The organism is Dactylosporangium sp. NPDC050688 (genome assembly GCF_040654515.1).
GTDB lineage: Bacteria > Actinomycetota > Actinomycetes > Mycobacteriales > Micromonosporaceae > Dactylosporangium.
Genome location: NZ_JBFAIC010000050.1, coordinates 1 through 56342 on the forward strand (window position 1 = coordinate 1; position 56342 = coordinate 56342).

The 56342-nt window shown below is 72.8% G+C and carries 53 protein-coding genes (1 of these 53 running past the window's edge); 35 read left to right on the top strand and 18 right to left on the bottom strand.

What is annotated here, in order from left to right; genetic code table 11:
• Positions 1-228 precede the first annotated feature (228 nt).
• Positions 229-1170 carry a hypothetical protein gene (locus tag AB0H83_RS35325; protein ID WP_360102774.1) on the bottom strand — a complete coding sequence of 314 codons (942 nt, stop codon included), beginning with the start codon at positions 1168-1170 and terminating at the stop codon, positions 229-231.
• Positions 1171-1469: 299 nt separating this feature from the next.
• Positions 1470-1823 (bottom strand): hypothetical protein, encoded by a 354-nt coding sequence (locus AB0H83_RS35330; protein ID WP_360102776.1) that lies wholly within the window; start codon positions 1821-1823, stop codon positions 1470-1472.
• A gap of 91 nt (positions 1824-1914) precedes the next feature.
• Between AB0H83_RS35330 and AB0H83_RS35335 the strand changes: the two genes are divergently transcribed.
• Both AB0H83_RS35335 and AB0H83_RS35340 read left to right on the top strand, forming a co-directional pair.
• Positions 1915-2532 carry a response regulator transcription factor gene (locus AB0H83_RS35335; RefSeq protein ID WP_360102942.1) on the top strand — a complete coding sequence of 206 codons (618 nt, stop codon included), beginning with the start codon at positions 1915-1917 and terminating at the stop codon, positions 2530-2532.
• Positions 2533-2657: 125 nt separating this feature from the next.
• A complete protein-coding gene (locus AB0H83_RS35340) occupies positions 2658-4622 on the top strand; it encodes an ATP-binding protein (protein WP_360102778.1) in 1965 nt (654 codons plus the stop codon).
• A 9-nt stretch (positions 4623-4631) separates the two neighbouring features.
• On the opposite strand, the gene AB0H83_RS35345 is transcribed toward AB0H83_RS35340, so the two are convergent.
• The 3 genes from AB0H83_RS35345 to AB0H83_RS35355 form a co-directional block, all read right to left on the bottom strand.
• A complete protein-coding gene (locus tag AB0H83_RS35345) occupies positions 4632-5171 on the bottom strand; it encodes a hypothetical protein (protein WP_360102780.1) in 540 nt (179 codons plus the stop codon).
• A 167-nt stretch (positions 5172-5338) separates the two neighbouring features.
• Positions 5339-5878 (bottom strand): hypothetical protein, encoded by a 540-nt coding sequence (locus AB0H83_RS35350; protein WP_360102782.1) that lies wholly within the window; start codon positions 5876-5878, stop codon positions 5339-5341.
• 89 nt (positions 5879-5967) lie between these two features.
• Positions 5968-6969 (bottom strand): GlxA family transcriptional regulator, encoded by a 1002-nt coding sequence (locus AB0H83_RS35355; RefSeq protein ID WP_360102784.1) that lies wholly within the window; start codon positions 6967-6969, stop codon positions 5968-5970.
• A gap of 171 nt (positions 6970-7140) precedes the next feature.
• Here AB0H83_RS35355 and AB0H83_RS35360 point away from each other — a divergent pair, with 171 nt between their 5' ends.
• The 6 genes from AB0H83_RS35360 to AB0H83_RS35385 all read left to right on the top strand — a co-directional run bounded on the left by AB0H83_RS35360 (position 7141) and on the right by AB0H83_RS35385 (position 12881).
• Positions 7141-8823, top strand: coding sequence for an NPCBM/NEW2 domain-containing protein (locus AB0H83_RS35360; RefSeq protein ID WP_360102786.1), 1683 nt, complete (start codon positions 7141-7143; stop codon positions 8821-8823).
• Between the two features lie 135 nt (positions 8824-8958).
• Positions 8959-9291 (top strand): YciI family protein, encoded by a 333-nt coding sequence (locus AB0H83_RS35365; protein ID WP_360102788.1) that lies wholly within the window; start codon positions 8959-8961, stop codon positions 9289-9291.
• Positions 9292-9301: 10 nt separating this feature from the next.
• A complete protein-coding gene (locus AB0H83_RS35370; protein ID WP_360102790.1) occupies positions 9302-10534 on the top strand; it encodes a DUF6596 domain-containing protein in 1233 nt (410 codons plus the stop codon).
• A gap of 123 nt (positions 10535-10657) precedes the next feature.
• Positions 10658-11581 carry an NAD(P)-dependent oxidoreductase gene (locus tag AB0H83_RS35375; protein WP_360102792.1) on the top strand — a complete coding sequence of 308 codons (924 nt, stop codon included), beginning with the start codon at positions 10658-10660 and terminating at the stop codon, positions 11579-11581.
• Positions 11578-12054, top strand: a complete 477-nt coding sequence (locus AB0H83_RS35380; RefSeq protein WP_360102794.1) for a nuclear transport factor 2 family protein — start codon at positions 11578-11580, stop codon at positions 12052-12054. Before AB0H83_RS35375 ends, AB0H83_RS35380 begins: the two co-directional genes overlap by 4 nt.
• Positions 12051-12881, top strand: a complete 831-nt coding sequence (locus AB0H83_RS35385; RefSeq protein ID WP_360102796.1) for an SDR family oxidoreductase — start codon at positions 12051-12053, stop codon at positions 12879-12881. The genes AB0H83_RS35380 and AB0H83_RS35385 overlap by 4 nt, the downstream gene beginning before the upstream one ends.
• A 51-nt stretch (positions 12882-12932) precedes the next feature.
• Here the strand turns inward: AB0H83_RS35385 and AB0H83_RS35390 are convergent, their stop codons facing one another.
• From AB0H83_RS35390 to AB0H83_RS35415, 6 genes are read right to left on the bottom strand one after another with little or no spacing between them, the layout of a single operon-like run.
• Positions 12933-13802 carry a TIGR03619 family F420-dependent LLM class oxidoreductase gene (locus AB0H83_RS35390; RefSeq protein WP_360102798.1) on the bottom strand — a complete coding sequence of 290 codons (870 nt, stop codon included), beginning with the start codon at positions 13800-13802 and terminating at the stop codon, positions 12933-12935.
• A 5-nt stretch (positions 13803-13807) separates the two neighbouring features.
• The gene (locus tag AB0H83_RS35395; RefSeq protein ID WP_360102800.1) at positions 13808-14326 is read right to left on the bottom strand and encodes a nuclear transport factor 2 family protein; all 519 of its coding nucleotides are present in this window, start codon (positions 14324-14326) and stop codon (positions 13808-13810) included.
• A gap of 53 nt (positions 14327-14379) precedes the next feature.
• Complete coding sequence (locus tag AB0H83_RS35400) at positions 14380-15276, bottom strand: LLM class F420-dependent oxidoreductase (RefSeq protein WP_360102802.1); 897 nt, start codon at positions 15274-15276, stop codon at positions 14380-14382.
• Positions 15273-16436, bottom strand: a complete 1164-nt coding sequence (locus tag AB0H83_RS35405) for a TIGR03617 family F420-dependent LLM class oxidoreductase (RefSeq protein WP_360102804.1) — start codon at positions 16434-16436, stop codon at positions 15273-15275. Before AB0H83_RS35405 ends, AB0H83_RS35400 begins: the two co-directional genes overlap by 4 nt.
• On the bottom strand, positions 16433-17326 hold the full coding sequence (locus AB0H83_RS35410; protein WP_360102806.1) for an SDR family oxidoreductase: 894 nt from the start codon (positions 17324-17326) through the stop codon (positions 16433-16435). Before AB0H83_RS35410 ends, AB0H83_RS35405 begins: the two co-directional genes overlap by 4 nt.
• Positions 17323-17970 carry a PaaI family thioesterase gene (locus tag AB0H83_RS35415; RefSeq protein ID WP_360102808.1) on the bottom strand — a complete coding sequence of 216 codons (648 nt, stop codon included), beginning with the start codon at positions 17968-17970 and terminating at the stop codon, positions 17323-17325. Before AB0H83_RS35415 ends, AB0H83_RS35410 begins: the two co-directional genes overlap by 4 nt.
• Before the next feature lie 414 nt (positions 17971-18384).
• Between AB0H83_RS35415 and AB0H83_RS35420 the strand changes: the two genes are divergently transcribed.
• From AB0H83_RS35420 to AB0H83_RS35495, 16 genes are all read left to right on the top strand, one after another.
• On the top strand, positions 18385-19953 hold the full coding sequence (locus AB0H83_RS35420; protein WP_360102810.1) for an ABC transporter substrate-binding protein: 1569 nt from the start codon (positions 18385-18387) through the stop codon (positions 19951-19953).
• Between the two features lie 123 nt (positions 19954-20076).
• Positions 20077-21669, top strand: coding sequence for an AMP-binding protein (locus AB0H83_RS35425; RefSeq protein WP_360102812.1), 1593 nt, complete (start codon positions 20077-20079; stop codon positions 21667-21669).
• 170 nt (positions 21670-21839) lie between these two features.
• On the top strand, positions 21840-22988 hold the full coding sequence (locus tag AB0H83_RS35430) for a CaiB/BaiF CoA-transferase family protein (RefSeq protein WP_360102814.1): 1149 nt from the start codon (positions 21840-21842) through the stop codon (positions 22986-22988).
• Between the two features lie 147 nt (positions 22989-23135).
• Entirely contained in the window at positions 23136-24776 is a 1641-nt protein-coding gene (locus AB0H83_RS35435) for an AMP-binding protein (RefSeq protein ID WP_360102816.1), read from the top strand.
• Between the two features lie 55 nt (positions 24777-24831).
• On the top strand, positions 24832-26016 hold the full coding sequence (locus AB0H83_RS35440; RefSeq protein WP_360102818.1) for an acyl-CoA dehydrogenase family protein: 1185 nt from the start codon (positions 24832-24834) through the stop codon (positions 26014-26016).
• Positions 26013-27038 carry a MaoC family dehydratase N-terminal domain-containing protein gene (locus AB0H83_RS35445; RefSeq protein WP_360102820.1) on the top strand — a complete coding sequence of 342 codons (1026 nt, stop codon included), beginning with the start codon at positions 26013-26015 and terminating at the stop codon, positions 27036-27038. The genes AB0H83_RS35440 and AB0H83_RS35445 overlap by 4 nt, the downstream gene beginning before the upstream one ends.
• Entirely contained in the window at positions 27038-28153 is a 1116-nt protein-coding gene (locus AB0H83_RS35450) for an acyl-CoA dehydrogenase family protein (protein WP_360102822.1), read from the top strand. The genes AB0H83_RS35445 and AB0H83_RS35450 overlap by 1 nt, the downstream gene beginning before the upstream one ends.
• An 85-nt stretch (positions 28154-28238) precedes the next feature.
• Entirely contained in the window at positions 28239-28667 is a 429-nt protein-coding gene (locus tag AB0H83_RS35455; RefSeq protein WP_360102824.1) for an acyl dehydratase, read from the top strand.
• Position 28668: 1 nt separating this feature from the next.
• A complete protein-coding gene (locus tag AB0H83_RS35460; protein ID WP_360102826.1) occupies positions 28669-29850 on the top strand; it encodes a lipid-transfer protein in 1182 nt (393 codons plus the stop codon).
• Between the two features lie 94 nt (positions 29851-29944).
• Positions 29945-31522, top strand: coding sequence for an ABC transporter substrate-binding protein (locus AB0H83_RS35465; protein WP_360102828.1), 1578 nt, complete (start codon positions 29945-29947; stop codon positions 31520-31522).
• Positions 31523-31681: 159 nt separating this feature from the next.
• A complete protein-coding gene (locus tag AB0H83_RS35470; RefSeq protein WP_360102830.1) occupies positions 31682-32623 on the top strand; it encodes an ABC transporter permease in 942 nt (313 codons plus the stop codon).
• Entirely contained in the window at positions 32620-33594 is a 975-nt protein-coding gene (locus AB0H83_RS35475; protein WP_360102832.1) for an ABC transporter permease, read from the top strand. The genes AB0H83_RS35470 and AB0H83_RS35475 overlap by 4 nt, the downstream gene beginning before the upstream one ends.
• 27 nt (positions 33595-33621) lie before the next feature.
• A complete protein-coding gene (locus tag AB0H83_RS35480; protein WP_360102834.1) occupies positions 33622-34689 on the top strand; it encodes an ABC transporter ATP-binding protein in 1068 nt (355 codons plus the stop codon).
• A complete protein-coding gene (locus AB0H83_RS35485; RefSeq protein ID WP_360102836.1) occupies positions 34689-35522 on the top strand; it encodes an ATP-binding cassette domain-containing protein in 834 nt (277 codons plus the stop codon). The genes AB0H83_RS35480 and AB0H83_RS35485 overlap by 1 nt, the downstream gene beginning before the upstream one ends.
• A 3-nt stretch (positions 35523-35525) precedes the next feature.
• Positions 35526-36998: an MmgE/PrpD family protein gene (locus AB0H83_RS35490; protein WP_360102838.1), complete on the top strand. Its 1473-nt coding sequence runs from the start codon at positions 35526-35528 to the stop codon at positions 36996-36998.
• A complete protein-coding gene (locus tag AB0H83_RS35495; protein ID WP_360102840.1) occupies positions 36995-37543 on the top strand; it encodes a nitroreductase/quinone reductase family protein in 549 nt (182 codons plus the stop codon). Before AB0H83_RS35490 ends, AB0H83_RS35495 begins: the two co-directional genes overlap by 4 nt.
• Here the strand turns inward: AB0H83_RS35495 and AB0H83_RS35500 are convergent.
• Positions 37530-38483, bottom strand: a complete 954-nt coding sequence (locus AB0H83_RS35500; RefSeq protein ID WP_360102842.1) for a zinc-binding dehydrogenase — start codon at positions 38481-38483, stop codon at positions 37530-37532. The two genes, AB0H83_RS35495 and AB0H83_RS35500, sit on opposite strands and share 14 nt — an antisense overlap.
• A 10-nt stretch (positions 38484-38493) precedes the next feature.
• Positions 38494-39759 carry a MaoC family dehydratase N-terminal domain-containing protein gene (locus AB0H83_RS35505; protein ID WP_360102844.1) on the bottom strand — a complete coding sequence of 422 codons (1266 nt, stop codon included), beginning with the start codon at positions 39757-39759 and terminating at the stop codon, positions 38494-38496.
• Between the two features lie 106 nt (positions 39760-39865).
• Here AB0H83_RS35505 and AB0H83_RS35510 point away from each other — a divergent pair, with 106 nt between their 5' ends.
• Both AB0H83_RS35510 and AB0H83_RS35515 read left to right on the top strand, forming a co-directional pair.
• On the top strand, positions 39866-40684 hold the full coding sequence (locus AB0H83_RS35510) for a hypothetical protein (RefSeq protein ID WP_360102846.1): 819 nt from the start codon (positions 39866-39868) through the stop codon (positions 40682-40684).
• Positions 40681-41487, top strand: coding sequence for an SDR family NAD(P)-dependent oxidoreductase (locus tag AB0H83_RS35515; protein WP_360102848.1), 807 nt, complete (start codon positions 40681-40683; stop codon positions 41485-41487). Before AB0H83_RS35510 ends, AB0H83_RS35515 begins: the two co-directional genes overlap by 4 nt.
• A gap of 24 nt (positions 41488-41511) precedes the next feature.
• Here AB0H83_RS35515 and AB0H83_RS35520 read toward each other — a convergent pair whose 3' ends face one another.
• On the bottom strand, positions 41512-42078 hold the full coding sequence (locus tag AB0H83_RS35520; protein WP_360102850.1) for a nuclear transport factor 2 family protein: 567 nt from the start codon (positions 42076-42078) through the stop codon (positions 41512-41514).
• A gap of 95 nt (positions 42079-42173) precedes the next feature.
• Positions 42174-43391, bottom strand: coding sequence for an MFS transporter (locus tag AB0H83_RS35525; protein ID WP_360102944.1), 1218 nt, complete (start codon positions 43389-43391; stop codon positions 42174-42176).
• Between the two features lie 111 nt (positions 43392-43502).
• On the opposite strand from AB0H83_RS35525, the gene AB0H83_RS35530 reads away from it, so the two are divergent.
• The 3 genes from AB0H83_RS35530 to AB0H83_RS35540 are packed head-to-tail and all read left to right on the top strand — an operon-like array spanning position 43503 to position 46705.
• On the top strand, positions 43503-44387 hold the full coding sequence (locus tag AB0H83_RS35530; protein WP_360102852.1) for an SDR family oxidoreductase: 885 nt from the start codon (positions 43503-43505) through the stop codon (positions 44385-44387).
• Positions 44388-44424: 37 nt separating this feature from the next.
• Complete coding sequence (locus AB0H83_RS35535) at positions 44425-45573, top strand: acyl-CoA dehydrogenase family protein (RefSeq protein WP_360102854.1); 1149 nt, start codon at positions 44425-44427, stop codon at positions 45571-45573.
• A 10-nt stretch (positions 45574-45583) separates the two neighbouring features.
• The gene (locus AB0H83_RS35540) at positions 45584-46705 is read left to right on the top strand and encodes an acyl-CoA dehydrogenase family protein (RefSeq protein ID WP_360102856.1); all 1122 of its coding nucleotides are present in this window, start codon (positions 45584-45586) and stop codon (positions 46703-46705) included.
• 93 nt (positions 46706-46798) lie between these two features.
• Here the strand turns inward: AB0H83_RS35540 and AB0H83_RS35545 are convergent, their stop codons facing one another.
• Positions 46799-47614 carry an SDR family oxidoreductase gene (locus tag AB0H83_RS35545; protein WP_344510839.1) on the bottom strand — a complete coding sequence of 272 codons (816 nt, stop codon included), beginning with the start codon at positions 47612-47614 and terminating at the stop codon, positions 46799-46801.
• A gap of 211 nt (positions 47615-47825) precedes the next feature.
• Between AB0H83_RS35545 and AB0H83_RS35550 the strand changes: the two genes are divergently transcribed.
• Positions 47826-49433 (top strand): FadD3 family acyl-CoA ligase, encoded by a 1608-nt coding sequence (locus AB0H83_RS35550; protein ID WP_360102946.1) that lies wholly within the window; start codon positions 47826-47828, stop codon positions 49431-49433.
• Positions 49434-49486: 53 nt separating this feature from the next.
• Here the strand turns inward: AB0H83_RS35550 and AB0H83_RS35555 are convergent, their stop codons facing one another.
• The gene (locus tag AB0H83_RS35555) at positions 49487-50563 is read right to left on the bottom strand and encodes a phosphotransferase family protein (protein ID WP_360102859.1); all 1077 of its coding nucleotides are present in this window, start codon (positions 50561-50563) and stop codon (positions 49487-49489) included.
• Positions 50564-50705: 142 nt separating this feature from the next.
• Between AB0H83_RS35555 and AB0H83_RS35560 the strand changes: the two genes are divergently transcribed.
• Positions 50706-51521, top strand: a complete 816-nt coding sequence (locus AB0H83_RS35560) for a sugar phosphate isomerase/epimerase family protein (protein ID WP_360102861.1) — start codon at positions 50706-50708, stop codon at positions 51519-51521.
• 39 nt (positions 51522-51560) lie between these two features.
• Here AB0H83_RS35560 and AB0H83_RS35565 read toward each other — a convergent pair whose 3' ends face one another.
• Complete coding sequence (locus AB0H83_RS35565) at positions 51561-52322, bottom strand: enoyl-CoA hydratase-related protein (RefSeq protein ID WP_360102863.1); 762 nt, start codon at positions 52320-52322, stop codon at positions 51561-51563.
• A gap of 173 nt (positions 52323-52495) precedes the next feature.
• Between AB0H83_RS35565 and AB0H83_RS35570 the strand changes: the two genes are divergently transcribed.
• The 4 genes from AB0H83_RS35570 to AB0H83_RS35585 all read left to right on the top strand — a co-directional run.
• Complete coding sequence (locus AB0H83_RS35570; RefSeq protein WP_360102865.1) at positions 52496-53356, top strand: CoA-transferase; 861 nt, start codon at positions 52496-52498, stop codon at positions 53354-53356.
• Positions 53353-54180 (top strand): CoA-transferase, encoded by an 828-nt coding sequence (locus tag AB0H83_RS35575; protein ID WP_360102867.1) that lies wholly within the window; start codon positions 53353-53355, stop codon positions 54178-54180. Before AB0H83_RS35570 ends, AB0H83_RS35575 begins: the two co-directional genes overlap by 4 nt.
• 263 nt (positions 54181-54443) lie before the next feature.
• Entirely contained in the window at positions 54444-55553 is a 1110-nt protein-coding gene (locus AB0H83_RS35580; protein ID WP_360102869.1) for a nitronate monooxygenase, read from the top strand.
• Between the two features lie 2 nt (positions 55554-55555).
• Positions 55556-56342: the 5' portion of an SDR family NAD(P)-dependent oxidoreductase gene (locus AB0H83_RS35585; protein WP_360102871.1), read on the top strand. It continues 89 nt past the right edge of the window; 787 of the gene's 876 nt are visible here — the first part of the coding sequence; the start codon lies at positions 55556-55558; its stop codon lies beyond the right edge, outside the window.

A 56342-nucleotide genomic window follows, 5' to 3' on the forward strand; every position in this document is an offset into this window, starting at 1 on the left:
GCATCCTGTTCAACGAGCTCAAGCCTGGCCAGATCGTCGTCATCGACTGCGAAGGCGACCCCGCCCAGTTCGAGAAGGCCAAGCTGGTCTTCAACAGCGCCGACCACGCCGAGGTGGTGCCGGACTCCGTGCCCGTCGGCATGTCGGCCGAGGAGAGCGGCGACTGACGTCCGTTCCTCCCAGCGACGAGAGGCCTGTCCCATTCGGACCGGCCTCTCGGGGTGGGCGTCAGCGCGCCAGGGACTCCTGATCGGCCAGCACCACCAGATCGGCGGTCTCGGCCGTCAGCCGGATCGTGGACTCCTCGACCTGGACGCGGTAGGCGACCGGTGGACCCGGTGAGCCCCAGACCGCGCCGACGATCGTGGCGATCCGGTTCTCGTGCGGACTCGCCAGCATCCGCACCCTGGTGCCGGGCGCGTGACCGTCGTCCGCGACCATCAGCAGGACGTCGAGGATCTGACGCACCCCCTCGAACGGCGGATCGTCGACATAGGGCTCGCCGTCGGCGCTCTCGCGCGGCGCCCACATGCTGCGGTACAACGCGGAAAGGCGGGTCGCCTCCTGCCGCAGCGGCAACTGCGGGCTGTTCTCGCTCAGTGCAAGGGCCCGCTCGATGGCGGGCCACAGCGTCGCAGGCTCCCGCTCCAGCAGCGCCCGGGCCTCGCGATCCAGCTCGGCGCAGGCCATGTCGAGCGCCGTCTCCTCGCCCATCTCGGCGATCCACGCGAGGTCGCCCGTCTCGGGGATCAGGCCCGGCGACTCCACCGCGACAGTCACGTACAGCATCGTCAGCAGCTCCTGACGGTACGTGCCGTGATAGAGCGGACCGACCTTGGCCCCGGGCCGGCCACGGGTGGGCGGGAACCGCTCTACCAGGTGCTGGGCCCGGCCGCCGGGCAGTACCGCGGCGCGGCGGGTGTCGGCCAGCCGCTCGTCCATCGAACGCCGTTCCCGCAGGTCGATCAGGTGCTGCCGGTGTGAATCGTGACCCGTGGGGTAGATCGTCCGGCCGTACATCGCGATCATCTCGCCGGGTCGCAACCCCACCGCCTCCATCTGCCGGGCTGCGACCGAATAGGAGACACCGGTCCGGGCGGCCTGGGCGCGGATGGCCCGCTTGCGGGCCTGATCCTGCCGCGAGGTCCGTCGTGGATGCTGGTCAGCCATGAACGCCACTCTCCGGCGCGATCCCACGCCTCGCACCGAACAGACGGCGTGACGGCACGCCGAACACCGGGACCGCGGCGCTGAGTCGGAGACCCTTGGCCCGCATCGGGTGGCCAAGCGTGGGCGGCCATCCATGGGCACGGGCAGGCGCACTGCCCGCACACATGGTATCCCGGACAGCTCGCTCGTGGGCGCCGGGGCTAGCCGCTCACCACGTCGGGTGCGGCCACGACCGGCCGGTCCCGATGCCGATGCACGACCAGACGGAACAGGTCCGCCCAGCGGCCCGACGCCGATGCCTACCGGGTGAGCTTGACGACGTACTCGGTGTCGTTGTGGTGGCCCTCGAACTCTGCGAACTCGCCCGCGACGAACGTCCAGCCGCCGTCGGCGATGAGGGCCCGCAACTTCTCGATGGGGACGCGCACCGTGTCTTCCGGCACGTCCCACTCGTCGATCACCTCGCGGGCCCGCGCCTCGAGCTCCTCGATCGTCGCGATGTCGTCCGGATCCGGCTCTTCACCGTGGTACGGCAGCCACTCGCCCTCGTGCACGCGCCGTATCAGCTCCGCGTCCATCGCCTCGGCGCCCTCGATGCCGGGGTCCCAGTCGTGCTCGAAGTAGCTGAACATCAGCATCACGGTCTCGGCCACACCGGTGATCGTAGGGTGCGCCACCGGCCGGTCATCGACGACGAGCCGGGCGGGCGGGGCGGCTATCGTGATCGGGGTGGCCGTGCGAGTGATGGTGGTGGATGACCACCCGATGTGGCGCGACGGGGTGGCCCGGGACCTGACCGACGCCGGTTACCTGGTCACCGCCGTGATCGGCGAAGGCGCCCAGGCGCTGCGGGTGGCCCGGGCGGCCAGCCCCGACGTCGTGGTGCTCGACCTGCAGCTGACCGACCTGCCCGGGGTCGACGTGATCCGCGGCCTGCTCGAGGCGCTGCCCGCGGTGCGCATCCTGATGCTGTCGGCCAGCGGGGAGCAGCGCGACGTGCTGGACGCGTTGAAGGCCGGCGCCGCCGGGTACCTGGTGAAGTCGGCCGGCAAGCAGGAGTTCCTGGACGCGGTGCGGCGCACCGCCGAGGGCGACGCCGTGTTCACCGCCGGGCTGGCCGGGCTGGTGCTGGGGGAGTACCGGAAGCTGGCCAGGTCCCCGCGGGGCGGGCCGGTGCTGACCGCCCGCGAGATCGAGGTCCTGCGGCTGGTCGCGAAGGGCCTGTCGTACAAGCACGTGGCCGGCGAGCTGGGTGTCTCGCTGCGCACGGTGCAGAACCACGTGCAGAACACCCTCGGCAAGCTGCAGCTGCACAACCGCAGCGCCCTGGTGCGCTACGCACTCGAGCACGGGCTCGACTGAGTAGTTCTACTCATGCCCCGCGGCCGTGCGTGCGGAAGTCTTCGTGCATGGCCCTGCACCAATCGGACGGCCCGCCGGCCGCACCCAGCCGTCGCGCGCGCCGGACATCGGTCATGATCACGGTCATGCAGGAACAGGCGCAACGGTGGTGGATCGCCCTGGCGGCACTGGGCGGCTGTCTGCTGATCGCGGTCGTGCAGTCCTCACACGGGGGAGGATTCTCGCCGCGGCTCGGCGTGCAGGGGCCCGACGCGTACTACGGGCCCGACCCGTACACGCCGCTGATCCCCACCGCGGCGACCGTCCTCGCGCTGTGCCTGGTGCGATGGTGGCCGTGGCTGGTGGCGGTGGGCGGCCTGCTGTGCCTGCCGGTCGCGTGGCCGCAGCTCAACCCCGACCCACGCGGGTTGACCTTCTACTACGCGTTCGGTGCCGCGTTCCCGCTCCTCGTCATCGGGGTGCTGGGCGCCGCGCAGCGGCTGCTGGGCACCGGCGCGCCGGGCCTCGGCGCGGCCGCGGCGGGCCTGGCCGTCGGCTTCGGCCTGTTCGGCCGCGCCCTGCCCGGCACCATCTACCAGATGCTGGACCCGGCACTGCCCGCCTGGCGCGTCATCCTGGTCGTGGCCGGCCTCGCGGCCATCGCCCCGGCGACCTGGCGGTGGCGGCGCGGCGACCCCGCCGCCGTCGGCCCGCCGGGGGAGAAGCCCTGGAGCTGGAAGCGGCTGCGGCTCGTCCTCACCGGCGGCCTCGTCGCGCTCGTGACGCTGCCGTTCGCCATGCTGTCCACCGAACGGCTCGCGGACCTGCTGGAGGTCAGCTGGCGGACCCTGGCCACCTCCTCGAACGCCCGGGGCGGCATCATCGGCGGGCTCACCCTCGCCGCGGCGGCCGTCCTGGCCACTCTCGCCGGGGTGTGGTCGCTGACCGGCGCGCTGACCGCGGCGGCCGCGCAGATCGCGGTCTCCGCGCCGCTGGCGATCGCCCTGCTCGCCACCAGCGACGCCGGCCCCGCCCGCTGGTCCGGCGCGCTGCTGGGCGTGGCGATCGGCGCGGCCGCCGTCGCCGGCAGGTGGCGGATCCCGGCCGCGGCGACGCTCGCCGTCGGGGCGGCGGTGAGCCTGTTCATCGCGTTCTCCGCCACCAGTGGCCAGCCGCAGAAACTCGCCGCCCAGCACGGCGTCACCCCGGCGTTGCTCATGATCGTGCTGTGCACCGCCGCCGCGACCGCCGTCGTCGGCGCGACCGCCCCGGTCCTCGCCCCGCGCGGCGCGATCCCGGCCGTCCTCGGCCCGATCACCGGCGTCCTCGTCGCCGCCGGCGTCAAGACCGCCCCGGTCATCTACCTGCGCAGCGGGACCCCCGCGCGGGAGGTCGGCGCGGACCTGCACCTCGACACCGCCGGCGGGCTGCTGCTCGTGGCGGCCGCCGCGGTCGGCGGCCTCGGCGTCGCGCACCACCTCACCGAACGCTGGGCCGAACGCAAACAGGCCGAGCTCATCCGGCAGGAGGCCGCCGCCGCGGAACGCGACCGGCTGGCCCGCCCCATCCACGACGGCGTGCTGCAGGTCCTCGCCCTCGTCCAGCGCGAAGGCTCCGAGCTCGGCGGCACCGGCGCCCAGCTCGCGGCGCTCGCCGGCGAGCAGGAGGTCGCCCTGCGCAACCTGCTCAGCGGCACCCGTACCGGCGGCGCCGCGACCACCTCGGCAGACCTGCGGACCTTGCTCAACGGGCTCGCGTCGCCGCTCATCGAGGTCTCCATGCCGGCCGACCCGGTGCCCCTGGCCGCCGGCCCGGCCGCGGAGCTGTCCGCGGCGGTCCAGGCCGCCCTGGACAACGTCCGGCAGCACGCCGGGACCGGCGCCCGCGCCTGGATCCTGCTGGAGGACGAGGACGACGCGGTACGGGTCACCGTCCGCGACGACGGGGTGGGGTTCGAGGCCGGCCGGCTGGAGGAGGCGGCGCGGGCCGGGCGGCTCGGGGTGCGGCAGTCGATCCGCGGCCGGATCCAGGACCTCGGCGGGACGACGACCGTCAAGAGCCGCCCGGGCATCGGCACGGAGGTCGAGTTCTGGGTCCCCCGCCGCCGCTGAGCCGGGTGCTCAGCACAGCAGATGCAGCCAGTACGCCTTGTCGTTCAGGTAGCTGGGCATGTTGCCGAACCCGTACCCGGCCAGCACCCGTGGCAGGGTGAACCACTCGTCCTCGAACATGATCTTCGCGCCGCCGGTCTGGTTGTTGTACCAGGATGACGCGCCGGCGCGCTGGCCGGTGGGGAACCCGTACTCGGGGAGCCGGTAGACCCGGCATTCGTAGAAGGCGTAGCCGTAGCCGCCGCGGTTGGCGTCGGCGTGCACGCAGGCGTAGCCGGTTCCGCACCAGCTGCCGGTGGCGTCCAGGTCCCCGTCGGTGACGGTGAGGACCACGCCGTCGTCGGGCCAGGCGACCTGGTTCGCCGACAGCCGGGTCGCGGCCGGGTCACCGGCGAGGATGGCGTCGATCCTGCCCTCGGCGAAGGAGCGCTGCGGTGCCGCCGCGGCCGCTGAGGGGGCTAGCAGCACCGCCGCGGCCGTCGCGAGGGACACGGCGAGGCCGGACAGGCGACGGCGGCGCGGTGTCGCGTGGTCGTGTGCGTGGTTCATGGTGACTCCTTTCGGGATCGGCCCGACCGTGCGGGTCGGGCCGGTGGACGGGTTCGTGGGTGACCGCCGGGCGGGCGGATCCCGGCCGGCTCGAAATCGAGGCCGGCGCGGCGGGAACCTTCGTGTGCGGGGGTTCACGCGGCCGGGCCGAGCACGACTCCGGGGGTTCACGCGGCCAGGCCGAGCACGACCAGGCCGAGCCCGAGCGGCAGGTCCAGCGCCATGCAGGCCTCGGCCAGCGAACGGGACACGACCGCTCTGCGGTGATGGTGCACCGCGTCCCACGCCGCGTGGGCCGCCAGGACCAGCCCGGCCACGACCAGGCCGGCGTCCGGGTCCAGCGCCAGCGCGCCGAGCGCGAGGCCGGCGTACACGATGCCGCCGGCGAGTTGCGTGAGCACCTGGCGGCGCGGGGCGCCGACGACCACGGCCACGACGAGGAGCGCCGCCGCGGCGGCGCCCAGCAGCACCCACCGGCCCACGCCGGCGATCTCGCCGGCGACGATGACGACGCTGCCGCCGGGCACGGCCGCCCACGCCACCCACGGCCGGTCCAGCGCGGCCGCGGCGAGATAGCAGAGCACGGCTGCCCACACGCAGGTGACGGCAGTCTCCCGGTCGGCGACGGTGAGCAGCACGGCGACGGCCGCGGCGAGCCCGGCGGCGGCCGGCCAGCGGCGCGACAGCCACGAGGAGGTGGGATTCATGCCCCTCACTCTGGCCGCGCCGGACGCCGGGGCCGAGCCGCACCCGGCACCGCGTCAGAAATCCTGGCACTCCCGGCACGGAACCTGTATCACGGGCCCGGACCGGCGACCGGGGCCGTCGACGACACGGTCCGGTACTGCGACGGCGGCACCCCGTACTGCGCGACGAACGCCTGCCGCAGCGTCTCCAGCGACGTGAACCCGCACCACCGCGCGATCATGCCGATCGGGTGCCCGGTGGTCGCCAGCAGCCGCGCGGCCGTGTCCAGCCGGGTCCGGCGCACGAACTGCCCGGGCGGCATCCCCAGGTGCTCCACGAACAGCCGGTGCAGCTGCCGCGCGCTCACGCCGCACCGCGCGGCGAGCGTCGCCGTGTCCAGCGTCGTCGCCAGGTGCGTGGTCACGTGCGCGACCGCCCGGCGGACCAGTACGTGGTCCGGGTTCGGCGCGGTGAACACGCTCATCTGCGCCTGGTTGCCCGGCCGCTGCAGGTAGGTGACCAGCGCCTGCGCGACCACCCGGGCCAGGTCCGGCCCGCAGTCCTCGGTCACCAGCGCCAGCGTCAGGTCCAGCGCGCTGGTGACCCCGGCGGACGTGGCCACCCGCCCGTCCCGGATGAAGATCGGCCGCGGATCGACGCGGACGGCAGGGTACTGCCGCGCCAGCACGTCGGCGTAGTGCCAGTGCGTCGTGGCCCGCCGCCCGTCGAGCAACCCGGCCGCCGCGAGCACGGAGGCGCCGGTACACACCGACGCGACCCGGCGGGCCAGCGCGGCGAGCCGCCGTACGTGCGCGACGACGGTCGCATCGGCGGCGGCCGCCTCGTGTCCCCGGCCCCCGGAGACGACCAGCGTGTCGATCGGCCCGGTGGCGCGCTGCAGCGACCCGTTGCTGTGCAGCTCCAGGCCGGAGTCGCAGCGGATCGCGTGACCGTTGGGGGAGACGAGCTCCGTGCGGTACAGCGTCCGCCCGGCGATCCGCACCGCCAGGTCGAGGGTGGAGGTGACGCAGGCGATGTCGAGCAGTTCCGAGCCGTCGTACCCGACAACCACAACCCGTCGCGCAGCGTCGTCGCTCGATGTGGTCGACATATCAGACATCCTGTCAGACCAGGTCAGGGCACACCTGCGCCGGTGCGGGGGAGGATCGACGACCTTGCTCGAATGGCCTGCTCCGGCGGTGGCAGGTAAGGTGACCGGCAGGTCCGGCGGGGGAGGTCTGGTCGGCGTTCCGTGTCCGCTGTTCGACGTCAGGCTCAGTTCATGCATCCTCGCTCACGTGCCGTCCCCCAGCCGCTGGCGCAGGCTGCGTCGCCGGCGCCAGCGAAGCGGCGGGAGCGGTATATCGACGCCTGGCGGGCCGCCGCCGTCGTGCGGGTGGTCGTGTACCACGGCACCGGGCTGGGCTGGCTGACCGTGCTGTTCCCGGCGATGGGCCTCATGTTCGCCCTGGCCGGTTCGCTCACCGCCCGGTCACTGGACCGCTCGCCGAGTCGCGTCGTGCGCGGCCGGTTGCGCCGCCTGCTGCCGCCGCTGTGGGCGTACGGGCTGGTCATGCTTCCGCTGAATCTGGCCTACGGCTGGGGGCCGTTCCTCGACGAGCGCCGCGAGCGGATCGACCTGCTGTGGTGGGTGCTGCCGATCAAATGGCCACCGCCGGGTGCCGCCGCGTGGGGCTGGATGACCACGGCCGTGCTGTGGTACCTGGTGGCGTACCTGTGGCTGGTGGTGCTGTCACCGGTGACGCTGCGGGCGTTCCGGGCGTGGCCGGTGCCGACGCTGGCCGTCGCGCTGCTGCTGCCGGTGACGCTGCACCTGGAGCTGTTCACGATCTCCGGTTCGTTCGAGTCGGTCGCCCGGGACCTGTCCATCTATCTCGGGTGCTGGCTGATCGGGTACGCGCACCGCGACGGGCTGCTGCACCGGATCCCCGCGCCGGTGTTCACGGCGATCGTCGCCGGCTGCGCCGGGGCCGGCGCCGCGTGGCTGCTGTGGCACGGTGCCCCCCGCGGCGACTTCGACCTCAACCACCACCCGGTCGCCAACGGCTGGTGGTCGGTGGCGTTCGTCGCCGTCGTGCTGCGCTGCGACCAGCCGATGTCGTGGATCCGGCCGGGTGGACGGCTCGACCGGTGGATCGCGCTGGTCAATGCCCGCGCGGTCACCATCTACCTGTGGCACTTCCCCATGCTCGGGATCGCGCCGCTGGTGTACGCGGCGGCACGCGACGCCACGTGGACCGCGCGGACCGTCACCACGCTGATCGTCGTCGCCGGCGCCGCCGTGGCGACGCTCGCCTTCGGCTGGGTCGAGGACCTCGCCGCGCGCCGGCCACCCCGGCTGGTGCCGCCGGCGCCGGTGGTGCCGCCCGGGACCGGCACGGCACCGGCAACGGCAAAGGACCCGCACGGGCGCCGGGTGCTGGCCGGTTTCATGGTCTCGGCGCTCGCCCTGGCGGTCGTGACCGTGTGGTGGGCCGGCAACGTCACCACGCAGAGCGAGGAGCGCCAGCCGACGTACGAGGAGATCCACTACGTCACGGACCTGCCGTACACGGCGGTCCGCAACGGGCTCGGCCCGGTCGAGCGCGACCGCACCAACGGCGGCGCGGAACCCGACGACGGCGAGCCGATCGTCCTGGCCGGCGTCGCCTACGAACGCGGTCTCGGTGTCCACACGCCGAGCACGGTCCGCCTGTACCCGCCGGCCTGCGAGCGCTTCGCCGTCACGATCGGCGTCGACCCTGCCCACACCGACGGCGCCGCCGAGTTCTCCGTCCTGCTCGACGGCGACCCGGTGCTGGTCACGGACCCGGTGCCGGCCGGCGAGACCCGCGAGCTGATGCTGGAGCTCGGCGACACCAGGCACCTCGACCTGGTCGTCGAGGACCGGTCCGGGTCCGTGGCCGCCGTCTGGGCCGATGCCAGGTTCATCTGCACCGAGTAGGCCCGGCGGACGGCGTACCGGCGAAAAAACCTGAAAATGTCGGGCCGGTGCTGTCGGATCGGGGTAGTGGCGTTCGTTGCAGGGGTGAGCGGCCGCTCAGCGGGGACGGCCGGCGGCACGGGAGACGATGTGCGGATGCAGTACCTGTTCTCGGTCATCTTTGACGGGCCCGGTCTCGCCACGGAGGAGGAGATGGCGGCGATCGACGTGTTCAACGAGCGGCTGCGGGCCGACGGGCACTGGGTGTTCGCGGGCGGGCTGACCGCGCCGGACACGGCGACCGTGGTGGACCACACCGGTGACGGCGAGGCGCTGTTCAGCGACGGGCCGTTCGTGGAGTCCAAGGAGTTCCTCGCCGGCTTCTGGATCGTCGAGGCACCCGACCTGGACGTGGCGCTGAAGCTGGCCGCGGCCGGCTCGAAGGCGTGCAACCGCAAGGTCGAGGTCCGGCCGTTCATCAGTGGGTGAGCGGGCGACCGTGACCGACGTACCTGAGGTGATCGCCCGGGTCCACCGCGAGGAGTGGGCGCGGGTGGTCGCCTCGCTGGCCCGGCGGTTCGGTGACCTCGACGTCGCCGAGGAGGCCGCGGCCGAGGCGTTCGCGACCGCCGTGCAGCGGTGGCCGGGCGACGGCGTGCCGCCGAACCCGGGCGCGTGGCTGACGACGACCGCGAACCGGCACGCCATCGACCGGCTCCGGCGGGAGCTGAAGCGCGACGACAAGCAGAAGCAGGCGCAGATGCTGCACGACGATGGACCGCCCGAGCCGATCGGCGCCATCGACGACGAACGGCTCCGGCTGATCTTCACCTGCTGCCATCCGGCCCTGGCGATGCAGACCCGGGTGGCGTTGACGCTGCGGATGCTCGGCGGGCTGACCGTGGCCGAGATCGCCCGGGCGTTCCTGGTGCAGGAGACCGCGATGGGGCAGCGCATCACCCGGGCCAAGGCGAAGATCAAGGCGGCGCGGATCCCGTACCGGGTGCCGTCCGCCGACGACCTGCCGGCCCGGGTGGGCGGGGTGCTCGCCGTGCTGTTCCTCGTGTTCAACGAGGGCTACCTGGCGACCGGCCCCGGCGCCGACCCGGTCCGCAGCGACCTGACCGCCGAGGCGGTCCGGCTCACCCGGCTGCTGCGCGTCCTGCTGCCGCACGACGGTGAGGTCGCCGGGCTGCTGGCGCTGATGCTGCTCACCGAGGCCCGCCGCGCCGCCCGCGTCTCCGCCGGCGGGGAGCTGGTCACCCTCGACGAGCAGGACCGCGGCGCGTGGGATCCGGCGCTGATCGCCGAGGGCCACCGGCTGGTCCGGGAGCGGCTCGCCAGCGGGGTCGCGCCCGGCAGGTACCAGATCCTGGCCGCGATCAACGCCGTGCACACCTCGGCCCGGGACATCCGCGACACCGACTGGTCGCAGATCGTCGCCCTGTACGACCAGCTGACCCGGCTGGACCCGTCGCCGATCGTCGCGCTCAACCGGGCCGTCGCCGCCGCCGAGCTCGACGGGCCGGAGGTGGCGCTGGCCGCCGTCGACCGGCTCGGCGACCGGCTGGCTGGCTACCACGCCTTCCACGCGACCCGCGCCGACCTGCTGCGCCGCCTCGGCCGCAGCCGGGAGTCGCGGCTGGCGTACGACGCGGCGATCGCCCTGGCCGGCAACACCGCCGAGATCGCGTACCTGACCCGCCGCCGCGACCAGCTGGCCGAGCGGTGACCGGGACCACCGGTCCGGCAGCGTGCGCTCGCGGTTACCAACCTATCGCTTGCTTGGTAGGCTCGGAGGCCTTGGTGCTCCCTTCGCGCCGGGAGCCGCCTCACTAGGCAAGGAGACCTCACGATGAAGGTGCTCGTGGTCGGTGGAACCGGCATGATCGGCGTCCACGCCGCCCTCTACCTGCGGGACCGGGGAGACGACGTCACCGTCGCCGCCCGCGGGGCGGTCGATGCGGACTCGCCCGTAGCCGGCCTGCCCGTCCTGCGCGGGGACTACACCCGCCAGACCTTCACCCGGGAGGACCTCGCCGCCTTCGACGCGGTCGTCTTCGCCGCGGGACAAGACGTGCGCCACCTGCCCCGCGACGTCGACGAGACGCAGTTCTGGAGGGAGACCCAGAGCGTGGGGGTGCCGGCCTTCGCCGCTCTCGCCAAGAGCGCGGGCGTCTCCCGCTTCGTCCAGGTCGGCAGCTACTACCATCACCTGCGACCCGCCCTGGCCGACTCCAATGCCTACGTCGCGGCCCGCCGCGCCGCCGACGAGGGAGCCCGGGCGCTGGCCGACGACTCCTTCACAGTCTGCACGCTCAACCCGCCCTCGATCATCGGTGCCATCCCCGGCATCACGGCCAAGCGCTACCGCCGCATGGTGTCCTGGGCAGCCGGCAACGAGCCGCAGATCCCCGACCACGCACCGGCCGGCGGCACCAACTACATGTCGGCCCGGTCCCTGGCCGAGGCGATCGGCGGCGCGCTCGACCGCGGCGCGGCGGGCGCGGCATACCTCATCGGTGACGCCAACCTCACGTTCGCGCAGTTCTTCCAGCTGCTCGTCGACGCGGCCGGGGGCAACCGCACCATCGCCGAACTCGACGAGCCGCACCCCTTCATGCCCGACTCGATGATCGTCCAGGGCCGCGGGAACGTCCTTGCCTACGAACCGGATCCGGCCGAGACCGCACTGCTCGGCTACACCCGCGGCGACTGCGAGCGGGCCGCTGCCGAACTCGTCCAGGTCGTGCGCGCGGCGACCGCTCCAGCGGCATGAGCAGTCTCGACGCGGCCGACCTCACCGCGCTGCGCGCGCTCTCCGAGACGTATGCCGCGGCCGCCGACGACCGTGACGCGGCCACGGTCGGCGCGCTCTTCGTCCCGGACGGCGTCCTCGTCGTCCCCGAGCCGCCGGCCCACCTCGCGCCCCACGTGTCCCACGTCGGCCGCCCCGCTGTCGTGGCCGCGCTCGGGGCACTCGCCGGCACCCTGGCGACGACCCACATCGTGGCCGGGGCGCGCTACCTGCCGACGTCGACCGGGGCCCGTGGCCGGGTCCGCGGCACGGCGCACCACCTGCTGCCCGGCCGCGAAGGGCCCTCAGACCTCGTCTGGTTCCTGCACTACGACGACGAGTACGCGCGCACCGGCGAAGGATGGGCCTTCACGCGTCGTGCGGTGACCATCAACTGGATCGAACGCCACCGTGTCTCGGTGACCCGGACCGACGAGGAAGGAGCCGGCAGATGAGCGCCACCCGCAGGCTCGAGGACCGGATCGCGGTCGTCACCGGCGGTGCCCTCGGCATCGGCGGCGGCATCTCCCGCCGTCTCGCCGCCGCGGGTGCCCACGTCGTCCTCGTCGACATCGACGCCGACGCCGCCGCCGGCACCGCCGCCGACGTCCGCGGCGCCGGCGGCAAGGTCGAGATCGTCGTCGCCGACGTGCGCACCGCTGACGGCGTCGCCGCCGCGGTCGCCGCCGCTTCGGCCCTCGACTCGGGCCGGGTCGACGTGCTCGTCAACAACGTCGGCGACTTCCGCCCAGCCGCCAGGACCTTCCTGCACTCGACCCCGCAGCAGTGGCAGGCGCTCTACGAGATCAACCTGTGGCACGTGCTCGCGATGACCCATGCGCTGCTGCCCGGCATGGTCGAGCGGGGCCGTGGCGCCATCGTCAACAACTCGACCGTCGAGGCCTTCCGGGGTATCCCGGCGTGCGCCCCGTACTCCGCCTACAACGCCGGGGTCAGCGCCTTCACCAGGAGCCTCGCTGTGGAGGTCGCCGGGCACGGGGTGCGGGTCAACGCGATCGCGCCCGACCTCGCCGACACGCCGCAGACGCCGGCCGCGGCGATGCTGCGCGGACGTGACCCGGAGCTCATCCGCACGTGGATCCCCGCCGGACGCTTCGGTGAGCCCGACGACTACGCCGCCGTCGTCGAGTTCCTCGCCAGTGACGACGCCCGCTTCGTCACCGGGCACACGATCCCCGTCGACGGAGGGACCCTGGCCGCCTCGGGCTGGTACGCGCGGGCGGACCGCAAGGGCTGGTCGAACATGCCCAACGAGGCCTGATCGTTGGTGCGCCCGGACCCACGCAGGAGTCCGGGCGCACGGGGGGCGTGCTCAGTCGCGGCGGTCGAGGCCGAAGAGCTCGGCTGCCGCCGCGAGCTGGTCGAGGTACTCAGGCAGCTCGCGGTGCCGCACGACGAGGTTGACCACGGTCGCCCCCGCCTCGCCGATGCGGCCGATGAGGTCCAGCGCGGCCTCCGGGCGGCCGATCGGGTCGAGACGGGCCGGCGGCGTGATGACGACGTCGAACCCCTCCGGCAGGTCGTGCTCGGCGAGCATCCGCGGCAAGGTCTCCAGGTCCGGACCGCGATACGTCACCGGGGCCGGTGCCCACCCGTCGGCGAGGGTGACCGCGCGACGCAGCGCTCGCCTGCTGTGGCCACCGACCCAGATGGGGACCTTCTCCTGGACCGCGTGCGGGCTGATGACCTGCTCGGTGTAGTCGTAGTACGTCCCGTGGTAGGTCGCGAGCCGCACCGACAGCGACGCCCGCAGGGCCCGCAGGGCGTCGTCCGCCCGTGGTCCGCGGTCGGCGAAGGGGCGAGCGAGCAGCGCGAACTCCTCCTCGAGGTTGCCGACGCCCACGCCGAGGATGACCCGCCCGCCGCTGAGGTGGTCGAGGGTGCCGTACCGCTTGGCCAGCTCGAGCGGATGGTGCAGCCCGAGCACGAGCACGTACGGCAGGAAGCGGATCCGCTCGGTGATCGCCGCGAGGTAGGAGAACGTCGCGACCGGGTCGTAGAAGCGCTCCCCTCGGGCCAGCCCCGGTGGCACGCTGACGTGCTCCGGGCAGGTGAAGAACTCGAACCCGAGCCGGTCGGCGGTCGTGAAGACCTCCCGCAGCTCGGCGACCCCGGCCTCGGCCTCCCATGCGGGACGGGGCCCGGAGTCGGCCAGGACCGGGGAGCTGAGGCCGATACGCACGACGCTCAGGCCTCCGGGTCGACGGCGCGGGCGAGGATGTCGCGGCCCTCGTCGGTGCCGTCGAGCTGGCGGTTCCAGCGGTGGGTCACCTTCCAGCCCTCGCCGGTGCGGATGAACTCCCACCGGTTGGAGCCGGTGCGCCAGATCCGGTAGCCGTTCTGGTCGGGAGCGTTGAGCACGAGCTGCGAGTAGTTCGTCACGACGGCCCGGTCGCCGTCGACGACGATGTGCGGCAGGCCCATGAGGTGGGCGGCGCCGGCGTGGATCAGGGCCTGGTGCCGCTCACCGTTCACCATGCCGCGCAGCGCGTCGCGGCCGTTGAGCACGACCGGGTAGGTGTCGTACACGCCCTCCTCGGTCCACATCTGGGCGGTGATCTCGGCCGAGCCGCTGTCCACGGCCGGGCCGTAGCCGGCCACGATCCGCCACAGGGCGAGCTGGTCCTCGGCGGCGGCGAGGCGCCGCTCGGTCTGCTCGAGGCGAGCCTCAAGCAGAGCGAGCCGGTCGGGCTGCGAGTCGTTCATGGGCGGGTTCCTTTCGGATCGGGCTGCACGCGGGTCGATCCGGCTCGGGCCGGTCAGGTCCCGGACGCGGTCGTCTCGAAGCGTTCCGGGGCGAGGTCGCGCAGCGCGGCCATCTGCTCCAAGTGGTGCGCCGCCGAGGTGGCCATCAGGCTCGCGTTGACCGCGGTCGCCCCGACGGCATCGGCCGTGCGCAGGCGCTCGCGGGAGCCGTCCGGGTCCCCGAGCGGGTCCAGCGGCGGGATCTGCAGCACGAGGTCGAAGCCGTCCGGGCGCTCCACGGAGGTCCACAGGCGGGTCAGCTCCTGCGGCGGGAGGCCGAACGGCGCCCACCCGGTGCCGTGCGCCACGGCGCGGCGCAGCGAGCGGCGGGTGCGCCCACCGAACCACAGCGGCACCGCGGTACGCGGCGCGTGCGGTTCGACGACGAAGTCGGTGAAGGTGAACCGGGGCCCCTCGTGGTGCGGCACGGCCCTGCCCCACGCGGCGCGCAGGGCCGTGATCGCCTCGTCCGCGACCGCGCCGCGCTCGGCGAACTCGGCGCCGAGCAGGTCGAACTCCTCCTCGAGGCTGCCGACCCCGACGCCGAGGATGACGCGACCGCCGCTGAGCAGGTCGAGGGTGCCGTAGGTCTTGGCGAGGGCCAGCGGGTGGTGGTAGCCGATGACGACGATGTTCGTCGCGAGCCGGACGCGGCGCGTCGCCGAGGCGAGGAACGACAGGGTGGCCACGGGGTCGAAGTACGTCCCGCCCCGCTCGACGGCGATCCGGGTGGGCACGGCGACGTGCTCGCTGCACGTCAGGTGGTGGTAGCCGAGGTCGTCGGCGGCGCGGGCGACGGCCAGCAGCGCACCGCCGACGTCGGGGCCGGTCAGGACGTCTCGTTCCCAGGCGGCCGCGGTGCGCGGATGCTGGACGACGACCGGGGTGAGCAGCCCGATGCGTGCGGTCATGACACGGTCTCCGATCCGGCGTCGCCGCGCGCCGCGCTGGTGGTCTCGTCGGTGGGGCCGCCGGCTGCGGGTGGGTCGCCGGCTGCGGGTGGGTCGCCGGCTGCGGCACTCGTCGGGATGCGCCGGAGGTGTTCGAGCAGCGCACCGAAGTCCTCGTCGTCGTCCGGGTCGAGCGGCAGCCCCAGCCCGAGCCCGTCGGCGAGCCCGCCGTAGGCCCGATCGAGCACGTCCGGCAGCTCGGCATAGGTGCCGTGCGGGATGAGCGTGGCCAGGGTCTCGTCGTCGAGGGTGTCGGCGAGTCCCGTCCAGCGCCCGGAGGCGGCCATCTCGGCGAGCCGTTCGCCGACCTCGCCCAGGCCGAGCCGGTCCAGGGTCGTGCGGTACGCCGGGGTCGAGAAGAGGAACGCCAGCTCCTGGCGGGCGGCGGCGCGGCTTGCGGCGACCGCGGCCTGCGTCGGACCGGTGATCGACTTGGACACGACGACAACCCGTGGGATCCCGGCGCGGCCGGCCCGCTCGGCGCCGGCGCGGAGCCCGGGGAGCACGACCGCGCGGAGGTGGCTCGGGTGCGAGTTCGTCGCGTGGGTGACGAAGCCGTCGGCGACCTCGCCGGCCACTTCACAGATACGCCGGTTGACCCCGCCGGTGTACAGCGCCGGGGCCGCGGTGGGCAGCGGGCCGGGGTTGAAGTAGGGCTGGAGCCGGGTGAAGCGGTAGTGGCTGCCCTCGTGGTCCAGGGGCGCGCCCGTGGCGAACGCGGCGAAGATCGCCCGGATCGAGGCGAGGTAGTCGCGCAGGTGTACGGCCGGCCGGTCCCACGGCACCGAGAAGCGGCCGACGATGTTGCCGCGCACCTGGGTGGCCAGGCCGAGCTGGAAGCGACCCTCGGAGAACCGGGCGAGGTCCCACGCGGCGTACGCGGTCACCATCGGGCTGCGGGGGAAGGCCAGCGTCATGCTGGTGCGCACGGTGATCCGGCTGGTGTGCTCGGCCGCGAGCAGGGCGACCGACAACGAGTCGTGCGTGGTCTCGGGAACGTGCACGGTGTCGAAGCCGAGCCGTTCGATGCGCGCCACGACCGCGGGCACGTCGCGCAGCGCCGTCGCCGGCGGCAGCGTCGTGGCCAGCTCCATCCGGGCGGCGGGTTCCTGAGGCGTCATGGGAGGCGCCCGGCCAGGGCGGCGTCGACGACCTCGTCGCCGCTGACGATCCGGGCGAGCTTCTCCAGGCGGGGCGCGCGGCGCAAGTGCGCCCCGCCCTCGACCGGCAGGCACACGCCGGTGATCCACGAGGACTCGGGACCGCACAGGAAGCGGACCGCGGCGGCGACGTCCTCGGCGCGCCCGACCCGCGCGAGCGGCTTCTCGGCGACGGTCGCGGCGGCCAGCTCGGGGTCGGCCAGCAGCAGGCCCGGGTTCTTCCCGTCGGTGGCCACGATGCCGGGGCGCACCACGTTGACCCGCACCGCGAGGTGGCCGAGCTCGTCGGCGGCGACCCGCACGAGGGCCTCGAGCGCGGCCTTGCTCACCGAGTAGGACGGCATGAACGGGAAGGAGTGCCCGCCCGCGCTCGACGAGGTACACACGATCGAGCCCCCACCGCGCGCGGCCAGAGCCTGTCCGCCGTGTCTGATCGCGTGCAGCGCCGTCGTGACGTTGCGCCGGAAGTCGTGCTCGAGGGTCTCGGCGTCCAGGGCGAGCACAGGACGGAAGGTCCCGCCGCCGACCGTCGTGACGACGGCCGCCAGCGGGGTCTCGTCGGCGACGCGCACCGCGGCGGCCACATCCTGATCGAGAGCGGAGTCGCCGACGCTGACCCGCACGGGCAGCGCCCCCGGTGCGGCCGCGGCGATCGTCGCGGCGGCCGACCGAAGCGTCGCCTCGGTGCGCCCCATGATCGTCACGGCGGCGCCGTCGGTGGCGAGCGCGGCGGCGATGGCCCGGCCGAAGCCGCCGCCCCCGCCGATGACGAGCGCACCGCGGCCGGTGAGCGGACCGGGCGAGGCGGTGGCCGGGGCAGCAGTCGCGCTCACGCCGTTACCGCCGCTCACGCCTGCTCCCTCGACGGCCGCCGGAACTTGTCCTGCGTCGACGGGTCGTCCATGAGCACGAAGGTGCCTCGGGCCGTGACGCACGTCAGGTCCCCGACGCGCAGCTCGCCGGAGCTGCGCACCTTGCGCCCGTCGCGCCCGTCGTGCCGGGCCAGGATCGTGACCGTCGAGCCGACGGGGATGGCCGCGTGGAAGGAGACGTCGAGCCCGACCGTCACCGAGGCATACCCGGCGCGGGCATTGGCGATGCCGAGGGCGTGGTCCATCAGCATGGCCGAGGTGCCGCCGTGCACGTGCCCCGGGGGTCCCTGGAAGGCCAGCCCCAGCGTGACCCCGCCGCGCACCGAGCCGTCCGGCTCGACCCAGAGGCTCACCGGCGGCGACAGCGGGTTCTCGGTGCCGCCGGTGGGGTCGAAACGCCCCGGGCCGGGCTGGCGCCACATCGTCGCGATCCGCTCGGCAAGGTCCGGTGCGCGGGCGTCGATCCGGGCGGTGAGGGCGTCGAGGTCGGCCACGATCCGGTCGGCGTCGCCGTCGATGGCCGAGCCCGCGCGGGTGATCGCGTCGACGAGCCGGCGGGTGGCTGCGGCGACCGCATCGATGCCGCAATCGCGGGGCTGTGCCGTGGCGAGAGTGACTTCCACCGGGCGGGCTCCTTCGGGCAATCGAGTCAACCAAGCGCTTGCTTGACTACACCCTAGCGACCCGGTGGTGTGCTGACAACGGTTGCGTCGCGGCATCGTCGCCCCCACCGGTCGCGGTGGTGCCGCGGTGGTGCCGCGCCCATTGACGCGCTCCGCGACTGCCCCTATTGTTCCCCAAACGAGCGCTTGGTTGGCTCGTGATGTAGCCTGGCGCCGGCAGTCCTCGGGGCACCGACGAGCTCCCACCGATGAGCTCCAGGCATGCACACCACGCGGCCGACGCCATCCGTCACTGGCCGCACCATCGCGCCCCTCACGGCCGCCGCCGAGCGACCGGCCGCAACCCCGCCATCCGGGACCCGCCGCGGCCGCGGCGCGCTCCGGGCTCGGACCGCAGGTCCGGAAAGGAACACCGTGTCTCGTCTTGCATACCGCCGGCGGCTCGCCGTGGCCGTCACTGCGCTCGCCACTCTCGCCGTCGGAGCCTGCTCCGGCGACGCGACGGGCGACCCCAGTGCCGCGACGGGTGAGATCGACCCCAACGCCGTCCTGCGGGTCACGGCCTCGTCGCCGTTCCAGAATCTCGACCCGGCCCAACTGGCCCCCGGCGGTTACCCCTATCTCACGCTGATCTACGACCGGCTCACCATGGTCGACGCCAAGGACAACATCGTCCCCGGCCTGGCGACCTCGTGGAAATTCGCCGCGGACGGCTCCTACCTCGAGCTCGCCCTGCGCACCGACGTCACCTTCCACGACGGGACGCCCTTCGACGCCAACGCCGTCAAGGTGAACATCGAGCGCGGTCAGACGCTGCAGGCGAGCACCGTCAAGCAGGACCTCGCCGACATCACCGGCGTCACCGTCGTCGACGCGCACACCGCGCGCCTGAACCTCAAGCCGGGCGCCGGCGCGGTGCTCCCGTCGGCCCTGGCCACCGCCGCCGGCATGATGGTCTCGCCCAAGGCGATCGCCGACGGCGTCAACCTCAAGCTCGCCCCCGGCAACGCCGGGTCGGGCCCGTACGTCGCCACCGAGTTCGTGCCAAACGAGAAGTACGTGGTCAAGCGCGCCACGGGCACCTACTGGGACCCGAACGCCGGGCGCCTCGCCGGCATGGAGATCACCCGCGTCCCGCAGGGCGCCACCAGGATCAACGGCGTCATCAACGGTCAGACCGACCTCAGCTTCGTCTCCTCGGCCAACGAGGTCATCGAGGCCCGCCAGCTCGGCCAGGCCGGCCAGCTCAAGGTGACCACCCGCCCGTTCCGCAACGTCCTGGGCATCCTGCTGCGCGCCAACAAGGGCGACCTCAAGGACAAGCGGGTCCGTGAGGCGATCGCGCGCTCGGTCGACCCGGCCGCCATCAAGGCGCTCTTCGCCGACACGTGCACGCCCACCCGCAGCATCTACCCGGGCAGCCCGTGGGAGGACCCGGCGGCGAAGTACCCGTACGAGTTCGACCTGGCCAAGGCCAAGGCGCTCATTGCCGAGGTGGGCGGGGCCAAGGTGTCGATCAGCTTCTCCGCCGGCACCAACACCGAGCAGCCCGCCACCGCCATCCAGGCCGCCATGTCCCAGGCCGGCATCAACGCCACGCTCAACCCGACGCCGAACTCCGAGACTGAGGCCCGCTTCATCGCCGGCGACTTCGAGCTCGAGGTGTCCAACACCTTCAACCCGCGCCTCGACCCGGCGGGGACGGTGAACAACTACCTCACCGGCAACTACAAGCTCGCCACCAACCCTGAGGTCATCGCCCCGATCGCGGCCAAGGCCGCCGACCCCCGCTCCAGCGTCGAGGAGCGCGCCAAGCAGTACCACCAGCTGTGGGACCAGCTGTTCACCGAGGCGTGGTTCATCCCGATCTGCAACCTCACCAACGCCACCATCGCCTCCCCGAAGGTAGTCGGGGCCGAGCAGCTGCCGTGGACCAATCTCGGCCTGTTCGACCTGCGCACCGTCGCGAAGACGAAGGGCTGAGCGCCCGGACTCCACCCGTCGGCCGGCCGGTCGCCCGCCGCGACCGGCCGGCCCGAAGAAAGGTAGCCAGAGCCAGTGACCCGCCCCGCCGCAGCCGCCCCTCTCCTGGCCGCACTGTCCCGCGTGCTCGAGCAGCAGCCTGACCTCGCCCTCACCCTCGCCGGCACCCCGTTCACCGTGGCCGAGCTCGATGCCGCGTCGCGCCGCCTCGCCGGGTTCCTCGCCGACCGTGTCGCCCCCGGCGACCGCGTCGTCGTCCTCGCCCGCAACGGCCGGCTGGCCCTGCTCGCCTGGTGGGCGACGACGCTCCGCGGCGGATTCGTCGTCCCGCTCAACACGAGCAACCGTGGCCCCATCCTGGCCCACCAGGTGCACGACGCCGACCCGATCGCGATGATCCTCGAGGACGAGTTCGTGCCCGTCATGGACGACGCCCTCGCCGGTACCGGGCTGCGGGTACCGGTCCTCGTCGGCGCCCCCGAGGCCGGGCGGCCGTCCTCAGGCCCGGCGCCCGTCTGGGCCACCGAGGTCATCGACTTCGACGCCGCCGTCGCCGAGGGCCCGGCGTTGACCACGACCCCGGACCTCGACGCGTACGCCACCAGCCACCTCATCTACACGGCCGGCACGACCGGACCGTCCAAGGCGTGCATGGTCAGCCACGGCTTCGCGGCGAACATGGCCCGCCAGATGCACGAGAACCTCGAGCGCCAGGCAGGCGACGTCCTGTGGTCGGCGATGCCGCTGTTCCACATGGCCGCGGTCGGGCACGTCCTGGGCTCGCTCCAGCTCGGCTCGGCCATGGACATCGCGCAGCGCTTCTCCGTCAGCGGCTTCTGGGACGAGATCCTGCGCTCCCGCGCGACGATGGCCGCGCTCATGGGCTCGATGCTGCCGATGATCGCCGGCGCCCCCGAGTCCGAGGCTGCCCGCAAAGCCTTCGGCCAGCTGCGCGTCGTGTCCGGCTCGCCGGTCACCGCCGACCTCGCTGTCCGCTGGACCGAGCGGTTCGGCGTCGAGCGGGTCGGCTCGGGCGCCTACGGCATGACCGAGGCCAGCCTGATCACGCTCACCCCGCCGGGGGCGTACCGCGCCGGGACCGCCGGCAAGGTCAACGAGTCCTTCGAGGTGCGCATCGTCGACAAGGACGACAACCCGCTGCCGGTCGGCGAGGTCGGCGAGATCGTCGCCCGCCCCAACCGCCCGGCGATCATGTTCAACGGCTACTGGCGCCAGCCGGAGAAGACCCTCGAGGTCTTCCGGGGCCTGTGGTTCCACTGCGGTGACTACGGCCGCCTTGACGAGGACGGCTACCTCTACTTCGTCGACCGCGGCAAGGACTACCTGCGCCGCGGCGGCGAGAACATCTCCAGCTTCGAGATCGAGGGCATCGTGGCGGCCCACCCGGCCGTCGGCGAGGTCGCCGTCCACGCCGTCCCGTCTCCCCTGGCCGAGGACGACCTCAAGGTGACGGTCGTGCCCGCGCCCGGCGCGCAGATCGACCCCGCGGAGTTCTTCGCGTGGCTGCACCCGCGGGTCCCGCGGTATGCCGTCCCCTCCCACATCGAGGTCCGCGCCGAGTTGCCCAAGAACGCCGTGGGGCGGGTCCTCAAACGGGTCCTGCGCGAGGAGGGCGTGACCCCGCAGACGTGGAGCACGGACCCCCGCGCCGTCACCGGCGCCTCGGGCGCGGCCGGCACCGGGAGGCAGGCGTGAGCGGCCAGCGGAGCGGCTCGGGCCGCGAGCCAGGGGTGCAGGGTTGGCTCGCGGCGGCGCCGGAGCGTAGCGGAGGTGGCGTCGTGAGCGGCCAGCGGAGCGGCTCGGGCCGCGAGCCAGGGGTGCAGGGTTGGCTCGCGGCGGCGCCGGAGCGCAGCGGAGGTGACGTCGTGAGCGCCACCCCGGGCCTGCGGCCCGAGGGGCCGCTGGCCGGCCTGCGCGTCGTCGAGCTCGGTGGGCAGGGGCCGGTGCCGTTCGCGACGATGATGCTCGCCGACCTCGGCGCCCAGGTCGTGCGGGTCGATCCGCCGGGCGAGCCCGACCTGCGGGAGCGCGCGCAGGTCAACGCGATCGACCGGGGCCGCACAACCGTCACGCTCGACCTGAAGTCCGAGGCCGACCGGGCGCTGGTGGACCGGCTGCTCGCCGGCGCGGACGTGCTGCTCGACCCGTTCCGCCCCGGGGTGCTCGAACGTCTCGGCCTGGACCCGGCCGAGCTCACCGAGCGGCACCCGCGCCTCGTCGTGGCGCGGATGAGCGGCTGGGGCCAGGACGGTCCCCTCGCCGCGGCCGCCGGGCACGACCTCAACTACATCGCCGTCTCCGGGGTGCTCGACACGATCGGCCGGCCCGACTCCGGCCCCGTCGTGCCGCCGATGTACCTGGCCGACTTCGCCGGCGGCGGCATGGTGCTTGCCTTCGGCGTCCTGGCCGCCCTGCACGAGCGCGCCTCCTCCGGGCGCGGGCAGGTCGTGGACTCCTCGATGCTGGAGGGCAGCGGGCTGCTCACCGTCGTCATCCACTCGATGCTCGCGCGGGGCGCCTGGAACCTTGCCCGTGGGACGAACTACCTCGACGGCGGGGCGCACTTCTACCGGGTGTACCGCACCGCCGACGACAAGTTCATGTCCGTCGCGGCCATCGAGGCGAAGTTCTACCGCACGTTCCTGCTCACCCTCGGAATCGAGCCGCAGGACGGGCCGGGGCAGTTCGACGAGTCGGGGTGGGGCGGCTGGGCCGAGCGGATCGCGACGGTCTTCGCCGGGCGCACCCGGCAGGAGTGGACCAGCATCTTCGAGGGCGTCGACGCATGCGTACACCCGGTGCTGGACGTCGCGGAGTCGGCCGGGCACCCGCAGGTGCGCGCCCGGCGGGCCGTCGTCGAGGTCGAGGGGGTCGCCCAGCCGGCCCCGGTGCCCCGCTTCTCACGGACGCCGGCCGGGATCCCGCGGGCCCCGCGGCGCCGTGGTGAGGACACCGACCGGGTGCGCTCGGCACTCGCCGCGGACAGCCCTTGGGAAGCCTTGTCCGGGCCTTGACCTGCCTTCGCACCCCACCCTACGATCTCAACCAAGCGCTTGCTTGCTTCCGCTGATCCGTGTTCGACGACGAACGAAACGGAAACGTCAATGACACCCCAGACCCCGGCAGCCCGGACCTCGGGACCCGCCGTCTTCGCTGACATCGTGCGCGGGCGCACGGGTGATGATCACCCGGGCCTGCTGTTCGAGGGCCGCACCATCACCTGGGGCCAAGTCGTGCAGGAAGCCGCCGACCGCGCCGCCGCCCTGGCCGACGTGCCCCGGCCCGACGGCAGGCCGCTGCACCTGGGGCTGCTCCTGGAGAACACGCCCGACTACGTGTACTGGATCTGCGCGGCCGCGCTGTCCGGCGCCACCGTCGTGGGGATCAATCCGACCCGCCGCGGCGCCGAGCTGGCCCACGACGTGCGGCACACCGACTGCGACCTGTTCATCACCGAGGACCGCCTCGCCGGCCTCGTCGACGGGCTCGACCTGGGCATCCCCGCTGAGCGGGTGCACAACATCGACTCCCCGCAGTACGCGGCCTGGCTGGCCCGGTACGCCGGCGCCCCGATACCCACCGGCAGGGTCGACCCCGGCGCCCACCTGCTGCTCATGTTCTCCTCCGGCTCGACCGGGGCACCCAAGGCGGTCATCTGCTCGCACGGGCGCCTTGCCGCGGTCTCCGAGGCGCTGCTGACCCGCACCGAGCTGACCCGCGACTCGGTCAGCTACCTGGCGATGCCCCTGTTCCACGGCAACGCCGTCATGCTCAACCTCGGGCCCGCCATGGTCTGCGGCGCGACGGTCTGCATGGTCCGCAGGTTCTCCGCGTCCGGCTTCGTGCGTGACGTGCACGAGCACGGCGTCACCTACTTCAACTACGTCGGCCGGGCCCTCGCCTACGTCCTGGCCCGGCCGGTCGACCCACGCGACGCGACGAGCACGCTGCGCCGCGCCGTCGGCACCGAGGCCTCGGCCGCCGACATCGCCCGCTTCACCCAGCGCTTCGGTGCCGTCGTCTCCGAGGGGTACGGCTCCAGCGAAGGCGTCATGCGGATCAACCGCACCCCCGAGACGCCTGACGAGGCGCTCGGCGTCGCGGTCGCCGGCGCCGAGGTCAAGGTCATGAACGAGGTCACCGGGCTGGAGTGCCCGCCGGCCAAACTCGACGAGACCGGACGGCTGGTCAACGCCGACGAGGCCATCGGGCAGCTCGTCGGCGTCGGCATGGCTGCCCGGTTCGAGGGCTACTACAAGAATCCCGAAGCCGCCGCCGAGCGGGTCCGCGGCGAGGACTTCTGGTCCGGCGACCTGGCCTACCGCGACGCCGACGGGTACTTCTACTTCGCCGGCCGCTCCTCGGACTGGATCCGCGTCGACAGCGAGAACTTCGCCGCCGCGTCCGTCGAGCGGATCATCGAGCGCTGGGATCGTGTGTCGGTCGCCCCCGTCTTCGCCGTGCCCGACCCGCGCACCGGCGACCAGGTCATGTGCGCGCTCGAGCTGCGTGCCGGCGCCGGCTTCGACCCCGAGGCGTTCACCGCCTTCCTCGACGAACAGGCCGACCTCGGCACCAAATGGCGGCCCCGCTTCGTGCGCATCGTCGCCGAGATCCCCACCACGGGCAACAGCAAGGTCGCCAAGCAGGTCCTGCGCCGCGCCGCCTGGGCCACGACCGACCCCGTCTACATCCGCGACGGCGCGTCCACCGCGTACCGGCCGCTCACGGCAGCGGACGTCAGCGACCTCGAGCGGCAGTTCGCCGACAACGGGCGCACCGCGCTCCTGCCGCCCACCTGACCCGGCCGGCCCGCCGAACACCGACTGGCGCCCCATGCCCCGAGAGAGGACATGTATGTTCCTGGAGTACACCCCAGCGCAGCGAGAGCTGAGCCGGGAGCTGCGCGCCTACTTCGCGCGCCTGCTCACGCCTGAGGTCCGCGAGGCGCTCGGCGGCACCAACGAGGACCGGCCGGCCTACCGCGAGATCATCCGCCAGATCGGCAAGGACGGCCTGCTCGGGCTCGGCTGGCCCAAGGAGTTCGGCGGCCAGGGCCGCCCGCCGCTGGACCAGTACATCCTCTTCGACGAGATCAACCGCGCCCAGGCGCCGTTCCCGTTCGTCACCATCAACAACATCGGCCCGATGCTCATGCGCTACGGCACCGAGGAGCAGAAGCGCACCTACCTGCCGGGCATGCTCACCGGCGACGTCATCTTCGCCATCGGCTACAGCGAGCCGGGCTCCGGCACCGACCTCGCCTCGCTGCGCACCAGGGCCGAGGCCACCCCCGAGGGCGGCTGGGTCATCAACGGCCAGAAGGTCTTCACCAGCGGTGCCAGCCAGGCCGACTTCGTCTGGCTGGCCGTGCGCACCGACCCCGACGCCGCGAAGCACAAGGGCATCACCATCCTCATCGTGCCGACGTCGGACCCCGGCTTCAGCTGCACGCCGATCGCCACCAGCGGCATCACCCACACCAACGCCTCCTACTACGAGGACGTGCGCGTCGGCCCCGAGGCCCTCGTCGGCGAGGTCAACGGCGGCTGGCGCCTCATCACCGGCCAGCTCGGTCACGAGCGGGTAGGCCTGGCCGCCATGGGCGGGCGCACGGAGCAGCTGTGGACCGACATCGCCGCGTGGGCCGCCGAGCCCGACGCCGACGGGATCCGCGTCCTTGACCGGCCGTGGGTACGCACGGAGCTGGCCCGTGACTACGCCGAGCTGACCGCGATGCGCCTGCTCAACTGGAAGATCGCCGTCGTCGGGGAAGGCCAGAACCCGGCCCCCGCGGCCGCGTCGGTCGCCAAGGTCTACGGCACGGAGACCCACGACCGGGTCTGCCGCAGCCTCGTCTCCGTCGTCGGGCCCCGCGCGACCCGGCGACCCGGCGCCCCGGACGCCGTCCTCGGCGGACAGCTGGAGGCCTACACCCGCGGCTCCTACATCAACACCTTCGGCGGCGGTACCAACGAGGTGCTGCGCGACATGATCGCGGTCGCCGGCCTCGGCATGCCGAGGAAGGGACGGTCCGCATGAGCATCACGACGCAGATCTCGGCTCCCGGCACCACCGACGAGGAGGCCTTCCTCGCCCGCCTGCTCGAGTTCCGCGGCCTGGAGGCTACGCCCACCCGCTACGCTCAGGATGCCGTCAACCAGGCGATGATCCGCCACTTCGTCGAGGCGATGGGCGACGAGAACCCCATCTACGTCGACGAGCAGGCCGCCTGTGCCACCGGCCGGGATGGTGTTGTCGCCCCGCCGCCGATGCTGTCGACCTGGCTCATGGTCGGCTACAAGGCCCATATGGCCGCCGCCGCGGGCGCCGCGCCGGACACCCCCATGGCCCGGCTGCTCGCGATCCTCGCCGAGGCCGGCTACGTCGGGGTCGTCGCGACCAACGACGAGCACGAGTACGTGCGCGAGCTGCGCCTGGGCGACGAGATCAAGATGACCACGGTCATCGAGGACATCTCCCCGCGCAAGACCACGGGCCTGGGCACCGGCCACTTCATCACGACACTGCGCACCTACACCGACCAGAACGACGAGGTCGTGGCTCGCCAGCGCTTCCGCATCCTGCGCTTCGACCCGTCCAGGGCCAAGCCCGCGGCTCCGGCCGCGGCCGACCCGGCGCTGCGGCACAAGCCGTTCATCCTGCGCGACAACGCCTTCTGGTTCGATGCCGCCGCACAGCGCCGCCTCGTCATCCAGGCCTGCACCGACTGCGGCACACTGCGCCACCCGCCCGGCCCGGTCTGCCCCTCCTGCCGTTCGTTCGCGTGGCACGAGGTCGAGGCGAGCGGCCGGGGCACGGTGCACAGCTACGTCGTCAGCCACCACCCGAAGGCCCCCGGGTACGACTACCCGCTCACCGTCGTGCTCGTCGACCTCGAGGAGGGCACCCGCCTCGTCGCCGACTTCGCCGGCGACCCCGGCGAGGTCGAGATCGGCCTGCCCGTGCAGGTGGACTGGCTCGACTACGACGAGCACCTCACGCTCCCGCGTTTCCGGGCCGCGACCTCCGTGTCGGAGTCCACCGAAGAGGAGAGGAACTGATGGACTTCCAGCTCACCGAGGAACAGGTCACGGTCAACGACCTGGCGCGCGACATCTTCTCGCGCAACGGTGACCCGCAGCGCCTCTTCGACATCGAGGCCGGTCCGGAGCGCTTCGACCGCGTCCTGCACCGCGACCTGGCCGAGTCCGGCGCCCTCGGACTGCTCGTGCCGGAGGAGCACGGCGGCGCCGGGCTGAGTCTGGACAATGTCGCGGGGGTCTTCGTCGAGCAGGGCCGCACGCTGGGCACCGTTCCGCTGTGGGAGACCCTCGTCGGCGGCGTCCTGCCGCTGGTGCGCTACGGCGACGCCAAGCAGCAGTCCGAGTGGCTGCCCCGCGTCGCCGCCGGGGACGCGGTCCTCACCGTGGCCGTCGACGACCTGTCCGACGCCCGGCCGTACGGCGCCCGCGTCCGCGCGCGGTCCGGCGGTGAGGGAGCCACCCTGAGCGGCACCGCCGTCGGCGTCCGCTCGGCGCACCTCGCCGACGCGATCATCGTCCCGGCCACCGACGAGGCGGGCGCGGTCGGGCTCTATCTCGTGCCGACCGCCGGCGCCGGGGTGCGCCTCGACACCTTCGAGCGCACCGACCGCGGACTCGCCTCTGACGTGCACCTGGAGGGCTCCGCCGCGGAACTGCTCGCGGAGGGCCCCGACGACGACCGGGTCGACTGGCTGCTGCGCCAGGTCTGGATCGCGCTGTCCGCCCTGCAGAGCGGCATCAGCCAGGCCGCTGTGCGCCAGGCCGCCGACTACACCTCGGGCCGCGAGCAGTTCGGTGTGCCGATCGCGACCTTCCAGGCCGTCGCCCACCAGATCGCCAACTGCCACATCGACACCGAGGCGATGGAGGTCACCTACCTCAACGCGCTCTGGCGCGAGACGACCGCGCGGCCGTCCCGCGCGGCCGTGCACGTCGCGAAGTACTGGGCCAGCGAGGCCGGCGACCGTGTCGCGCGCACCGTGCAGCACGTGCACGGCGGCATGGGTGCCGACGTCACCTACCCGATCCACCGCTACATGCTCTGGACCACCCAGCTGGCCAACACCGCCGGCTCCGGGGCCTGGCACCTGCAGCAGCTCGCGGACCTCGTCGACGCGGGGGAGCAGCTGTGAGCGGCCCGGAGCGTAGCGGAGGGGCCGCTCACCATAAGCACAGTTTGATGCTCGCGGCGTCGCCGGAGCTTGCGGAGGAGGCGTCGTGAGCGGCGGCACGCAGATCACCATCGAGCAGGTGAGCATCGGCGACAGGCTGCCGGAGCTCGAGATCCCCCTGACCCGGACCCTCATCGTCGCCGGCGCGCTCGCGACCCGCGACTACGAGGACGTGCACCACGACCCGGCGCAGGCCGAGCGGCGCGGTACCCCCGACACGTACATGAGCATCAACAACACCAACGGGCTCGTCGGCCGCTACGTCACCGACTGGGCCGGCCCCGCCGCGCGCATGGTGCGCCTGAGCACCCGCCTCGGGGTGCCGAACTTCCCGGGCGGCACGATGCGGCTGACCGGTGAGGTCGTCGGCCTCGAGCAGGACACCGTGCGGGTCGCGGTGCGTGGCATGAACAGCAAGGGCGCGCACGCCATCTCCGAGGTGACCGTGCGCCTGCCCCGCGGAACGGAGCAGTGACGTGACGGACAACTTCCTGTCGGGTCGCACCGCGATCGTCGGCATCGGCGCGACGGAGTTCTCCAAGGACTCCGGCCGCAGCGAGCTGCAGCTGGCCGCCGAGGCCGTCCTGGCCGCCCTGGCCGACGCGGGCCTGAGCCCCGCCGACGTCGACGGCATGACGAGCTTCACCATGGAGACCAACCCGGAGAACATGGTCGCCCGCAGCCTGGGCATCCCCGAGCTGAAGTTCTTCTCCCGGATCCCCTACGGCGGTGGCGGTGCCTGTGCCCCCGTCCAGCAGGCCGCCATGGCCGTCGCGAGCGGCATCGCCGACGTCGTCGTGGCCTACCGTGCCTTCAACGAGCGCTCCGGCGTCCGCTTCGGGCAGGGGCCGCCTCCGGCGAAGACCCAGGCCAACTCGGACAACGAGTACCGCTCCTGGGTCAACCCGTACGGTCTGCTCACGCCGGCCCAGCACACCGCGATGTTCGCCCGTCGCTACATGCACAAGTACGGCGCGACCAGTGAGGACTACGGCCGGGTCGCCGTGCTCGCCCGCAAGCACGCCGCGAACAACCCCAAGGCGTGGTTCTACGGCAAGCCGCTCACCCTTGAGGAGCACCAGGCCTCCCGCTGGATCGCCGAGCCGCTGCACCTCTTCGACTGCTGCCAGGAGACCGACGGCGGCCAGGCGATGGTCATCGTCAGCGCCGAGCGCGCCAAGGACCTGCCCTCCACCCCGGCGTACATCGTCGGGGCGGCTCAGGGCCTGGGACCGGACCAGTACCAGATGGTCAGTTACTACCGCGAGGACCTGACCCGGATCCCCGAGGTCGAGCTCTGCGCCCAGCAGCTGTGGGCCCAATCGGGCCTCGGGCCCGCCGACATGGGTGCGGCGATCCTCTACGACCACTTCACCCCGTACGTGCTCAACCAGCTCGAGGAGTACGGCTTCTGCGGACGCGGCGAGGCCAAGGACTTCATCGCCGACGGCAACCTCGAGGTCACCGGTTCGCTGCCGACCAACACCCACGGTGGCCAGATCGGTGAGGCCTACCTGCACGGCACGAACGGCGTCGCGGAGGGCGTCCGTCTCGTCCGGGGCACCTCGACCAACCAGCCCGACGGCGTCCGCCACGTCCTGGTGACGGCCGGCGTCGGCGTACCGACCAGCGCCCTGATCCTCTCCGCGGAGGGGTGAACGGCGGGCACCACCACCCACGGACACCGCCCGGCAACCCGCCGGTCCGGCACCACCTCTCGATCGATCCGCCTCATGATTTGGACGGGTGATAATGGGTTTCATCAGCAAAACCAGGCAGCGCGTCATCGCGCTGATGGCCGCCGGGACGCTCGCCCTGGCGGCCGGCTGCACCAGCACCAGCCCGACGGACAGCGGCAGCGGTTCCGGGGGCGAGATCGACACCTCGGCCGTGCTCAAGTTCGCGTCGGCGGGTCCGTTACGCGACCTCGACCCGGCCCTGCAGACCAGCTACGGCGCCTGGGGCTACCTGTTCCTGGTGTGGGACCGGCTGACCATGCTGGACAAGGACGACAAGGTCGTCCCGGGCCTGGCCAAAGAGTGGAACTTCGTGGAGAACGGCACCGTCCTGGAGCTCAAGCTGCGTGACGACGTGAAGTTCCACGACGGCACGGCGTTCGACGCCGAGGCCGTCAAGGTCAACATCGAACGCGGCAAGACCCTGCAGGGCTCGACCCTCAAGGGCGACCTCGCCGACATCGAGACGGTCGAAGTCGTCAACCCGACGACCGTGCGCCTCAAGCTGGTCAAGGGCAAAGGCGTCCAGCTGCCCGCGTCCTTCACCGGCACGGCCGGCATGATGGTCAGCCCCAAGGCCATCAAGGACGGCGTCGACATCAAGAACAAGCCGGGCACCGCCGGCTCCGGCCCGTACATCGCCACCGAGCTGGTGCCCCAGGAGAAGCTCGTCCTCAAGCGGGCCGACAGCTACTGGGACCCGAACGTCGGCCGCCTCGGCGGCATCGAGCTGCAGCGCGTGCCCGACGCCGCCGCCCGCCTCAACGGCCTGCAGAGCGGCCAGATCGACCTGGCCCCGCTCAGCTCGGCCACGGAGATCGCCACGGTCCAGAAGATCGTCACCCCGGGCAGTGGTCTGCAGAAGCACGAGGTGAAGTTCAAGAACCTCGTCGGCGTCTACCTGCGCGCCAACAAGGGCGACGTCAGCAAGCTCGAGGTCCGCCAGGCGATCGCCCACGCGGTCGACCCGGCGGCGATCAGCGCGCTCTTCAGCGGCACCTGCACGCCGACGCGCCAGCTCGTCCCCGAGACGGACCCGAGCCGGGTGCCGAACTACACCTACCCGTTCGAGTTCAGCGTCGACAAGGCCAAGGCCCTGGTGCAGCAGGCCGGCGGCGCCAAGGTGACCGTCACCTTCGCCGCGGGCACCAACGCCGAGCAGCCGGCCAACGTCGTGCAAGCGTCGCTGCGGGCCGTCGGCATCGACGCGACGCTCAACCCCGTGCCCAACACCGAGAACGAGCCGCGCTTCATCGCCGGCGACTTCGAGCTCATGGTCGGCACGTCGTGGAGCCCGAAGGCCGACCCGGCGGCGACGGTGAACACCTACCTGCTCAACACCTACAAACTCGCCGCGAACCCCTCGCTCGTCGAGGCCAAGGCCGCCCAGGCCGCCGACCCCACGCTGTCGATGGACAAGCGCGCCCCGCTGTACCAGGACATCTGGAAGACGACGCTCGAACAGGTCTGGTTCCTGCCGCTGTGCAACCAGACCAACGCGAACGTCGCGAAGTCGAACGTCGTCGGCATCGACAACATCCCCATGTCGAACATCGGCATCTGGGACCTGCGCAACATCGCCGTCAAGAAGTAACCGTCGCTCCTGACCACCCGGTGGTGTCGCCGCCGGGTGGTCAGGGCCACCCGCTGTGGCCGGGGGCCGGCGGCGACACCAGCACGGCCCCGCCGGCACCAGGCCGCGCGGGGCTCACTCCCAGGCGCCACGTGCCACGCTCAGAGCCCGAGGTAAGAGATGCTCCGATACGCCGGCAGGCGACTGCTCGCAGCGATACCCCTGCTGTTCTTCGTCCCGTTGCTCGTCTTCGCTCTGATCGAGCTCGCCCCGGGGGACCCGGCCACCATCCTCGCCGGTGACGAACCGACCCCCGAACGCATCGCGGCGATCCGTGAGGAACTCGACCTCAACGATCCGGTCCTGCTTCGCTACCTCCAGTGGATCGGCGACGTCCTGCACGGCAACCTCGGCACGTCCTTCGTCTCGGACCAGAGCGTGACCGACCTGCTGACGCGACGGATGGCGACGACGATGTCGCTGGTGCTCGTCGCGATGATCTTCGCCATCCTGCTCGGGACCGCCCTGGCGCTCGTGGCCACGCTGCGCTCCGGCGGCATCGTCGACCGGGCCGTCAACTGGTTCGCCTCGATCGCGATCGCCATCCCGGGCTTCTGGTTCGGCCTCGTGCTCGTCTCGGTCTTCGCGGTCGGGCTGCAGATGTTCCCGGCGTTCGGCTTCCAGCCGCTGTCCGCCGGCTTCTGGCCGTGGCTGTCGCACCTCATCCTGCCCGGCTTCGCGCTCGGTCTGCTCCCGGCCGCCGAGGTGACCCTGCAGCTGCGCTCGGCGCTCGGGCAGGTCATGAAGAGCGACTACATCCTCAACGCCGAGGCCAAGGGCATGTCGCGCACCAGCGTCGTGTTCAAGCACTCCCTGAAGAATGCGTGCATCCCCGTCATCACGGTCCTGGGCTTCCGCGTCGCGGAGGTCCTCGCCGGATCGGTGACCATCGAGATGATCTACAACATGCCGGGCCTCGGGCGCACCGCCGTCGAGGCCGTGCAGGGGCGCGACGTCCCGGTCCTGCTCGGCTTCGTCCTGTTCAGCACGACGATCGTCGTGCTCGTCAACCTCATCGTCGACATTTCCTACGGCTACTTCAACCCTAAGGTGCGATCATGAGCGCGAAGCGGTCCCCGATGTCCCCGGGGCCGGGGGACGACTCGCACGGAGCCGGCACGCCCGCGGACGGCCTCGCCAAGACCGTCGCCAATGTGCCCACCGTGGCCATCGGCACGGGTGACCCGGAGCCGGTCGCCGCCCCCGGCATCCTCAAGAGCATCGTGCGTCGCCCCACGACGATCGTGGCCGGCGCCTTCCTGCTCGTGCTGACCCTCATCGCGATCCTCGCCCCGGCGCTGGCGCCGCACGACCCCGACGTGCAGAACCTGCTGCTGCGGCTCAAGCCGCCGAGCGCCGAGCACTGGCTGGGGACCGACGACTACGGCCGGGACGTGCTGAGCCGGCTCATCTTCGGAGCGCGGGTCTCGCTGTGGGCGGCGCTGCAGGCTGCGGCCGTCGCGCTCGTGCTCGGCCTGCCCTTCGGCATGATCGCGGGCTACCGCGGCGGCTGGATCGACACGGTCCTCACCCGCATCATGGACGCGATCATGAGCGCTCCGTCGCTCGTGCTGGCCATCACCATCGTCGCGGTCCTCGGCTCCGGCATCACCAACGCGATGCTCGCCATCGGCCTGGTCATGGCCCCGCGCTTCTTCCGGGTGGCCCGAGCCGGCACGATGGACGTGCGGCACGAGACCTACATCGAGGCCTCGATCGCCCTGGGGTGCAGCACCCTGCGCACGACGGTGCGGCACGTGCTGCCCAACGTGCTGCCGCCGATCATCCTCGTCATCTCGGTGTCGCTGGGCACCGCCGTCGCGGCCGAGGCGAGCTTGAGCTTCCTCGGGCTGGGCGTCAAGGCCCCCGCGGCCAGCTGGGGCTCGATGCTCTCGACGGCCTCCTCGAACATCCGCCTCGCGCCGTACCTCGTGTGGCCGCCCGGTGTGATGATCTTCCTCACCGTCCTCGCCTTCACCTACGTCGGTGACGGTGTCCGCCGCGCCCTCGTGCGCACCCGGTCCGGCAACTGACCCGTCCGGTAACAACCAGGAGCTGATATGGCACGTGAGACGGCAGCCGGCGTGACCGCCCGCACCGGGAACGACGCCACCGGCGCGGCGGCGGACCTCCTGCGAGTGGAGAACCTCAACGTCGAGTTCCGTTCCCCCTCGGGTGGGTGGCAGAGGACCGTCCAGGACGTCTCGTTCTCGCTGAAGCCGGGCGGGTCGATGGCGCTCGTCGGCGAGTCCGGTTCCGGCAAGACGGTGACCTCGGTCGCGGTGATGGGTCTGACCGGGGCGACGGGCGGGCGGATCGCCTCGGGCCGGATCGTCTTCGACGGCCGGGACCTCACCGCAGGCACCCAGAAGCAGTGGCGGGACCTGCGCGGCCCCGGCATGGGCATGATCTTCCAGCAGCCGATCCGCAGCCTGAACCCGGCCTTCACCGTCGGGGACCAGATCGCGGAGTCGGTGCGCAAGCACCTGGGCCTGAACCGCAAGCAGGCCCGGGCCCGCGCTGTCGAGATGCTCGAGATGGTGCAGATCCCGCGGGCGGCGCAGCGGGTCGACGAGTACCCGCACGCGTTCTCCGGCGGCATGTGCCAGCGCGTCATGATCGCGATGGTCATGGCGTGCAACCCGCGCCTGCTCATCGCCGACGAGCCGACGACGGCGCTCGACGTGACGGTGCAGGAGCGGATCCTGGAGCTGTTGCGCGATTTGCAGGAGCAGACCGGTGTGGCGCTGCTGTTCGTCAGCCACGACCTCGCGGTGGTGGCCGAGCTGTGCCAGCAGGTGGTGGTCATGTATGCCGGCGAGGTGGCCGAGAACGCGCCCGCGGAGAAGATCTTCTTCAACCCGCGGCACCCGTACACCTCCGGCCTGATCGGGTCGATCCCGAAGCCGGGCCTGAGCACCGACCGGCGGCTGCGCGCGATCCCCGGTGGCATCCCGGCTCCGGGCGCCTGGCCGCACGGGTGCCGGTTCAGCAACCGATGCGCGTTCGCCGAGCCGGGCCGGTGCGACGTGGCCCACCCGGGCCTGGTCCGTATCGACGGCGCCGCTGAGCACGAGGTGCGATGCGTGCGCGCCGCGGAGCTCTCTCTGGAAGGAGTGACGGTCTGATGAGCCTGCTCGAGGTCAGGAACCTCACGAAGTCGTTCAGCTCCGGCCGGGACTGGCTCGGCCGGCGGACGAAGTGGTCGCACGCGGTCAAGGGGGTGAGCTTCGACCTGGAGCGCGGCGAGTGCCTCGCGGTCGTCGGTGAGTCCGGTGCGGGCAAGTCGACGGTCGGGCGCATGGTGCTGCGCCTCATCAGGCCGGACTCCGGGTCGGTGACCTTCGACGGGGTCGACGTGCTGGCCACGAAGCCGAAGCAGCTGCGCGCGCTGCGCCAGCGGATGCAGATGATCTTCCAGGATCCGTACAGCTCGCTCGACCCGCGGATGACGATCAAGGACGCGGTCGCCGAGCCGCTCCTCGTGCACACCGACAAGAGCCGTGCCGTGCGGGAGCGGGAGGCGGCCGAGCTGCTCGACCGGGTCGGCATCGGATCGCGCTATCTGGGGCGCTACCCGGCCGAGCTGTCCGGCGGGCAGCTGCAGCGGGTCGCGATCGCCCGGGCGCTGACGATGAGGCCGAGCCTCATCGTGTGCGACGAGCCGGTCGCGGCGCTGGACGTGTCGGTGCGGGCGCAGGTACTCAACCTGCTGCTGGACCTGCAGGAGGAGCTGGGTCTGGCGTACTTGTTCGTCTGCCACGACCTGGCGCTCGTCGAGGTCATCGCCGACCGGGTCATGGTGATGGCCTCCGGTGAGGTCGTGGAGGCGGACACGACGGAGCGGATCTTCGGCAACCCGCAGCAGGAGTACACCAAGAAGCTGCTCGCGGCGATTCCCCTGCCGCTGCCGCGGGACGCGCAGGGCAACCGGCTCGTCGCGCCGGGAAAGGTGGGCTGAGCGGTGACTGCCACGACGGAACCGACGCGGACGCAGCTGCTCGCGCGGTTCGCGACGACGACCCGCGACGAGGACATCCCCGCGCCGGTGCGCGACTACGGCAAGCTCGTCCTGCTCGACTCGCTCATCTGTGGTCTGGCGGCGGTGCGGTTACGGCGCAGCCGCATGGTCCAGCAGGTCGCCGCCCGGTTCGGCGGCCCGGCCGAGGCGACGGTGTTCGGGCTGGGGCAGCGGGTCGCGGCGATCAACGCCGTTCACGCCAACGCGGACATGATGAACGCGCTGGACGCGGACGACACGTTCTTCAACTCGGCGCATTTCGCGGTGTTCGGGGTCGCGGCCGGACTGGCCGAGGCCGAGCGGCTGCACGCCGGCGGGGCGAGCCTGTTGCGCGCGAGCATCCTCGCCTTCGAGATCAACGCGCGGCTGAACCTGTCGACCTCCCTCATGGCCTTCGAGGACGGGCAGTTCCGCTGGTCGCCGCTGTCGTCGCACGGCTACGCCTCGATGGGCACGGCCGCGGCGTGCGCCGTGGTCGGCGGCTGGGAGCCGGAGCGCCTGGCCCACGCGCTCGGCCTGATCGCCTGGCTGGCCCCGCCGGCGAAGAACACCTACATGGCCGAGCGGCGCTCGTTCAACGCGTTCAAGTACGGCCCGTACGGTGCGATCGCGCAGGCCGGGATGCTCGGCGCGGCGCTCGCCGAGGAGGGCTACACCGGCGACCTGGACGTGCTGGACCGCACTCCGGGCTTCATCGAGGCGATGGGCTTCCTCGGCGGTGAGCGGCACGAGATGGTCGCCGGCCTGGGCTCGACGTGGTGGATCAGCGAAACGTCGCTCAAGCCGTACCCGACGTGCCGCTTCACCCACGCCGCGCTCGACGCGATCCGCGCGTTCCCGCGGACCCACGGGGTGCCGGTGTCGCAGATCGAGTCCATGGAGATCCGGCTGAGCCCGGCGGCCTACCGGACGTTGCAGTTCCGGGAGCCGGCCCAGCAGATCCCGGACACGCTCGGCGCGCCGCTGGACGGCGCCTTCAACATGCCGTACGCCGCGGCGCTGGTGTTGCTCGGGTACGCGCCGGGTCCGCAGTGGTACGACCCGCAGCGGCTGGCCGACCCCGCCGTGTGGGACCTGGCGCGCCGGATCACGACGGCGCCGGACCCGGTGCTCGACGCGGAGTGGGAGGCCGACCTCAAGGCGCACCCGGGTGGTCAGATCCGCCGGACGCGGGGTGCGCTGACGATCAGGGCCGCTGGCCGGGAGTACGTTGTCGAGTCGGACTTCGCCCAGGGCGACCCGTGGGACGAGACGACCCGGGCGGACTGGGACTTCGTGACCGGCAAGCTGGCCACGTTCTGCGACGGGATCCTCGATGCGGGCACGCAGGAGCAGCTCGTCGAGGTGGTCCGGGGCATCGAGGACGTCGCCGACGTCGCCGAGACGTTGTCACCGTTGCTGGCCCGGGCGCAATGAGCCGGCGGGACCGCATCGGTGCGGAGACGAGGTCGTTCGCCTCGTACGGCCGGCCGTGGCTGGTGGTCATCCGTGGGCCGCGCGGGATGGCGTTCGACCGGTTTCTCGTGCGACGGACCGGGTTCTCGCTCGTGTCGTTGCAGTACGCGCTGGCGGGCAGGTTCCCGTACAACCCCACGCTGCTGCTGACGACGGTGGGCCGCCGGTCCGGGCAGCTGCGCGACGCGGCGTTGCCGTACGTGCCGTACGGGCCGGACCTGGTGGTCGTCGGCTCCAAGGGAGGCGGCCCCACGGATCCGGCCTGGGTGGTCAATGCGCGTCACCACGACCTCTGCTGGATCGTCCTGCGGCGCAAGACGATCGCGGTGCGGGCGCGGGTGACCGACGGGGAGCGCGACCCGGAGCTGCTGGCGCACGTCGTGGCGCACAAGCCGAACGTGGCGCGCTACGTCGAACGGGCCGCCGGCTTCGGGCGGCAGATCCCGCTCGTCGTGCTGTCCGCGGTGTCGGGGGAGTCGCTCACCCAGGGCCTCAACCGGTCGTGAGGACGATCCGCCCGACGAAGTCGGAGGCCTCCAGCTGGTCGTGCGCGGCCGCGGCCTGCTCGAGCGGGTACGTGGCGGCGATCGCGGGGGCGGCGGTGACGGCCGAGAGGGTGAGGGCCTCGCGCAGCTGGCGGGCCACCGCCTCGGGCCCGGGCCGCCCGATGCCGCGCAGCGTCCAGCCCTTGACCATGAGCCGGCCCAGGTGCAGGTGGGCGTGGCTGTCGGCGGTGACGCCGCAGGTGACCAGCCGCCCGCCGGGGGCGAGGACCTTGAGCACGTCGGACCACAAGGTGCCGCCGACCGACTCGACGATGACGTCGGCCTCGCCGCCGGGCAGGGCGGCACGCAGGGCGTCGACGACGTCCGGGCGGTAGTGGTCCACGGCGTCGAGGGCGCCGAGGGCGCGCACGGCGTCAGCCTTCGCCGGGGCGCTGGTGCCGACGACGCGCGCCCCCAGATGGTGGGCGTACTGGACGGCGAAGGTGCCGACGGCGCCGGCGGCAGCCACGACGAGGACCCGGTCGCCGGGGCGCACCCCGGCGAGGTTGACGACCGCGTCGTAGGCGGTGCGTCCGGCGGTGGGCACCGCGGCGGCGTGGACGGCGTCGAGCCCGGCCGGCCGCGGGAAGCAGTGCGTGGCTGGGACGACGGCGAGCTCGGCGTGGGTGCCGGTGGTCAACCCGACGACCGCGTCGCCGGGGGCGAAGCCGGTGACGCCGGGACCGGTCCGCACGACGGTGCCGGCGACGTCCCGGCCGAGGATCGTCGGCCCGGTGACCGCCATGCCGTGGGTGCCGCGACGGATGTAGGTGTCGACCCGGTCCAGACTCGCTGCCTGGACCTGCACGAGCACCTGGCCGGGGCCGGGCGCCGGGGCCTCGAGCCGGCCGAGACGCAGGCTGTCGGGGGAGCCGGAGTCGAGGACGTAACTGGCGAGCACGGGGCTCCTCTCAGGGCAGGGCGAGGGTGGCGGAGGCGATGACGTGGTCACCGAGGCTGTTGGTACCGCGGACGTCGACGGTGACGTGCGTTCCCCCGTTGGCCTCGGGCGCCCGCTGCAGGCCGGTGACGACACCGTCGAGGGTGAGGGTGTCGCCGGGGTGGTTCTGCGCGGCGAGGCGGGTGCGGAAGCCGACGACGCGGGCTTCCGGTCCGGCCCAGTCGGTGAGGTAGCAGTTGACCAGCGCGCTCGAGCCGAGGATGTTCATGTAGACGTCGCGGGCGCCTCGCTCGTGGGCCGCGTCGCGGTCGAGGTGCACGTCGTTGAAGTCGAAGGTCGCGGTGGCCAGTGCCGCGATGGACAGCTGGGTGACCGGGATCGGCCACGGGGCGAGGCGCTGCCCGGTGCTCACCTCGGCCCCGGTGCGGGTGCCCGTGCGGCGTTCGGGTCGCGGGGCGGTGAGGACCGGCAGGATCTGGCCGTCGCGGGTACGCCGGTGGGCCACGACGACCGGCATGCCGTCGTGCACGAGGTCAGGGCGCAGGTCCACGATGTCTGCGCTGAGGCGGGTCCCGTCGGCGAGCTCGGCGGTGCCGACGAGGTAGGGGCGCTCGTCGAGGGGGGCGGCGGCGTAGCCGGGTTGCAGGTGCGCGGTCAGGGTGCCGGTGGTGCCGGCCGGCGGCAGGTCGGCCGGGGCGGCACCGGCCGGGCGCACCGGCCGGGCGAGGCGGTCCCCGGGCGTCGCCGGGACCTCGGTGCGGGTCGCCGGGTTCCAGCGCAGCATCCGCAGCACGACGCGTCCGACCGGCTCGCCCTCGACGGTGCGGTACTCGCTGACGAGGTCGACGAAGTGGCCCAGGCCGAGGCGGGTGGACTTCTGCGGGGAGACCGCGCCGATGGAGGGGAACTGCTCGAGGTGGTCGCCGACGCGCAGCGGGCGCACGTAGGTGTGCTCCGTCTGTACCGCGGCCACCGAGGTGAAGCCGCGCTCAGCGAGGACCTCGTTGACCCGGTCGAGGCTCTCGGCGTGGCGGTGGCTGCGCCGGTTGCCCGGCAGGGTCCACATGTTCAGCGAGGTCGCCGGTGCCACGATGCCGCCCCACGCGGAGCGGGCGGCCCACTGGGGGTCCTGGTAGGCGGGGTTCTCGTCGCCGACGGCGTCGCACCAGATACGGATGGCGGCCTCGGTGACCGGGTCCTTGGCCCGGCGGGGTGGGTCGGTGAGGCCGATCAGGGCGTCGAGCCGGGCACGGAAGTCCGCGTCGCTGGCGGTCATCGGGCTCCTTCGCGGACAACGTAGTCAACCAAGCGCTTGCTTGACTGTAGGAGGGGGTCGCCCTAGGGTCAAGGCTCAGCGGTCGAACGAGCCGCAGCGCCCACCCGTGAGAGGGCCGGAAGTGATCCCGAGCACCCCAGAGACCGCCACCCGCGCGTTCTTCTCGTTCCCGAAGGTGACCGACCCCGACCGCCACCGCGACTACAACGCGTGGCACCAGCTCGACCACCGCCCCGAGAACCTCGCCCTGCCCGGCGTCGTCCACGGCGACCGCTGGGTGCGCACCCCTGCGTGCGAGCGGCTCGGCAGCTACCCTGACGCCGCGCTCGCCGGCAGCCAGTACATGGCGATGTACTGGTTCGCCGAGCCGGCCGCCGACGCGATCCACGAGTGGAAGGACCTCGGCGACCGGGCGATCCACCAGGGCCGGCGACCGGAGCTGGCGTGGACCGAACGGCCGATGACCCGGATGTTCCGCCCCGTCCAGGGCTACGTGGCCTCCCGGGCTCTCGTCACCCTCGCCGCGCTGCCGTTCCGGCCCAACCGCGGGGTGCACGTCGAGGTGAGCCGGGTCGAGACCTCGCAGCACCCCGATGTGGCCGACCTGTCCCAGTTCGAGCACGAGACCCAGGTGCCCGACCTGCTCGCGCGCGACGGCGTCGCAGGCGTGTGGACCTTCCGCAGCGCGCCGAGCGGCAGCAATCCCGCCGGACCGGTCGTGCGGATCCGGCTCACCTACCTCGAGGCCGACCCGGTCGAGTTCACCCGGGCCCTGGCCGGGGACCCGCTGCCCGCCCCGCCCGCAGCGCTCGCCGGCACGGCCACCCCGCTGCTCACCGGGCCCCTGGCCACCATCACCCCCTGGGTGTGGGACTGGTTCGACAAGCCCGCCGCCGCGGCGACGGACAGCGTGGTCCAAGGATGACCGAGGTCACCGGCCTGTTCGAGCGCTACGGGCCATGGGCACTGGTGGTCGGCGGTTCCGAGGGGGTCGGCGCCGCCTTCGCCGACCAATTGGCCCGGGCCGGCCTCGGCGTCGTGCTCGTCGCCCGCAAGCCCGAGGCCCTGGAGGAGGTCGCCGGCCGGGTCCGGTCCTCCGGGGCTCCGTGCCGCGTGCTCGCACTGGACCTGCTCGACGCGGATGCGACCGCCAGGATCGTCGAGGCCGTCGCCGATCTCGACCTCGGCCTGCTCGTCCTCAACGCCGGCGCGAACACCTACCGCAGCCGCTTCGTCGAGGCGGATCTCACCCGGGTCCAGGCCGTCATCGACCTCAACGTCACCCGCCCGCTCGAGCTCTGCCGGGAGCTCGGTGCCCGGCTCGCCGCCCGCGGCCGCGGCGGTATCCTCGTCGTCGGCTCCTCGGCCGGCTACCTCGGCCACGCCGACATCAGCATCTACGCCGCGGCGAAGTCCTTCGCCCGGATCTTCACCGAGGGTCTGTGGCTCGAGCTCGGGCAGGCCGGCGTCGACGTGCTGCACCTCGTGCTCGGGCTGACCGCCACCCCCGCCATGGAGCGGGCCGGCCTCGACCTGACCGGCGCGGCCGACCCGGCCGATGTCGCCGCCCAGGGGCTGGCCGCCATGGGTACCGGCCCGGTGTACGTCGTGCGCCAGCAGGCCGAGGTCGTCGCGCGGCGCTCCGCGCTGGACCGGGCCGCCCTGGTCGCCGGCAACGTCAGCGGGATGCGGGCGATGCTCGGCCGGCCGGGCGCGGACCCGAGCTGACGGCCCGCGACCCGCACGGACGGCTCAGGACCCGCCGCGTGGGTCCGCGTCGGGCGGCCACGGGCGGCTGACCGGGTCGGACCCGTCGCGGGCTCCCCGCAGCGAGGCCTCGGGGATCGGCCACTGTCCGGCGAGGTCGTCGACCCGCTGCCACTCCGAGACGGTCAGACGTTCCTGCACCCGCCACTCACCCGCGCGCCGGGTGACGAGGTCGACGTAGCGGAACCCGCTGACGATGTTGCCGTGCGGCGGCTCGGACGTGCTGCGCTGCAACGCGATGCCGTACGTCTCGGCCCGGGCCCGGTCCGGCTGCGCCGGGTTGAGCTCGACCAGGACGTTCGTCAGGTAGTGCATCGTCATGGTGCGCCGCGCCACGAGCGCGAAGACCATGTCCAGCGTCGTGTCCCGGTCGGCCACGGTCCCGCCGAGGGTGATCCGGGCGTCCGGATGGAAGGCGCTCGCGGCGAGGTCCCGGTCCATCCGGTCCACCCCGCGCGCGTAACGCAGCAGGGCTCGCTCGATGGCCCGCTCGGCGAGCAGCACGTCCAGCTCGACCGGGCCGGACCGGAAGGACTGGGGCTGCTCAGACACCGGAGCCTCCGTCGGCGTCGGCGGGTGTGGTTGGGCACGACCGGTCGGTCACGACGAACTCCTGGAAGTGGGCGGTGGACAACGGGAGAGGTCAGTCACGCTGCGGGCAGGGGGTCGCCGTCCCCGCGACGGTGCAACCGCACGAGCACCGTGACCGCCGTCGCCAGGCACGCGGCGGCGTACAGCAGGAAGGCGGTCGCGGAGCCGAACCACGTGCTCAGCCCGCCGAGCAGGAGGGCACCGAACGGCATACCGCCCCAGCCGAGGAAGTAGAGGCTCATCACCCGGCCGCGCTGTGCGTCGTCGACGACCCGCTGGACGATCGTCTGCAGGGTGACCATGGTGCCGATGCTGAACGCGCCGCACAGCAGCGCGGCCGCCGCGAGCACGGGCACTGTCGGCGCCGTGCCGAGCAGTGCGGTGCTGACGGCGAGCAGGGCGAGGATGACCGCGGCGTGCCGCACGGTGGCGATGCGCTTGGCGAGCCGGGCCACGACGAGGACCCCGACGAGCGAGCCCACCCCGGTCAGGGCCACGAGCATGGGGAAGACGGTGTCCGGGTGGTCCGAGGTCGAGGCCGCCCGGACGGCGAGCTGGGTGGTGAAGGCGCACCCGAAGAACGCGTTCACCCCGACGATGGTCAGGCAGAGCGCGGCCGGTGGCCGCTGCAGGGCGTGCCGGATGCCGGTGCGGACCTGCGCGGTCAGGCTCTCCCGGACCACCGGGACGACCGGCGGGACGCGACGGGTCCGGATGGCGAACGCGGCCGCGACCGAGGCGAGGCTGAGCGTGGCGTACATCATGAACGTGCCCAGCGCTCCCCAGGGCACGAGGATCAGCCCGGCGACGGCAGGGCCGATCGAGCGGGCGAGGTTGAGCCCGGCGGCCTGGAGCGGCACGGCGGTGCCGAGCGCCTCGGCCGGGACGGTGTTGGCCACGAGGGCCTGGGTCACCGGGGACAGGAAGCTGATCCCGGTGCCGGCGAGGAAGGCGAGCGCGAGCAGCACGGGCAGGTCGGCGATCTCGGCCGCGGCCGCCGCAGCGCAGACCCCGGCCAGGACGCTGACCGCCAGGAGCACCCCGATCTGCAGCCGCCGCCGGTCGACGGCGTCGGCGAGCACCCCGGCCGGGATGGAGAAGAGCGTGTACGGCACGAGCAGGCAGAAGAAGAGCGCGCCCATGGTCGCCGGGGTGTCGTCGACCTCGGCGAGCGCCGACTGGAAGGCGATGTTGCAGCCCCAGTAGCCGCCCTGGGACAGCACCAGGGTCAGGAGTACGAAGCGGAAGTCTCGGAATCGCAGAGCCGAGAACATTCCCACGTCGTCGCCATCCTTCGGGTCGGTTGCCGAACCCTACCAAGCGCTTGCTTGCATCGCCAGGGCGGGTGTGGTTGTCTGGCCGCACCTCGAGTGAAAGGACGTGTGGTGGGCGGCTTCTGCGCAGGACGCACGGTGATCGTGACCGGTGCCGGACAGGGGCTGGGCCGGGCCCACGCCCTCGAGTTCGCCCGGCAGGGCGCCGACGTCGTCGTCAACGACATCGACAGCAACCGGGCGGCGGCCCAGGCCGTCGCCGACGAGATCCTCGCGACCGGCGCCCGGGCGGTCGTCAGCACCGGGGACGTCAGCGACTGGTCCTACGGTGAGCGCCTCGTGCGCGAGACCGTCGAGACCTTCGGCGGGCTGCACACCCTCGTGAACAACGCCGGCATCAACCGCGACCGGATGCTGGTCAACATGAGCGAGCAGGAGTGGGACCTCGTCCTGCAGGTCGACCTCAAGGGCCACTTCGTGCCGATGCGCCACGCCGCCGCCTACTGGCGGGACGAGGCCAAGGCCGGCCGCCGGATCGCCGCCCGCGTCGTCAACACGTCCTCCGGCGCCGGGCTCATGGGCAGCGTCGGGCAGGGCAACTACGGCGCCGCCAAGGCCGGGATCGCTGCCCTGACCCAGATCGCGGCCGCCGAGTGGGCCCGCTACGGCATCGTCGTCAACGCGATCGCCCCCTCGGCCCGCACCCCGATGACCGAGGTCGTCTTCGCCGAGGCGATGGCCGCCCCCGAGACGGGCTTCGACGCGATGGACCCGGCCAATGTCTCCCCCCTCGTGGTCTGGCTCGGTTCCGACGCCGCGCGGGCCGTGACCGGCGCCGTCTTCGAGGTCGCCGGCGGTGAGGTCTCGCTCGCCGACGGCTGGCGCCACGGGCCGGCCGCCACCAGGGGCGAGCGGTGGGAGCCGGAGGAGCTCACCGGCGCGATCGCGGACCTCATCGCCCGCGCCGAGCCGCCGACCCCCGTCTACGGCGCCTGACATGGGTCCGGCGGCGGCGCGGGCCGGCGGAGCGCCGGTGAGCGACGAGCAGTTCCGGGCCGAGATCCGCGGCTGGCTCCACGAGGCCCTCACGGGGCCGTTCGCCGGGGCCGTCGGCACCGGGGGCGAGGGGCGCGAGCACGAGGCGCACGAGTTGCGCCGCGAGTGGGAGCGTCATCTGGGCAGGGCCGGCTGGATCGGTCTCGGCTGGCCCAGCGAGTACGGCGGACGCCCGGCGACTCTGGCCCAGCAGGTCATCTTCCACGAGGAGTACGCCCGCGCCGGCGCGCCCGGCCGGCTCGGGCACATGTCCGAGCAGCTGCTCGGCCCGACCCTGCTCGCGTTCGGCACGCCGGAGCAGAAGGCGCGGTTCCTGCCCGGCATCACCAGCGGCGAGGACATCTGGTGCCAGGGCTACTCCGAGCCCGGCGCCGGCTCGGACCTCGCCGGGGTCCGCACCCGCGCCGAGCGACGGGGCGACACCTACGTCATCACCGGGCAGAAGGTGTGGACCTCGCTCGCGCACCTGGCCGACTGGTGCTTCGTGCTGTGCCGCACCGACCCTGGCTCGACCCGCCATGCGGGCCTGTCCTACCTGCTCGTGCCGATGGACCAGCCCGGCGTCACGGTGCGCCCGATCACCCAGCTGACCGGCACGAGCGAGTTCAACGAGGTCTTCTTCGACGGAGCCGTCGCCGCCGCCGGGCACTGCGTCGGCGCCGAGGGCGAGGGCTGGAAGGTCGCCATGGGCACCCTGGGCTTCGAGCGCGGCGTGTCGACCCTCGGCCAGCAGATCGGCTTCCGCCGGCGGCTCGATGCCGTCATCGCCCGGGCCCATGAGAACGGCGCCTGGCAGGAGCCGGCGCTGCGGGACCGCCTCGTCGACGCCTACATCGGGCTCGAGGTGATGCGGCACTCGGCGGTGCGGCTGCTGGCGTCCGCCGGTGAGGGGCTGTCCGGCCTGGAGGCGTCGATCTCCAAGCTGCAGTGGGCGACGTGGAACCGCTCGCTCGGCGAGCTCGCGGTCGACGTCGAGGGGGCCGGGGCGCTGCTCACCGGGCCCGGGTACGAGCTGGACGATGCCCAGACCCATTTCCTCTTCAGCCGCGCCAACACGATCTACGGCGGCTCCAACGAGATCCAGCGCAACATCATCGCCGAGCGCCTGCTCGGCCTGCCGCGATGAGGTGAGGACGATGCCCGAAGCGAACGCCGGCCCTCAGCCGGTGGCCGAGGAGGTGGCCCAGATCCGCGCCTCCGTCGCCGAGGTACTCGACGAGCAGGCCGACCTGCGCCGTACCCACGAAGTCATGGTCGGGGCGCAGGGCCACGACCCGCACCTGCACGAGCTGCTCACGGCCGAGCTGGGCCTGCTCGGCCTCGTCGTGCCGGAGCACCTCGGCGGGCTCGGCGTCGACGTGGCCGCCGGGACCGCCGTCATCGAGGAGCTCGGCGCCCGGCTCGTGCCCGGCGCGCTCGCGACGAGCCTCACCGCGATCCTCGCCGCCCGGGCCATCGGCGCGAGCGCCGAGCCCCTGCTGGCGCGCGTCGTGGACGAGCAGTTGACCCTGGCCATCGCCGTCGCGGAGGACGGCACGGGCTGGGACCTCGAGCAGACCGCCACCCGGGCCGGCGGCGCCGGGGACGAGTGGGCGCTGACCGGGACCAAGACCCTCGTCGTCGGGGTCGAAGCCGCCCGGGTCGTCCTCGTCACCGCTCGGGACGGGGACGGTGGACTGGGCGTCTACGCCGTGGACCGGGCCGCCGACGGGGTGGAGGTGCAGACGCACATGACGCTCGACCAGACCCGGCGGCTGAGCACGGTGCACCTCCGCGGGGCCGCCGCCACCCGGGTCGATGCCCCCGGCGGCGAGGGGGCCCGGGTGCTGCTCGACCACGTGCGCGCCATGCTCGCACTGGAGTCGGCTGCCGCCGCCCGCGCCTGCCTCGACCTCACCGTCGAGTACCTCAAGGTCCGCGAGCAGTTCGGCCGCCCGATCGGGTCGTTTCAGGCCCTCAAGCACCGCTGCGCCGACCTCGCCGTTGCGGTCGCCGGGGCGAGGGCCACGGCCGACCATCTGGTCACCACGCTGCGCACCGGCGCCGCCACCCGCTCGCACGACGCGGCACTGGCCAAGCTCGTGTGCACCGGCACGCTGATGACCGTGGCAGCCGAGGCGATCCAGTTGCACGGTGGCATCGGGTTCACCTTCGAGCACGACGCGCATCTGTTCTTCAAGCGCGGGAAGTCGGCCCAGCTGCTGGCCGGTTCCCCGGCGGCGGTTCGCGCCGAGGTGGCGGCGCTCGCCGGTCTCTGAGCCGGCTGCCGAGGTCCACGGCAGGCAGCAGCGCACGAAGGAGGGGGTCCGCACCGACGCGCGGACCCCCTCGGCCGTGCCTGCTCCGCGGGCTCAGCCGAGCGGGCCGGTGCCGGGCGGCTGGGCGGCCAGGTGGCGCGACGGGATTTCACCGCCACCGGCGACGACGATCTCCGTGCCGGTGATGTAGCCGGCCAGCGGCGAGGCGAGCAGCAGGCAGGCCGCAGCGACGTCGGCCGGGGTCGCCATCCGTTGCATGGGGATCGTCCGGGCCACGCGGTGCTGTCCCGCCTCGTCACCGTAGTAGAGGTGCGACAATTCGGTCTGTACGAGACCCACCGTCACCTGGTTGACCCGTACGGCCGGCGCGAAGTCGATGCCGAGGCACTGGGTCAGCATCGTCAGGCCCGCCTTGGCGGCGGCGTACGCGGCGGTGTCCGGAGCCGGGTTGGAACCGGCGACCGAGCCGATGTTGATGATCGTCCCGCCGCCCTGACGCTGCATGACCTCGTTGGCCGGCTGGGCGACGTAGAACGGAGCGAGCAGGTTGAGCGTGACGATCGCCGAGACGAAGCGCGGGGAGACCGTCGCGGTGTCGGCGCTCGGCGCGCCACCGGCGTTGTTGACCAGGATGTCCAGCCGGCCGAACCGGTCCACCGCCGCGGCGACGAGGGCCTTGGCCTGCTCCGGGTCCCGCACGTCCGACTGGACGAAGACGGGCGTGCGTCCGTCGGCCTCGGGCAGGTGCTCTGGCTCGCTGCGGCCGCACACGAGCACCTGCGCCCCGGCCTTGAGGAAGGCGCGGGTGATCTCGGCACCGATGCCACGGGTGCCTCCGGTGACAATGGCGACCTGGCCGGTCAGGTCGACGCCCCCGTGCGTCGCGGGCGTGGTGGGGGACTGGGTCATCAGAGCCTCTCAATGATCGTGACGTTGGCCTGGCCGCCACCCTCACACATCGTCCGCGGGCCGTGGCCGGACGCCGGATCGGTCGGGTCTGGGTGCCTCGCCGGCGGCGTGGCCGGCGTCGCCACGGCGAGTCTAGCAAGCGCTTGGTTGGTCGGCTACGATCCGTTCCTGACAGAGGCCGGCTCAGCGTGAGGAGATGTGCGTGAGTGGCGTGTTGACCACGATCCCCGCCCTGCTACGGCAGGCCGCGCAGGACGCCGCGGAGGTCGAGGCCCTCGTAGACGGTGACCTGCGAATGACGTTCGCCGAGCTCGACGCGGCTGTCACCCGGTTCGCCAGGGCCGCGGTCGCGCACGGTCTCGAGCCCGGGGACCGCATCGCCATCTGGGCCCCGAACAGCGCCGACTGGGTCATCAGCGCCCTCGGTGTGCTGGCCGCCGGGGGCGTGCTCTGCCCCGTCAACACCCGCTTCCGCGGCGACGAGGTGCGGCACGCCATCGCCAAGGTCCGGGCCACGATGGTCATCCTCGACGACACCTTCCTGGGCGCCGACTACCTGGCCACGCTGCGCGGCGACGGGCCACCACCGGCCGTCGGGCACCCCGTGCCGTTGCTGCCCTCGGTGCGCACCGTCATCGACCTGTCCGCCGCCGCCGGCCGCAAGCAGGCCGGTGACGACGTGTGGCCCCTGGCCGACTTCACCGCGCTGGCCGACCAGGTCGACCCCGGCGTCATCGACGGACGGATCGCCGCCATCGACCCCGAGGGCATGGCCGACATCCTGTTCACCTCGGGCACCACCGGCTACCCCAAGGGTGCGATGGTCTCGCACGCCTCGAACCTGCGCGTCGACCTGCAGTGGGCCCGGCTGGTCGGGCTGCGGCGCGGCGACCGCTATCTCATGGTCAACCCGTTCTTCCACAGCTTCGGATACCGGGCCGGCATCCTCGCCTGCCTGCTCATGCGCGCGACGATCATCCCGGTTGCCGTGTTCGACGTCGAGACCGTGCTGCGCCTCATCGAGCAGGAACGCGTCACCGTCTTCCCCGGCGCGCCCACCATCTACACCACCCTGCTCGAGCACCCCGACTTCGGCGCCTACGACACCAGCTCGGTGCGGCTGGCCGTCACCGGGGCCACGGTCGTGCCGGTGCCGCTGCTGCACCGGATGCGCGAGGAGCTCGGCTTCCGCGACGTCATCACCGCCTATGGCCTGACCGAGACGTGCGGCACCGCGACCGTGTGCCCGCCCGACGCCGACCTCGAGCGGATCTCGACCAGCTGCGGACAGGCGATCCCGGGCACCGAGCTGCGGATCGCCGGTGCCGACGGACAGCCGCTGCCGGCCGGTGCGGCCGGCGAGGTCCTCGTGCGTGGCTACAACGTGATGCTGGGTTACTTCGAGGACCCGGTCGCCACCGCGGAGGTCATCGACGAGGACGGCTGGCTGCACACCGGTGACGTCGGCTGGGTCGACGAGGACGGCTACCTGCGCATCACCGACCGGATCAAGGACGTCTACATGAACGGGGGCTTCAACGTCTACCCCGCCGAGGTCGAGCGCGTGCTGCGCGAGCACCCCGCGGTTTTCGACGTCGCCGTCGTCGGGGTCCCCGACGCGCGGATGGGCGAGGTCGGCAGCGCCTTCGTGCAGACCGTGACCGACTGGAGCGGGGACGAGTCGGTGCTCGTCGACGAGCTCGGGCAGTGGTGCCGGGACCGGCTGGCCAACTTCAAGCGCCCCCGCAGCTTCAGCATCGTCCCGGCCCTGCCGCGAACCTCGAGCGGGAAGATCCAGAAGTTCAAGCTCATCGGGTGAGCCCAGTGCCCACCCGGGACAGGCGCCCGGTCACGAACGTGACCGGGCGAGGGTCAGCGCCGGCGCAGCGTTGCCGCGAGGGTCGCGGCCCGGCCGGCGAGGGTGGCCGCCTGCTCGGCGAACGATGCCGCGGTGCGGTCACCACCGCTCATCACGCCGTGCGCGACCCTGGTGTGCACGCCCTCGACGATGCACGCGGTCTTCCACCAGTTGTAGGCGACGAAGTAGTCGATGCGGGCCAGGTCGGTGCCGGTGGCGAGGCAGTACCGGGCGAGCAGCTCGTCCCGGGTCGAGAAGCCGGGCAGGACCGTGGCCGGGTCGTGCAGCGTACGGGCCGCGTCGTCGGCCTGCGCCCAGTAGACGAGCAGCTGGCCGACGTCGGCCAAGGGGTCCCCGACCGTGGTCAGCTCCCAGTCGAGCACGCCCTGCACCCGCCACCGATGGTCGAGCATGCAGTTGTCGAGGCGGAAGTCCCCGTGCACGATCCCCGAGCGGGACTGCTCGGGAGCCGTGGCCACGAGGTGCTCGTGCGCGGTCTGCAGATCGGGCAGGTCGCGGATCTTGGTCCGGCGCCAGTTCTCGTGCCAGCGCCCGAGCTGGCGGGTGATGTAGTCACGGCGATGGGCCAGCCCCCCGAGCCCGATGACCTCCGGCGCGAGCCCGTGCAGGGCCACGAGGGCATCGACGAGCGTCGGGCCGATGAGCGCGCGGTCGGCCTCGGTGGTGTGCCGCTCGACGTCGGCGGGGCTGCGCAGGATCGTGCCGTCGAGGTGCTCGAGCACAACGAGAGGGGCGCCGGCCACCTCGCCCGTCTCCTCGACGGCGAGCACCCGTGGCACCGGGAGGTGGCCGTGCAGGCCCCGCAGGATCCGCGCCTCGCGCAGCACGTCGTGCGCGGTGGCGGGGTGGTCCCCGAGCGGTGGGCGGCGCAGCACGACGACGTGGCCGGCCGCGTCGGTGGTCCGGTAGGTGAGGTTGGAGCGTCCCCCGGCGATGAGCTCGTGTCGCAGGTTCCCTTGCAGCTCGGGCACGGCGCGGCCGAGCCAGGCGTCGACCCCCGCCGGGAGTCCGGCGTGTCGGGTGGTGCCGGTCGGGGGCGGATCTGTCTGCGCCTGGCCTGCTGCTGTCATGGGACGCCTCCTCACTGTCGACGAGCGTAGCAAGCGCTTGGTAGGTTGTGGGCCGACGCAGTGCCGGCTCCTCGACGGAGCCGGTAAGACGCTCACCCCACCCGGTGCTCGGCGACCGACACCCCGAACCGGCAGGAGCCCGATGTCCACCACGATCAACCCGACCTGTGTCAGCGGCATGGCCGCGATGTCCTGGGCACTGCCTGCGGAGATCGCGATGTACCGGCGCACCGGCACCGACCTCGTCGGCCTGCAGTGCGGCAAGGTCGCCGCCTTCGGCGTGCCGGCCCTCGGGGACCTGCTCGCCGAGCACGGCGTACGGCTCGGCTACCTCGTGCACGGCTTCACCGCCCACCCGGACGACGAGCCGGGCTGGGCGCGGCAGGTCGCGGCGCTGCAGGCCGGCGTCGTCAACGCCCGTACGCTCGGGGCCGACCTCGTCTACCTCACGTCGGGCCCGTCGGCGCACCTGACCTGGGAGGAGGCGGCCGACCGGTTCGCCGAGCGGATCGCCCCGGTCGTGGCCACCGCCCGCGAGCACGCAGTGCGCCTCGGCGTGGAGAACACCCTGCCGGTCAGGTGTGACCTCAGCTTCACCCACACCGCGCGGGACGCCTTCGCCCTGGCCGACCTCTGCGGCATCGGCGTCTGCCTCGACCTCTACTGCTGCTGGCAGGAGCGGGGCCTGACCGACCTGGTCCGCGAGCGGGTCGCGCAGATCGAGCTCCTGCAGGTGTCCGACTTCCGGGTCGGCACCTCGACCTTCCCGAACCGGTGGGTGCCCGGGGACGCCGACCTGCCGATGGCGAACCTGCTGGGGACCGTCCTGCGGGCCGGCTACCCCGGCATCGTCGACGTCGAGCTGCTCGGCCCGGCCATCGAGGCCGAGGGCGCCGAGTCGGCGGTGACCCGCTCGATCGCGTGGATGCGCGAGCAGATCGCGGCGGCGCGTCCCTGAGTGTTCGGGGCACGTCCGCCCACCGCGGTGGGCGGGGGTTCAGGGCACGTCCGCCCACCGCGGTGGGCGCTTGGCGACGAACGCGGCCGCGCCTTCGGCGGCATCCGGGCCGGCGAGCAGTTCGAGGGTCGCGATCCGGTTGGCCGCGGCGAGGTCGCGTTCGCGGGTGTCCAGGCTCAGGTGCATGAGCCGCTTGGTTGCCAGCACCGCCGCTGGGGAGTGGGTCGCGATCCGGGCGCCGAGCGTGAGCGCGCGCGGGAGGACCTCGCCGGCCGGGACCACGACGTTGACCAGGCCGAGTTCGTAGGCCCGGGCCGCCGGGAGCGGCTCGGCCGTCAGCCCGACCTCGAGGGCGACGGCGAGCGGCAGGCGACGCGGCAGGTCGGTGCCGCCCTCGGAGGCGGCGATGCCGCGCCCCACCTCGGGCAGTGCGAAGTAGGCGTGCTCGGCCGCGACGATGAGGTCGCAGGCCAGGGCGAGTTCGAAGCCACCGCCGACGGCGGGCCCGTTCACCGCGGCGATGACCGGTTTGCGGTAGCCGCCGCGCAGCAGCGTCAGCGGGGAGCGGGCCACGTCGACCAGGCGCCCCTCGGCCGCGGCGCGCAGGTCCATCCCGGCGCTGAAGGACAGCTCGCCGGTGCCGGTCAGCACGACCGTGCGCACGCCCGGGTCCGCGTCGTACCCGAGCAGGGCGTCGGTCATCGCCAGGAGGGTTTCGGGGTCAAGGGCGTTGCGCACCCGCGGCCGATTGATCCTGATGACCCCCACCGCGTCGACGCGCTCGCACACGACTGTGTCCATCGTTGCATCCTCCTTCGTTTCAGGGCCTTGACCCTTTCCCGGGGGCTGTTAACCTACCAATCAAGCGCTTGCTTCGTCGTGCCGACCGCGAATGTCCGGCACGTGACTCGCCTCTCGCACCGCTCGCCACCGCGCTGGAGCAGTGCCCCGACAGACGGAACGACGAGGGACATATGGCCGACAAGACTCTGACAACCCGCGATGTCGTGTCGCGGCTCGAATCCGGGATGACCGTCGGCATCGGGGGGTGGGGCTCACGGCGCAAGCCCATGGCCCTCGTACGCGAGATCCTGCGCTCCGACCTCAAGGACCTGACCGTCGTCAGCTACGGCGGGCCGGACGTCGGCCTGCTCTGCGCCGCGGGCAAGGTCAAGAAGGTCGTCTTCGGCTTCGTCTCGCTCGACAGCATCGCCCTCGACCCGCACTTCCGCGCCGCGCGGCAGAAGGGCGCCGTCGAGGTCGCCGAGTACGACGAGGGCATGCTCCAGTGGGGGCTGTACGCCGCCGGTATCCGCCTGCCCTTCCTGCCGACCCGCGCCGGGCTCGGGTCGGACGTGATGAAGCACAACCCGACCCTCAAGCTCGTCCAGGACCCGTACGGCACCGAGCAGCTCGTGGCCATGCCGTCGCTGCGCCTCGACGTGGCGCTCGTCCACATGAACCGCGCCGACGCCCAGGGCAACGGCCAGTTCCTCGGGCCCGACCCGTACTTCGACGACCTCTACTGCCTCGCCGCCGAACAGGCCTTCATGTCCTGCGAGCGGATCGTGCCCACGGCCGAGCTCAGCGCCACCGTGCACCCGGCGACCATCAAGATCAATCGTCAGCTCGTCACCGGCGTCGTCGAGACCCCGAACGGCGCGCACTTCACCTCCTGCGCCCCCGACTACGAGCGCGACGAGGCCTTCCAGCGTGAGTACGTCAAGGCCGCCGGCGACGGGCAGGCCTGGGCCGCCTTCGAGAAGCGGTACCTGTCCGGTACCGAGGATGACTACCAGGCGGCCGTCGCCGCCCGAGCCGAGGAGGCTGCATGAGCAGCACCGTGACCGAGTCCGCAGACCAGCCCTCGAGCAGCGCCACCGCCGCCGGCGCGCCGGTGACTCGCGCCGAGTACTGCGCGGTCGCCGTGGCGGAGGCGTTCGCCGGCGACGGCGAGTTCATCGCCAGCGCCTTCGGCACGATCCCGGCCATCGGCGTCCGCCTCGCCCGGCTCACCGTCGCCCCCGACCTGCTGCTCACCGACGGTGAGGCCCGCTTCGTCTCCGGCAGCTGGCAGATCGGCGCGGACCCGCACACCACCGAGGGCGTCGTCGTCGAGGGCTGGAGCCCGTTCCGCACGATCTTCGACCTCGTCTGGCACGGCAAGCGGCATGTGATGATGATCCCGAGCCAGATCGACGGGCACGGCAACACCAACATCTCGGCCATCGGCGACTACGCCAAACCCAAGGCCCAGCTGATCGGCGTGCGCGGCGCCCCTGGCAACAGCGTCTACCACCCAACCAGCTACTGGGTGCCCAACCACTCCACGCGCGTCTTCGTCCCGACCGTCGACATGGTCTCCGGCGTCGGCACCGACAGCGCCCGCGCCGCCGGCCCGGCCGCGAGCGCGTACCACGACCTGCGCCGGGTCGTCACCAACCTCGCGGTCCTCGACTTCGGCGGCCCTGACGGTGCGATGCGCCTGCTCAGCCTGCACCCCGGCGTCACGCTCGAGGAGTTCCGGGCGGCGACCGGCTGTGACGTGCACGTCGAGGACGAGGTCCCGGCCACCCGCGAGCCGAGCGCCGAGGAGCTGCGCCTCATCCGCGAGGTCATCGACCCCCGCTCGCTGCGCGACCGCGAGATCCCCGCATGAGCGGCCCGCAGCGCAGCGGAGGGCTGCGAGTCATGGGCTCAGGGTGGGGCTCAGGCCGGCGCCGGAGCGCAGCGGAGGTGGCGGCGTGAGCGGCCCGGAGCGAAGCGGAGGGTTGCGAATCATGGGCTCAGGGTGGGGCTCAGGCCGGCGCCGGAGCGCAGCGGAGGTGGCGGCGTGAGCGGCCCGCAGCGAAGCGGAGGGTTGCGAGTCATGGGCTCAGGGTGGGGCTCAGGCCGGCGCCGGAGCGCAGCGGAGGTGGCGGCGTGAGCCAGGGACCGCATCCGGCGCTGCGCACCCGGGCAACCGACCTGTTCGGGGTGCGGTATCCGATCGTCCAGACCGGCATGGGCTACGTCTCCGACGTGCGCCTGACCACCGCGACCGCCAACGCCGGCGGGCTGGGCATCCTCGCGGCCGGTCTGCTGTCCTACGACGAGCTCGTCGTGGCCGTCGAGCAGATCCAGGCCGGCACGGACGCGCCGTTCGGCGTCAACATCCGCGCCGACCAGCCCGACGTCGTCAAGCGCATCGACCTGCTCATCTCGGCCGGCGTCAAGGTCGCCTCGTTCGCGCTCGCCCCCAAGCAGGAGCTCATCGCCAAGTGCAAGGACGCCGGCCTCGTCGTCGTCCCGTCGATCGGCGCGCGCCGCCACGCCGAGAAGGTTGCCGCGTGGGGCGCCGACGCCGTCATCGTGCAGGGCGGTGAGGGGGGTGGCCACACCGGCGGCGTGCCCACCAGCCTGCTGCTGCCCCAGGTCGTCGACGCCGTCGGCATCCCGGTCATCGGCGCCGGTGGCTTCTTCGACGGCCGCGGCCTCGTCGCCGCGCTCGCGTACGGTGCCGAGGGCATCGCCATGGGCACCCGCTTCCTGCTCACCAGCGACTCGCCGGTCCAGCCGTCGGTCAAGGACGTCTACCTGTCCAAGACGGTCAATGACACCGTCCTGACCCTCCAGGTCGACGGCGTGCCGCAGCGCGTGCTGCGCGCCGGCACGATCGAGGCGCTGGAGCGCACCTCCGCCCCCGGCCGGCTGCTGCGGGCCGTGCGCAACGCCTTCGCCTTCCAGAAGCTGTCCGGCGCGCCGTGGGGCGACATGGTCCGGGAGGGTCTGGCCATGCGCAAGGCCCACGACCTGACGTGGAGCCAGGTCGTCATGGCGGCCAACGCTCCGATGCTCTACCGGTCGGCCCTGCTCGAGGGCAGGACCGACGTCGGTGTCATGGCCACCGGCCAGGTCGTCGGGCTCATCGACGACGTCCCGAGCGTCGCGGAACTCATCGACCGCATCATCGGCGAGGCCACCCAGATCCTTGACCGGCTCGGCGCGCCCGCGCCGGTCGCGCCGATCCCGGCCGCACACGAGGAGGACTAGTCATGGAAGCACTGCAGGGACGGGTCGTCGTCATCACCGGCGCCGGCCGGGGCCTCGGCCGTGAGCACGCGCTGCTCGCCGCCGCCGAGGGCGCCTCGGTCGTCGTCGCCGACACCGGCGCCGCCGCCGACGGCACCGGCAGCGACCCCTCGGTCGTCGAGGCCGTCGCCGCCGAGATCACGTCCGCCGGCGGGCAGGCCCTGGCCAGCACCGCGGACGTCTCCACCACCGAGGGCGCCCGCGAGCTGCTCGCGCTCGCCCGCGACACCTACGGGCGCGTCGACGGCCTCGTCAACAACGCTGGCATCCTGCGGGACCGGATGTTCGTCAACATGAGCGAGGACGACTGGGACGCCGTGATCCGTGGCCAGCTGCGCTCGACGTTCGCGCCGTGCCGGGTGTTCGCCGACCACTGGCGCACCGAGTCCAAGGCCGGCAACCAGCCGGTCGCCTCGATCGTCAACGTCTCCTCGACCTCAGGACTCATCGGCGCCGTCGGGCAGACGAACTACGGCGCGGGCAAGGCCGCCATCGCCGCCCTCACCGTCATCCTCGCCCAGGAGATCGGCCGCTACGGCGTCCGCGTCAACGCGATCGTCCCGGTCGCGCGCACCAGGATGACCCAGGACCTGCCCGGCATCGGGGAAATGGTCGCGGCCCCGGCCGACCCCGCCGCGTTCGACGTCTACCACCCGGGCAACGTCTCCCCGCTCGTCGCCTGGCTGCTCACCGCCGCCGCGCCGGTGACCGGCGAGGTGTACTACGCCAAGGGCGGCGAGATCCGTCGCT

Bases quoted from the DNA above. Each gene is read 5' to 3' on its own strand.
- AB0H83_RS35540 (WP_360102856.1), top strand. From the start codon at position 45,584: ATGCCCGAAGCGAACGCCGGCCCTCAGCCGGTGGCCGAGGAGGTGGCC.
- AB0H83_RS35525 (WP_360102944.1), bottom strand. From the start codon at position 43,391: ATGTTCTCGGCTCTGCGATTCCGAGACTTCCGCTTCGTACTCCTGACC.
- AB0H83_RS35325 (WP_360102774.1), bottom strand. From the start codon at position 1,170: ATGGCTGACCAGCATCCACGACGGACCTCGCGGCAGGATCAGGCCCGC.
- AB0H83_RS35365 (WP_360102788.1), top strand. From the start codon at position 8,959: ATGCAGTACCTGTTCTCGGTCATCTTTGACGGGCCCGGTCTCGCCACG.
- AB0H83_RS35555 (WP_360102859.1), bottom strand. From the start codon at position 50,563: ATGACAGCAGCAGGCCAGGCGCAGACAGATCCGCCCCCGACCGGCACC.
- AB0H83_RS35575 (WP_360102867.1), top strand. From the start codon at position 53,353: ATGAGCAGCACCGTGACCGAGTCCGCAGACCAGCCCTCGAGCAGCGCC.
- AB0H83_RS35360 (WP_360102786.1), top strand. From the start codon at position 7,141: ATGCATCCTCGCTCACGTGCCGTCCCCCAGCCGCTGGCGCAGGCTGCG.
- AB0H83_RS35355 (WP_360102784.1), bottom strand. From the start codon at position 6,969: ATGTCGACCACATCGAGCGACGACGCTGCGCGACGGGTTGTGGTTGTC.
- AB0H83_RS35350 (WP_360102782.1), bottom strand. From the start codon at position 5,878: ATGAATCCCACCTCCTCGTGGCTGTCGCGCCGCTGGCCGGCCGCCGCC.
- AB0H83_RS35335 (WP_360102942.1), top strand. From the start codon at position 1,915: ATGGTGGTGGATGACCACCCGATGTGGCGCGACGGGGTGGCCCGGGAC.
- AB0H83_RS35465 (WP_360102828.1), top strand. From the start codon at position 29,945: ATGGGTTTCATCAGCAAAACCAGGCAGCGCGTCATCGCGCTGATGGCC.
- AB0H83_RS35515 (WP_360102848.1), top strand. From the start codon at position 40,681: ATGACCGAGGTCACCGGCCTGTTCGAGCGCTACGGGCCATGGGCACTG.
- AB0H83_RS35485 (WP_360102836.1), top strand. From the start codon at position 34,689: ATGAGCCTGCTCGAGGTCAGGAACCTCACGAAGTCGTTCAGCTCCGGC.
- AB0H83_RS35470 (WP_360102830.1), top strand. From the start codon at position 31,682: ATGCTCCGATACGCCGGCAGGCGACTGCTCGCAGCGATACCCCTGCTG.
- AB0H83_RS35345 (WP_360102780.1), bottom strand. From the start codon at position 5,171: ATGAACCACGCACACGACCACGCGACACCGCGCCGCCGTCGCCTGTCC.
- AB0H83_RS35375 (WP_360102792.1), top strand. From the start codon at position 10,658: ATGAAGGTGCTCGTGGTCGGTGGAACCGGCATGATCGGCGTCCACGCC.
- AB0H83_RS35405 (WP_360102804.1), bottom strand. From the start codon at position 16,436: ATGACGCCTCAGGAACCCGCCGCCCGGATGGAGCTGGCCACGACGCTG.
- AB0H83_RS35400 (WP_360102802.1), bottom strand. From the start codon at position 15,276: ATGACCGCACGCATCGGGCTGCTCACCCCGGTCGTCGTCCAGCATCCG.
- AB0H83_RS35445 (WP_360102820.1), top strand. From the start codon at position 26,013: ATGAGCATCACGACGCAGATCTCGGCTCCCGGCACCACCGACGAGGAG.
- AB0H83_RS35340 (WP_360102778.1), top strand. From the start codon at position 2,658: ATGCAGGAACAGGCGCAACGGTGGTGGATCGCCCTGGCGGCACTGGGC.
- AB0H83_RS35545 (WP_344510839.1), bottom strand. From the start codon at position 47,614: ATGACCCAGTCCCCCACCACGCCCGCGACGCACGGGGGCGTCGACCTG.
- AB0H83_RS35480 (WP_360102834.1), top strand. From the start codon at position 33,622: ATGGCACGTGAGACGGCAGCCGGCGTGACCGCCCGCACCGGGAACGAC.
- AB0H83_RS35505 (WP_360102844.1), bottom strand. From the start codon at position 39,759: ATGACCGCCAGCGACGCGGACTTCCGTGCCCGGCTCGACGCCCTGATC.
- AB0H83_RS35570 (WP_360102865.1), top strand. From the start codon at position 52,496: ATGGCCGACAAGACTCTGACAACCCGCGATGTCGTGTCGCGGCTCGAA.
- AB0H83_RS35495 (WP_360102840.1), top strand. From the start codon at position 36,995: ATGAGCCGGCGGGACCGCATCGGTGCGGAGACGAGGTCGTTCGCCTCG.
- AB0H83_RS35440 (WP_360102818.1), top strand. From the start codon at position 24,832: ATGTTCCTGGAGTACACCCCAGCGCAGCGAGAGCTGAGCCGGGAGCTG.
- AB0H83_RS35565 (WP_360102863.1), bottom strand. From the start codon at position 52,322: ATGGACACAGTCGTGTGCGAGCGCGTCGACGCGGTGGGGGTCATCAGG.
- AB0H83_RS35380 (WP_360102794.1), top strand. From the start codon at position 11,578: ATGAGCAGTCTCGACGCGGCCGACCTCACCGCGCTGCGCGCGCTCTCC.
- AB0H83_RS35475 (WP_360102832.1), top strand. From the start codon at position 32,620: ATGAGCGCGAAGCGGTCCCCGATGTCCCCGGGGCCGGGGGACGACTCG.
- AB0H83_RS35395 (WP_360102800.1), bottom strand. From the start codon at position 14,326: ATGAACGACTCGCAGCCCGACCGGCTCGCTCTGCTTGAGGCTCGCCTC.
- AB0H83_RS35450 (WP_360102822.1), top strand. From the start codon at position 27,038: ATGGACTTCCAGCTCACCGAGGAACAGGTCACGGTCAACGACCTGGCG.
- AB0H83_RS35560 (WP_360102861.1), top strand. From the start codon at position 50,706: ATGTCCACCACGATCAACCCGACCTGTGTCAGCGGCATGGCCGCGATG.
- AB0H83_RS35385 (WP_360102796.1), top strand. From the start codon at position 12,051: ATGAGCGCCACCCGCAGGCTCGAGGACCGGATCGCGGTCGTCACCGGC.